This is a genomic window from Streptomyces cirratus (genome assembly GCF_014650775.1).
Classification (GTDB): Bacteria; Actinomycetota; Actinomycetes; order Streptomycetales; family Streptomycetaceae; genus Streptomyces; species Streptomyces cirratus.
In genome coordinates this window covers 1-57671 of sequence record NZ_BMVP01000023.1, presented here as the reverse complement: position 1 = coordinate 57671, position 57671 = coordinate 1, and the positions used below count along the sequence as shown (strand labels likewise).

Annotated in this window: 47 protein-coding genes (1 of these 47 running past the window's edge); 31 read left to right on the top strand and 16 right to left on the bottom strand. The window is 72.2% G+C overall.

Annotated elements, in window-relative coordinates; all coding sequences use genetic code 11:
* The 4 genes in view from IE207_RS30935 to IE207_RS30920 are tightly spaced (at most 17 nt apart) and all read left to right on the top strand, a layout consistent with a single transcriptional unit that may run on beyond the window.
* Positions 1 to 371: the 3' portion of an LPXTG cell wall anchor domain-containing protein gene (locus IE207_RS30935; protein ID WP_190187664.1), read on the top strand. It extends 322 nt beyond the left edge of the window; the window shows 371 of its 693 coding nt (coding positions 323-693); the start codon falls outside the window, past its left edge; it ends in the stop codon at positions 369 to 371.
* A 17-nt stretch (positions 372 to 388) separates the two neighbouring features.
* Positions 389 to 1435: a COG1470 family protein gene (locus IE207_RS30930; protein WP_190187653.1), complete on the top strand. Its 1047-nt coding sequence runs from the start codon at positions 389 to 391 to the stop codon at positions 1433 to 1435.
* Entirely contained in the window at positions 1432 to 2496 is a 1065-nt protein-coding gene (locus IE207_RS30925; protein ID WP_373304797.1) for a neocarzinostatin apoprotein domain-containing protein, read from the top strand. The genes IE207_RS30930 and IE207_RS30925 overlap by 4 nt, the downstream gene beginning before the upstream one ends.
* A 14-nt stretch (positions 2497 to 2510) precedes the next feature.
* Positions 2511 to 3803 carry a hypothetical protein gene (locus IE207_RS30920; protein ID WP_190187652.1) on the top strand — a complete coding sequence of 431 codons (1293 nt, stop codon included), beginning with the start codon at positions 2511 to 2513 and terminating at the stop codon, positions 3801 to 3803.
* 207 nt (positions 3804 to 4010) lie between these two features.
* On the opposite strand, the gene IE207_RS30915 is transcribed toward IE207_RS30920, so the two are convergent.
* A complete protein-coding gene (locus IE207_RS30915; RefSeq protein ID WP_190187651.1) occupies positions 4011 to 5537 on the bottom strand; it encodes a peptide MFS transporter in 1527 nt (508 codons plus the stop codon).
* A gap of 503 nt (positions 5538 to 6040) precedes the next feature.
* Here IE207_RS30915 and IE207_RS30910 point away from each other — a divergent pair.
* Positions 6041 to 6718 carry a response regulator transcription factor gene (locus IE207_RS30910; RefSeq protein ID WP_190187650.1) on the top strand — a complete coding sequence of 226 codons (678 nt, stop codon included), beginning with the start codon at positions 6041 to 6043 and terminating at the stop codon, positions 6716 to 6718.
* Positions 6719 to 6743: 25 nt separating this feature from the next.
* The gene (locus IE207_RS30905) at positions 6744 to 8009 is read left to right on the top strand and encodes a sensor histidine kinase (RefSeq protein WP_190187649.1); all 1266 of its coding nucleotides are present in this window, start codon (positions 6744 to 6746) and stop codon (positions 8007 to 8009) included.
* 25 nt (positions 8010 to 8034) lie between these two features.
* Here IE207_RS30905 and IE207_RS30900 read toward each other — a convergent pair whose 3' ends face one another.
* Positions 8035 to 8589: a GtrA family protein gene (locus tag IE207_RS30900; RefSeq protein WP_190187648.1), complete on the bottom strand. Its 555-nt coding sequence runs from the start codon at positions 8587 to 8589 to the stop codon at positions 8035 to 8037.
* Positions 8590 to 8849: 260 nt separating this feature from the next.
* On the opposite strand from IE207_RS30900, the gene IE207_RS30895 reads away from it, so the two are divergent.
* The 4 genes from IE207_RS30895 to IE207_RS30880 all read left to right on the top strand — a co-directional run bounded on the left by IE207_RS30895 (position 8850) and on the right by IE207_RS30880 (position 12938).
* Complete coding sequence (locus tag IE207_RS30895; RefSeq protein ID WP_268250217.1) at positions 8850 to 9989, top strand: 5-(carboxyamino)imidazole ribonucleotide synthase; 1140 nt, start codon at positions 8850 to 8852, stop codon at positions 9987 to 9989.
* On the top strand, positions 9986 to 10537 hold the full coding sequence (gene purE / locus IE207_RS30890) for a 5-(carboxyamino)imidazole ribonucleotide mutase (RefSeq protein WP_190187646.1): 552 nt from the start codon (positions 9986 to 9988) through the stop codon (positions 10535 to 10537). The genes IE207_RS30895 and purE overlap by 4 nt, the downstream gene beginning before the upstream one ends.
* On the top strand, positions 10534 to 11712 hold the full coding sequence (locus IE207_RS30885) for a dipeptidase (protein WP_190187645.1): 1179 nt from the start codon (positions 10534 to 10536) through the stop codon (positions 11710 to 11712). The genes purE and IE207_RS30885 overlap by 4 nt, the downstream gene beginning before the upstream one ends.
* Before the next feature lie 146 nt (positions 11713 to 11858).
* Entirely contained in the window at positions 11859 to 12938 is a 1080-nt protein-coding gene (locus tag IE207_RS30880) for a membrane dipeptidase (protein ID WP_190187644.1), read from the top strand.
* A 36-nt stretch (positions 12939 to 12974) separates the two neighbouring features.
* Here the strand turns inward: IE207_RS30880 and IE207_RS30875 are convergent, their stop codons facing one another.
* Together IE207_RS30875 and IE207_RS30870 are read right to left on the bottom strand one after the other, a co-directional pair.
* Complete coding sequence (locus tag IE207_RS30875) at positions 12975 to 14303, bottom strand: glycosyltransferase family 87 protein (protein ID WP_190187643.1); 1329 nt, start codon at positions 14301 to 14303, stop codon at positions 12975 to 12977.
* A gap of 189 nt (positions 14304 to 14492) precedes the next feature.
* On the bottom strand, positions 14493 to 15836 hold the full coding sequence (locus tag IE207_RS30870) for a UDP-glucose dehydrogenase family protein (RefSeq protein ID WP_190187642.1): 1344 nt from the start codon (positions 15834 to 15836) through the stop codon (positions 14493 to 14495).
* A 240-nt stretch (positions 15837 to 16076) separates the two neighbouring features.
* Here IE207_RS30870 and IE207_RS30865 point away from each other — a divergent pair, with 240 nt between their 5' ends.
* From IE207_RS30865 to IE207_RS30855, 3 genes are all read left to right on the top strand, one after another.
* A complete protein-coding gene (locus IE207_RS30865) occupies positions 16077 to 17234 on the top strand; it encodes an acyl-CoA dehydrogenase (protein WP_190187641.1) in 1158 nt (385 codons plus the stop codon).
* 110 nt (positions 17235 to 17344) lie between these two features.
* Entirely contained in the window at positions 17345 to 18427 is a 1083-nt protein-coding gene (gene manB / locus IE207_RS30860) for a mannose-1-phosphate guanylyltransferase (protein ID WP_190187640.1), read from the top strand.
* A gap of 24 nt (positions 18428 to 18451) precedes the next feature.
* Complete coding sequence (locus IE207_RS30855; RefSeq protein ID WP_190187639.1) at positions 18452 to 19258, top strand: polyprenol monophosphomannose synthase; 807 nt, start codon at positions 18452 to 18454, stop codon at positions 19256 to 19258.
* 62 nt (positions 19259 to 19320) lie between these two features.
* On the opposite strand, the gene IE207_RS30850 is transcribed toward IE207_RS30855, so the two are convergent.
* Together IE207_RS30850 and IE207_RS30845 are read right to left on the bottom strand one after the other, a co-directional pair.
* Entirely contained in the window at positions 19321 to 20463 is a 1143-nt protein-coding gene (locus IE207_RS30850) for an acyltransferase family protein (RefSeq protein ID WP_190187638.1), read from the bottom strand.
* A gap of 106 nt (positions 20464 to 20569) precedes the next feature.
* On the bottom strand, positions 20570 to 21838 hold the full coding sequence (locus IE207_RS30845) for an LCP family protein (RefSeq protein ID WP_229874170.1): 1269 nt from the start codon (positions 21836 to 21838) through the stop codon (positions 20570 to 20572).
* Positions 21839 to 21944: 106 nt separating this feature from the next.
* Here IE207_RS30845 and IE207_RS30840 point away from each other — a divergent pair, with 106 nt between their 5' ends.
* From IE207_RS30840 to IE207_RS30830, 3 genes are all read left to right on the top strand, one after another.
* Positions 21945 to 22481 (top strand): acyl-CoA thioesterase, encoded by a 537-nt coding sequence (locus IE207_RS30840; protein WP_190187637.1) that lies wholly within the window; start codon positions 21945 to 21947, stop codon positions 22479 to 22481.
* A 167-nt stretch (positions 22482 to 22648) separates the two neighbouring features.
* Positions 22649 to 23818 carry an acyltransferase family protein gene (locus IE207_RS30835; RefSeq protein WP_190187636.1) on the top strand — a complete coding sequence of 390 codons (1170 nt, stop codon included), beginning with the start codon at positions 22649 to 22651 and terminating at the stop codon, positions 23816 to 23818.
* Between the two features lie 146 nt (positions 23819 to 23964).
* Positions 23965 to 25479, top strand: coding sequence for a glycosyltransferase family 39 protein (locus IE207_RS30830; RefSeq protein WP_190187635.1), 1515 nt, complete (start codon positions 23965 to 23967; stop codon positions 25477 to 25479).
* A 9-nt stretch (positions 25480 to 25488) separates the two neighbouring features.
* Here IE207_RS30830 and IE207_RS30825 read toward each other — a convergent pair whose 3' ends face one another.
* Positions 25489 to 27003, bottom strand: a complete 1515-nt coding sequence (locus IE207_RS30825) for an LCP family protein (protein WP_444545003.1) — start codon at positions 27001 to 27003, stop codon at positions 25489 to 25491.
* A gap of 214 nt (positions 27004 to 27217) precedes the next feature.
* Here IE207_RS30825 and IE207_RS30820 point away from each other — a divergent pair, with 214 nt between their 5' ends.
* Entirely contained in the window at positions 27218 to 28258 is a 1041-nt protein-coding gene (locus IE207_RS30820; protein WP_190187633.1) for a glycosyltransferase family 2 protein, read from the top strand.
* A 78-nt stretch (positions 28259 to 28336) separates the two neighbouring features.
* On the opposite strand, the gene IE207_RS30815 is transcribed toward IE207_RS30820, so the two are convergent.
* From IE207_RS30815 to IE207_RS30800, 4 genes are all read right to left on the bottom strand, one after another.
* A complete protein-coding gene (locus IE207_RS30815) occupies positions 28337 to 29890 on the bottom strand; it encodes an LCP family protein (protein ID WP_190187632.1) in 1554 nt (517 codons plus the stop codon).
* 368 nt (positions 29891 to 30258) lie between these two features.
* Positions 30259 to 31989: an LCP family protein gene (locus IE207_RS30810; protein ID WP_190187631.1), complete on the bottom strand. Its 1731-nt coding sequence runs from the start codon at positions 31987 to 31989 to the stop codon at positions 30259 to 30261.
* Positions 31990 to 32211: 222 nt separating this feature from the next.
* A complete protein-coding gene (locus IE207_RS30805) occupies positions 32212 to 33426 on the bottom strand; it encodes an LCP family protein (RefSeq protein ID WP_308433695.1) in 1215 nt (404 codons plus the stop codon).
* A 161-nt stretch (positions 33427 to 33587) separates the two neighbouring features.
* Positions 33588 to 34337 (bottom strand): TIGR03089 family protein, encoded by a 750-nt coding sequence (locus IE207_RS30800; protein WP_190187630.1) that lies wholly within the window; start codon positions 34335 to 34337, stop codon positions 33588 to 33590.
* A 140-nt stretch (positions 34338 to 34477) separates the two neighbouring features.
* On the opposite strand from IE207_RS30800, the gene IE207_RS30795 reads away from it, so the two are divergent.
* On the top strand, positions 34478 to 35899 hold the full coding sequence (locus IE207_RS30795) for a peptidoglycan recognition protein family protein (RefSeq protein WP_190187629.1): 1422 nt from the start codon (positions 34478 to 34480) through the stop codon (positions 35897 to 35899).
* A gap of 395 nt (positions 35900 to 36294) precedes the next feature.
* Entirely contained in the window at positions 36295 to 37290 is a 996-nt protein-coding gene (locus IE207_RS30790; RefSeq protein ID WP_190187628.1) for a DNA-3-methyladenine glycosylase family protein, read from the top strand.
* A 15-nt stretch (positions 37291 to 37305) separates the two neighbouring features.
* Here IE207_RS30790 and IE207_RS30785 read toward each other — a convergent pair whose 3' ends face one another.
* From IE207_RS30785 to IE207_RS30775, 3 genes are all read right to left on the bottom strand, one after another.
* Positions 37306 to 38601, bottom strand: coding sequence for a coenzyme F420-0:L-glutamate ligase (locus tag IE207_RS30785; protein ID WP_190187627.1), 1296 nt, complete (start codon positions 38599 to 38601; stop codon positions 37306 to 37308).
* Complete coding sequence (cofD, locus tag IE207_RS30780) at positions 38598 to 39557, bottom strand: 2-phospho-L-lactate transferase (protein ID WP_190187626.1); 960 nt, start codon at positions 39555 to 39557, stop codon at positions 38598 to 38600. Before cofD ends, IE207_RS30785 begins: the two co-directional genes overlap by 4 nt.
* Positions 39558 to 39624: 67 nt before the next feature.
* Positions 39625 to 40191 carry a cysteine dioxygenase gene (locus tag IE207_RS30775; protein WP_190187625.1) on the bottom strand — a complete coding sequence of 189 codons (567 nt, stop codon included), beginning with the start codon at positions 40189 to 40191 and terminating at the stop codon, positions 39625 to 39627.
* A 640-nt stretch (positions 40192 to 40831) separates the two neighbouring features.
* On the opposite strand from IE207_RS30775, the gene IE207_RS30770 reads away from it, so the two are divergent.
* The 3 genes from IE207_RS30770 (at position 40832) to IE207_RS30760 (ending at position 46354) form a co-directional block, all read left to right on the top strand.
* Positions 40832 to 41095: a WhiB family transcriptional regulator gene (locus IE207_RS30770; protein ID WP_003983763.1), complete on the top strand. Its 264-nt coding sequence runs from the start codon at positions 40832 to 40834 to the stop codon at positions 41093 to 41095.
* Between the two features lie 208 nt (positions 41096 to 41303).
* Complete coding sequence (locus IE207_RS30765) at positions 41304 to 44882, top strand: glycosyltransferase family 2 protein (protein WP_190187624.1); 3579 nt, start codon at positions 41304 to 41306, stop codon at positions 44880 to 44882.
* Positions 44879 to 46354, top strand: coding sequence for a DUF5719 family protein (locus IE207_RS30760; protein ID WP_190187623.1), 1476 nt, complete (start codon positions 44879 to 44881; stop codon positions 46352 to 46354). The genes IE207_RS30765 and IE207_RS30760 overlap by 4 nt, the downstream gene beginning before the upstream one ends.
* 7 nt (positions 46355 to 46361) lie before the next feature.
* On the opposite strand, the gene IE207_RS30755 is transcribed toward IE207_RS30760, so the two are convergent.
* Positions 46362 to 46745: a metallopeptidase family protein gene (locus IE207_RS30755; protein ID WP_229874172.1), complete on the bottom strand. Its 384-nt coding sequence runs from the start codon at positions 46743 to 46745 to the stop codon at positions 46362 to 46364.
* A gap of 205 nt (positions 46746 to 46950) precedes the next feature.
* On the opposite strand from IE207_RS30755, the gene IE207_RS30750 reads away from it, so the two are divergent.
* The 8 genes from IE207_RS30750 to IE207_RS30715 all read left to right on the top strand — a co-directional run bounded on the left by IE207_RS30750 (position 46951) and on the right by IE207_RS30715 (position 55076).
* Complete coding sequence (locus IE207_RS30750; RefSeq protein WP_190187621.1) at positions 46951 to 47403, top strand: DUF3499 domain-containing protein; 453 nt, start codon at positions 46951 to 46953, stop codon at positions 47401 to 47403.
* Positions 47404 to 47492: 89 nt separating this feature from the next.
* Positions 47493 to 48863: a phosphomannomutase/phosphoglucomutase gene (locus IE207_RS30745; protein ID WP_190187620.1), complete on the top strand. Its 1371-nt coding sequence runs from the start codon at positions 47493 to 47495 to the stop codon at positions 48861 to 48863.
* Positions 48864 to 48965: 102 nt separating this feature from the next.
* Positions 48966 to 49151: a Trm112 family protein gene (locus IE207_RS30740; protein ID WP_136217718.1), complete on the top strand. Its 186-nt coding sequence runs from the start codon at positions 48966 to 48968 to the stop codon at positions 49149 to 49151.
* 80 nt (positions 49152 to 49231) lie between these two features.
* The gene (locus tag IE207_RS30735) at positions 49232 to 50365 is read left to right on the top strand and encodes an SIS domain-containing protein (RefSeq protein WP_190187619.1); all 1134 of its coding nucleotides are present in this window, start codon (positions 49232 to 49234) and stop codon (positions 50363 to 50365) included.
* 52 nt (positions 50366 to 50417) lie between these two features.
* Positions 50418 to 51575, top strand: a complete 1158-nt coding sequence (manA, locus tag IE207_RS30730) for a mannose-6-phosphate isomerase, class I (RefSeq protein ID WP_190187618.1) — start codon at positions 50418 to 50420, stop codon at positions 51573 to 51575.
* Between the two features lie 93 nt (positions 51576 to 51668).
* The gene (locus IE207_RS30725) at positions 51669 to 52619 is read left to right on the top strand and encodes a cation diffusion facilitator family transporter (RefSeq protein WP_190187617.1); all 951 of its coding nucleotides are present in this window, start codon (positions 51669 to 51671) and stop codon (positions 52617 to 52619) included.
* A 263-nt stretch (positions 52620 to 52882) separates the two neighbouring features.
* Positions 52883 to 54319 carry an adenosylhomocysteinase gene (ahcY, locus tag IE207_RS30720; RefSeq protein WP_190187616.1) on the top strand — a complete coding sequence of 479 codons (1437 nt, stop codon included), beginning with the start codon at positions 52883 to 52885 and terminating at the stop codon, positions 54317 to 54319.
* Between the two features lie 103 nt (positions 54320 to 54422).
* Positions 54423 to 55076 carry a hypothetical protein gene (locus IE207_RS30715; protein WP_190187615.1) on the top strand — a complete coding sequence of 218 codons (654 nt, stop codon included), beginning with the start codon at positions 54423 to 54425 and terminating at the stop codon, positions 55074 to 55076.
* 5 nt (positions 55077 to 55081) lie between these two features.
* On the opposite strand, the gene IE207_RS30710 is transcribed toward IE207_RS30715, so the two are convergent.
* Positions 55082 to 55987, bottom strand: coding sequence for an RDD family protein (locus tag IE207_RS30710; RefSeq protein ID WP_190187614.1), 906 nt, complete (start codon positions 55985 to 55987; stop codon positions 55082 to 55084).
* Positions 55988 to 56119: 132 nt separating this feature from the next.
* Between IE207_RS30710 and IE207_RS30705 the strand changes: the two genes are divergently transcribed.
* A complete protein-coding gene (locus IE207_RS30705; RefSeq protein ID WP_190187613.1) occupies positions 56120 to 57127 on the top strand; it encodes a stage II sporulation protein M in 1008 nt (335 codons plus the stop codon).
* Positions 57128 to 57671: the final 544 nt, after the last annotated feature.

Below are 57671 nucleotides of genomic sequence, written 5' to 3'. Positions count from 1 at the left end.
CCGTCACCGGCCCCGCGAACTCCGAGGCCGTCCCCGCCGACACCCCCATCAAGATCTCCGACCTCTCGGGCAGCTACACCCCGAAGAAGAGCGGCAAGGTCACCTTCACCGCCGGTGTGCTCACCATCAAGGCGATGGGCACCACCACCACCTGCACCCCCGGCAACAGCCCCGGGCCGTCCCTGGAACTCGACGTGACGGCCGCCGCCGGCGCGGAGCAGGAGCCCGCCCCCGACACCCTCCCGCAGACCGGCCCCGCCGACTCCGCCCTCGCGCTCGGCACCCTCGGCGCCACCGTGCTGCTCTCCGGCGCGGCCGGCGTGCTCTGGCTGACCCGGCGCGGCCAGGGCGTCCAGCGGACCCGGCCCTGAACGGAGCGGCCCCGCCCATGCCCCTGCTCCACACGCCCCTGCTCCACACGCCCAGGCGGCTCGGCCTCGCCCTCCTGACGGCGGCCGCGCTGCTCGGCGCCCCGGCCGCCCTGCCCGCGCAGGCCGCCGGCGCCGCCGACGGGCCCGGCTGGACCGCCGAGCCGGCCGCGGGCCGTGCGGGTGCCGCCGCACGCCCGTACTTCTACCTCGCCGGCAGCCCCGGCACGGTGCTGGACGACAGCCTCGCGCTGGCCAACCCCACCGACCAGGAGCACACCGTCACCCTGCGCGGAGCCGACGCCTACAACACCGCCGATGGGTCCTTCGCCGTACGCCCGCCGGCGAGACCCGGTACGGACGGCAACCCCGGCGCCGGCCCGGGTTCGTGGATCAGCTTCGGCCGGGGCGCGACCGTCCGGCTCCCCGCCCGTACGCGCGCGGTGGTGCCCTTCACGGTCACCCTCCCGCCCGGCTCCCCGCCCGGCGACCACCCGGCCGCACTGGTCGCCGCCGAGGCGGGCCACGAGGTGGCCGTACGGGTCCACCTGCGCGTCAGCGGCCCGGCCGTGGCGGCCCTCACCGTCGAGGACGTCGCCGTACGGGGCGGGGCCGGGGCGGAGGTCATCACGTACACCCTGGTCAACCGGGGCAACGTCACCCTCGCCCCCACCCTCGCCGTCCGCGCCGACGGCCGCTTCGGCGAGGCCCCCGGCCGCGCTCCGCACGCCCTCCCGGTGGAACTGCTGCCGGGCCGGCGGGTCGCGCTCGCCGAACCGTGGCCCGGCGCGCCGGAGTTCGACCGCGTACACCTCACGCTCACCGTCACCGCCCCCGGTGCCCCCCGGGCCACGGCAGCCGCCTCCGTGTGGTGCCTGCCCCGGTCCCCCGCCGCCCGGACCGGCCTCGGCCTCCTCGCCCTCGGCGCCACCACCGCGGCCGCCCTGCTCCTCGTACGCGCCCGGCGGGCCCGGCGCGCCCGCAAGGCACCGGACCGGCACGAGGACCACGTACGGGAACCCCATTCACCCGCCACGGGCCGACAGTTGACGGGAGCGTCCAGGTGAGTGCCAACGCCGCCGGGACGGCCCGCACGCGGATCGCCGCCCTGCTCACGACGGGGCTGGCGGTGTTCGCCCTGGTGCTGCTCCCCGCAGCCGCCCCGGCCGCCGTGGCCGCCGAGGGCAAGCCCACCGCCGCGCTCTCGCTCCAGGAGGCCGCCAAGGGCGCGGGCCTCACCGTCACCGGTACCGGCTGGCGGGCCGGGACGCTGGTGATGCTGCTGATCTGCGGACAGAACATGATCGGCGGCACCAACAGCTGCGCCAACGCCGACGGGGTGGCCGTCTCGGTCGGCGGCGACGGGCACTTCACCGCGCAGCTCCCCGTCGTGGGGCCGCCCAAGCCGTGCCCCTGCGTGGTGAACGTGACCTCCGTCAACGGGGACCAGTCCACCGTCGCCCTTCCCTTCAAGATCACCGACCACCCCGTGGCCGAGCTGCCCGCGGAGTCCGGCACGGGCCGCCTCGCACTGCTCACCGGGGTCCGGCTGGAGGGCGACGACGGGGTCCTGACCTGGTTCGGGGCGCCGCCCGCGCGGAAGTTCACCGTCACCGTAGGCAACCTCGGCTCGGCCCCGGTCAAGGACCCCGTCTTCCAGCTCGGCACCTCGCACGGGGTGTACGCGCCCCTGTGGGAGGAGGCCCGCTGGAAGGGCACCATCGCGCCCGGCGGCAAGGCCGAGATCCGGCTGGACGTGAGCCTGGCCGCCGGCGCCCACGGGGACTACACGGTCTCGCTCAAGTACGGGGACAAGGTGGTGGCAACGCAGCCCTGGGGCGTGGGGCGCCCGTACGGGGTGCTGTTGTTCTGGGCCCTGCTGCTGGTGGTGATCCCGGCAGCCGTCTTCCGTACCGGCATGGCCGTGGTCGACCGGGTCCGCCCGCACGTCGCCCCGGCCGCCCCCGAGGCGGATCCCGAAGCCCCCACGGCGGTACTGCCGTGGTTCACCCCGGACAGCGCGCCGGAACCAGACGCACCACCAGCATCAACAGCATCACCAGCACCACGTACACCGCAGACATCCGCACCATCCGAGAACAGTCCGACGACGAAGGGACATTCGTGAAGACCCAACGGAGGGTGAGCGCGGCCGCTGTCGCGCTGCTGTTCGGCGGCGCGGGCATCCTGCTGGCGGCCGCCCCCGCCCAGGCGGCCGACGTCTCCTACAAGGTGGAGTGCATCCCGCCGGCGGGCGGTGGCGGCCCGGTCCAGGGCACCACCACCGTCTCCATCACCGCGCCCGCCACCGCGAAGGTCGGCGACGAGGTCGAGGTGGTCTGGAAGACCGTCAAACCGGCCTCGAACAACACCGACCTCATGGACCTGGGCAAGGACACCGTCAAGCCCACCGGCTACGTGAAGCTCGGCGGCGCGCTCAGTGCCGAGGTCAAGCTGGAGGGGGAGCGGAAGAACCCGCCCATCCCGAAGAAGGCCCCCATGGTCATGTCCGACATGAAAGGCAAGGTCAAGCTGACCAAGGCGGGTGACGTCACCATCACGCCGGGCAAGTACGACGTGGACTTCAGCGGCTTCATCACGAAGTGCTCCCCGCAAGAGGCGGCCGGGGTCGGCGCCACCATCAAGGTCACCGAGGGCGGAGGCGGCACGACGGGCGGCTCCACCACCGGCGGCACCACGACCGGTGGCTCCGGCACGGGCGGCTCGACCACCGGCGGCACCACGACCGGCTCCACCACGGGCGGCTCGACCACCGGCGGCACCGGCGGCCAGACCGACTTCCCCGGCAAGCCCGTCGAGGTCGCCTTCGACTGCGGGGTCGTCGTCCCCGGCGGCATCAAGACCCCGGTCACCATCAACGCGAAGAAGAACGGCAGCGGCTACGACCTCACCGTCAAGACCGCCAAGGGCGCGATGGCCAGCCCCATGGCCCTGCCGGCGGGGGCCCTCAAGCCCTCGATGGACATCAAGCTCGGCGGCGCCGACAGCGGCACCGTCAAGGTCACCGGCCCGGCCAACGCCGAGCCGATCCCGGACAAGGCCCCGGTCAGCCTCAGCGACATGACCGGCACCTACAAGCCCGGCAAGACCGGCAAGGTGACGCTCAGCCCGGACCAGCTGACGATCGACGTCACGATGGCCCCGGGCGCCACGCCGATCAACGTCCCCTGCAAGGCCACCAGCAGCGGCGTCTCGCTGGAACTGGACACCACCGCCCAGCCCGGCGGCTCCGGCTCGCCGTCCACCACCGGCAGCACCACCAGCGGCTCCGCCGCCTCGGGTGGCCTCGCCGAGACCGGCGCGGCTGACGGCGGCGGCCTCAAGGCCCTGGGCCTGGTCGCCGGCACGGTCGTCCTGCTCGGCGCGGCGGTCTTCACCTTCACCCCCTGGCGCCGCCTGCGCGGCAACCGCTGACCCTGCTGTCCGCCCTTCGAGCCATACCCGACGGAATCCCCTGGGGGTGATCGCTCCTGCTCGGTAGCGTCCGGTTCGGCGGACATGCGCTTTTCATCCGCCGGACCGGCGAACTTTGGGGCAGCTCAAGGCCGAGGCGGCCCGGGCAAGCCGAAGGGCCCGGCACACCTTCCGGTGTGCCGGGCCCTTCACATGTGCGGGAGTGCGTCAGCGCACGTCGCCCATGAGTTCCTTGACCTTCTTGCGGTACATGAAGACCGCGAGGGCGGCCAGCGTGGCCAAGGTGGCCTCGATCGCCACGGCGCCGGTGCCGTTGAGGTCCACACCGAAGACGGACGGGTCCGACAGGAGGCTGGTGATCGAGTCACCCGCCGTCACCGCCAGGAACCATACGCCCATCATCTGCGACGCGTACTTGCGCGGGGCCATCTTCGTGGTGACCGACAGGCCGACGGGGGAGATGCACAGCTCGCCGACCGTCTGGATCAGGTAGATGCCCACGAGCCACATCGGGCTGACGAGCTGGCCGTTCGAGGACATGGCGACCGGCAGCAGGAAGAAGAAGAACGAAACGCCGATGAAGAACAGGCCGGCGGCGAACTTCCCGACGGTGCTCGGCTCCTTGCCCTTGCGGTTCAGCCACAGCCAGATCCAGGCGAAGACCGGGGCCAGCGCCATGATGAAGACCGGGTTCAGCGACTGGTACCAGGAGGAGGGGAACTCGAAGCCGAGCAGCGAGCCGGAAGCCTTGGTCTCGCCGAACGCCTGGACCGTCGAAGCGCCCTGGTCGTAGATCATCCAGAAGGCCGCGGCAGCCACGAAGAACCAGATGTAGCCGGTCATCTTCGACTGCTCGCCGCGGTCGAGTTCCTTGTCCCGCTTGATGCGCACGAGCACGGCGGTCGGGACGATCAGACCGACCAGGGTGAGCGGGATGGTCGCCCACGCCTTGGTGAACATGCCGGCGACGCCGACGACGGTGTAGAAGACCGCCACGACGGCGACCGAGACGGCGACCTTGCGCAGCCACGAGGTGCGCTCTTCGGCCGACAGCGGCTTGGGGACGACCGAGCTGACGGGGTTCAGGTGCTTGGTGCCCAGCAGGAAGACGGCGAGGCCGATGCCCATACCGACGGCCGCCATCGCGAAGCCCAGGTGCCAGTTGACCTTCTGGCCCACGGTGCCGATGGCCAGCGGGGCGAAGAAGGCACCCGCGTTGATGCCCATGTAGAAGATCGTGAAGCCACCGTCGCGGCGCGGGTCGTCCGCGTCCTTGTACAGCTGGCCGACCATGGTGGAGATGTTGGCCTTGAGCAGGCCCGAGCCGATCGCGACGAGCGCGAGACCGACGTAGAACGTCGCCTGTCCGGGCAGGGCCAGGATCACGTGGCCGGACATGATCGTCACGGCCGCGACCGTCACGGTCTTGCGCGGACCCCAGACGCGGTCGCCCAGCCATCCGCCCGGCATGGCGAGCAGATACACCATGGAGACGTAGATGGAGAAGACGGCGATCGCCGTGCCCTCGTCCATGCCGATGCCGCCGCCCAGGCTGCCCTTCTTGGCATCCGGGCCACCCGAGATCAGGTAAACGAGAAGAAGGGCCTTCATGCCGTAGAAGCTGAAGCGCTCCCACATCTCGGTCATGAACAGAGTGGCCAGGCCACGGGGGTGGCCGAAGAAGGTCTTCTCGGAGGCCGGAGCCGCCGGTTCCTTCGTCAGGCTGGAAGCCATGGTCGATCCTTGCTTTTGATTCGGGCGCCTGGCTTCGTGAGCTCAACAGCGCCCGGTGGGGGGTGGCCGGCACCGGCGACGGGCCGCCCACCCCACGCCTCGGGGTCTCGCCCCACGGGGTGGGAGCGAAGGAAGGTCCGTAACCGGGATCCACGCCCTGCGCGCACCTTCGCGCGAGGGCCCGGCCCCTAGGTCATTCACTTCATCCGGGGCGGACAGGGCTGCACTTGACACGTGTACGCATCAAGGCGCCGGTCCACCCAGGACAGAAGGGGAGACCCTTGGCTCGGTTTTCGGCACAAAGGTCCCCTGGGTAGTGCATCAGGCGTCTCGCCACCATACGACACGACACTGCGGCATATGGAAGGACTTGAGATATGGATCACAGGCGGCGCGGGAACCGTTCGACCATATTCGAAGGCGCCCATTAGTCCATAAGCCCAGATCGGCAGGGGTCTGCGGGCTGGCCCACGATTCGGTCGCCGCGGACTACCATCACCCACATGACGCGTGTACTGCTCGCCGAGGACGACGCATCCATCTCGGAGCCCCTGGCCCGCGCCCTGCGCCGGGAGGGGTACGAGGTCGAGGTCCGGGAGGACGGCCCCACCGCTCTGGCCGCGGGGCTGCAGGGCGGCGTCGACCTCGTCGTCCTGGACCTGGGCCTGCCCGGCATGGACGGTCTGGAGGTGGCCCGACGACTGCGCGCGGAGGGGCACGGTTTCCCGATCCTGGTGCTGACCGCCCGCGCGGACGAGGTCGACACGGTCGTCGGCCTGGACGCCGGCGCCGACGACTACGTGACCAAGCCGTTCCGGCTCGCCGAACTGCTGGCGCGCGTACGGGCCCTGCTGCGGCGCGGTGCGAACGAGTCCTCTCAGGCGCCGGCCACGCACGGGGTGCGGATCGACGTCGAGTCGCACCGGGCCTGGATGGGCGAGGAGGAGCTCCAGCTCACCGCCAAGGAGTTCGACCTCCTGCGGGTCCTCGTCCGGGACGCGGGCCGGGTCGTGACCCGCGACCAGCTGATGCGCGAGGTCTGGGACACCACCTGGTGGTCCTCGACCAAGACCCTCGACATGCACATCTCCTGGCTCCGCAAGAAGCTGGGCGACGACGCCGCGAACCCCCGCTACATCGCGACCGTGCGGGGCGTCGGCTTCCGTTTCGAGAAGAGCTGAGGAAGAACCGGGTGCGGACCGAGCCATGCGCCGCCGTCTGATCAATTCCACGCTCGCCGTGGTGCTCGTCGTGATCGCCGTGTTCGGGGTCTCCCTCGTCATCGTGGAGACCCGGACGATCACCAGCAGCGCCCAGGAGCGCATCGGGTCGGAGGCGCTGCGGCTCGTCGGCATCGTCGAGACGGACGTGCTGGAGGGCAAGCCGGTCGACGCGGCCGCACTGGCCGAGCAGCTGGACGTGGGCAGGTACGCCCGCATCAGCGTCCCCGGCCGGCCGCCCGTCGAAGTGGGCGAACGGATCCCGGACAGCGTCATCCGCGGTACCGCCCGGGGGGAGCAGGGCGAGGTGGTGGTGGTCGAGGAGTCCCGCTCCACGGTCACCAAGGAGGTCGGGCGGACCCTGGTGGTAGTCGGCGCGGTGGCGCTGCTGGCCGTCGTGGCGGCCGTGCTGCTCGCCGTCCGCCAGGCGAACCGGCTGGCCTCACCGCTGACCGACCTCGCCGAGACGGCGGAACGGCTCGGTTCGGGCGACCCGCGGCCCCGCCACAAGCGCTACGGGGTCCCCGAGCTGGACCGGGTGGCGGACGTACTGGACTCCAGCGCCGAGCGGATCGCCCGGATGCTCACGGCCGAGCGGCGCCTGGCCGCCGACGCCTCGCACCAGCTGCGGACCCCGTTGACGGCCCTGTCGATGCGGCTGGAGGAGATCACCGTCACCGACGACCTGGAGACCGTACGGGAAGAGGCGAGCATCGCCCTGACCCAGGTGGAGCGGCTCACGGACGTGGTGCAGCGGCTCCTGACGAACTCCCGCGACCCCCGGACCGGCTCGGCGGTCCCCTTCGACCTGGACGAGGTCGTCAAGCAGCAGGTGGAGGAGTGGCGGCCGGCCTACCGCAGCGCCGGACGGGCCATTGTGCGCTCGGGCAAGACGGGCATGCGGGCCGTGGGAACGCCGGGGGCGGTCTCGCAGGTGCTGGCCACGCTCGTGGAGAACGCGCTGATGCACGGCGGGGGCACGGTGGCGCTGCGCACGCGGGTCATCGGCAACCAGGCGGTGCTGGAGGTCACGGACGAGGGCCCCGGCGTTCCGCCCGACCTCGGCAACCGGATCTTCGAGCGGGCCATCAGCGGGCGCAACTCGACCGGGATCGGCCTCGCCGTCGCCCGCGACCTCGCGGAGGCGGACGGCGGCCGCCTGGAGCTGCTCCAGACGCAGCCGCCGGTGTTCGCCCTGTTCCTCAGCCGGACGGCGCCCGCGCCGACGGAGCCCGAGCGTCCGGTGCGTTAGCGGACCGTCCGTCGGGCCGGGTGCGCTAGCGGACCGGGGTCGCGGTCGGCTCCGGCGCGAGAGGCGCTGCCGGAGCCGCCGCGGCGGCCTGCCCGTCGCGCTGTTCCACGACCAGCGAGGCCGCGGCGGGCACGGGCAGCGCCTTGAAGACCCACGTCCGGTAGGACCAGAAGCGGAAGATCGTGGCGATTCCGATACCGGCGAACTTGAAGAAGTTGGTCGCGAGCGAACCGTCCCAGCCGAGCCCGTAGGTCGCGGTGTACAGGACGCCGTTCTCGATGACCAGGCCGATCACGCTGAACGCGGCGAACAGCGTCAGCTCACGGGTGCGGGTGTGGCTGCTGTTGTCGGCGCGGTCCCGGTAGGCGAAGTAGCGGAAGCCGAGGTAGTTCGACGCGATGGCCACCACGGTCGCTATGACGCTGGCGCGCACCACCTGGAGGTCGGTCGTGCTGCGGATCAGGTTGAAGACACCCATGTTGACCAGCACGCCCAGCCCGCCGACCGCCCCGAACTTGGCGACCTCCCGTGCCATACCGCGTATGCGTTCGAGGGCGGGTACGTTCTTCGGCGTGCTCATGTGATGGTTCAGTCCTGTCCGTCGTCGCCGCCCTCCGTGCGGGAGGCGTCACTCGTCGTCGACGACCCACGTCTCGGCGCACAGTCTTCTGCGTCACACGTATCCGTCAACCGAATCTCGTCGCCCGTCCATGGTAAGTGCCGCCCCGCGGCTCCGTCCGCCCGTGGCGCCCCGTGCGACGCACGGCACACGGGGCGCCACGGCGAGTCCTCGCCAGGGCTGCGTCCGGATGGCGGAATACCGACGGATACCCTGGGGGTGTGACGTTCCCGGTAGTCGGCATGGTCGGCGGCGGACAGCTCGCCCGCATGACCCACGAGGCGGGCATCCCCCTCGGCATCAGATTCAAGCTCCTCAGTGACACCCCACAGGACTCCGCGGCCCAGGTCGTGAACGATGTCGTCATCGGCGACTATCGCGACCTGGAGACGTTGCGTGCCTTCGCACGCGGCTGTGACGTGATCACCTTCGACCACGAGCATGTACCCATCGAGCACCTGCGGGCCCTGGAAGCGGACGGCATCCCCGTCCGCCCGGGGCCCGACGCGTTGATGCATGCCGCCGACAAGGGGGTGATGCGCGCCCGGCTCGACGAGATCGGCGCGCCCAGCCCCCGCCACCGGATCGTGAGCGATCCGGCGGACGCGGTGGCCTTCGCGGACGAGGTCGGCGGTTTCCCCGTCATCCTCAAGACGGTGCGCGGCGGCTACGACGGCAAGGGCGTGTGGTTCGTCCGCACCCCCGAGGACGCGGAGGCGCCGTTCAAGGCGGGCGTCCCGGTCCTGGCCGAGGAGAAGGTGGACTACGTCCGCGAACTCGCGGCCAACATCGTCCGCTCCCCGCACGGCCAGGCGGTGGCCTACCCCGTCGTGGAGTCCATCCAGGTCGACGGCGTCTGCGACACGGTGATCGCGCCCGCCCCGAACCTGTCGGAGGAGCTGGCGGGCGAGGCCCAGGCGCTGGCCCTGCGCATCGCGAAGGAACTCGGCGTGACCGGCCACCTGGCCGTCGAACTGTTCGAGACCACCGACGGCCGGATCCTGGTCAACGAACTGGCCATGCGCCCGCACAACAGCGGCCACTGGACCCAGGACGGCGCCGTCACCTCCCAGTTCGCCAACCACGTACGGGCGGTGCTCGACCTGCCGCTGGGCGACCCGCGCCCGCGCGCCCGCTGGACGGTCATGGCGAACGTCCTGGGCGGTGACTACCCCGACATGTACGCGGCCTACCTGCACTGCATGGCCCACGACCCGCAGCTCAAGATCCACATGTACGGCAAGGACGTGAAACACGGCCGCAAGGTCGGCCACGTCAACACCTACGGCGACGACCTGGACGATGTGCTGGAGCGCGCACGTCACGCAGCCGGCTACCTCAGAGGGACGATCACCGAATGAGCACCCCCAGCTCTACCGCAGGCCCCGCGAGCCCCGTCATCGGCATCGTCATGGGCTCCGACTCGGACTGGCCGGTCATGGAGGCCGCCGCCCAGGCGCTGGACGAGTTCGAGATCCCCTACGAGGTCGACGTCGTCTCCGCGCACCGGATGCCGCGCGAGATGATCGCGTACGGGGAGCAGGCCGACGCGCGCGGCCTCAAGGCCATCATCGCGGGCGCCGGCGGAGCCGCCCACCTCCCCGGCATGCTCGCGTCGGTCACCCCGCTGCCCGTGATCGGCGTCCCGGTGCCGCTCAGGTACCTCGACGGCATGGACTCCCTGCTGTCGATCGTGCAGATGCCCGCCGGGGTTCCCGTCGCCACGGTCTCCGTCGCCGGAGCGCGCAACGCCGGCCTGCTGGCCGTACGGATGCTGGCCGCGCACGACACCGAGCTGCTGGCCCGGATGCGGGACTTCCAGCAGGAGCTCAACGACCAGGCCACCGAGAAGGGCAAGCGGCTGCGTGCGAAGGTCGCGGGCACGGAGTCGTTCGGATTCGGCAAGTGAGCGCCGCGCAGCGCCTGACCGAGGCGCGCGAGCTGCTGGCCGAGCACCCCGTGGTGGACGGCCACAACGACCTGCCCTGGGCGCTGCGCGAGCGGGCCCGCTACGACCTGGACCGGCTCGACGTCGCAGGCGACCAGCGCGGCACCCTGCACACCGACATCCCGCGGCTGCGCGCCGGCGGGGTCGGCGCGCAGTTCTGGTCCGTCTTCGTACGGTCGGACTACGCGGGCGACACGGCGGTCAGCGCCACCCTCGAACAGATCGACGGCGTGGACCAGCTGATCACCCGTTACCCCGAGGCCTTCGCCCGGGCGCTGACGGCGGACGACATGGAAGCGGCCCGCGCCGACGGCCGGATCGCCTCGCTGATGGGCGCCGAGGGCGGCCACTCCATCAACAACTCGCTCGCCACCCTGCGCGCCCTGCACCGGCTGGGCGTGCGGTACATGACGCTCACGCACAACGACACCATCGACTGGGCGGACTCGGCGACCGACGAGCCGCGCCACGGCGGTCTGAGCGACTTCGGCCGCGAGGTCGTCCGCGAGATGAACCGCATCGGCATGCTCGTCGACCTCTCGCACGTCGCCGCGACGACGATGCGCGACGCCATCGAGGTGTCCACCGCGCCGGTGATCTTCTCGCACTCCTCCGCGCGGGCCGTGTGCGACCACCCGCGCAACGTCCCGGACGACGTGCTGGCCCTGCTCCCGGCCAACGGCGGGGTGGCCATGGCCACCTTCGTGCCCAAGTTCATCCTCACCGCCGCCGTCGAGTGGACCCTGGCGGCGGACGAGAACCTGCGCGCGCACGGCTTCCACCACCTCGACACCTCCCCCGAGGCGATGGCCCTGCACCGGGCCTTCGAGGCGGAGCGGCCGCGCCCGGTCGCCACGGCGGCGACCGTCGCGGACCACCTCGACCACATGCGCGAGGTGGCGGGCGTCGACCACATCGGAATCGGCGGCGACTACGACGGCACGGCGTTCACCCCGTCCGGACTGGACGACGTATCGGGCTACCCGAACCTGATCGCGGAGCTGCTGACCCGCGGCTGGTCGCGGGCCGACCTGGCCAAGCTGACCTGGTCCAACGCGGTACGGGCGCTGCGCGACGCCGAGGCGGTGGCGCGCGACCTCTCGGCCAGCCGCGGCCCCTCCAACGCGGTGATCTAGAACCCGGGACGCCTTGGCGTTCGGGTGCCCGCACCGCGGTGACACCCGAACGCCACACCCGCCGTGAACCCGTGCGCCCGGCGTGTCACCGTGGCCAGGACGAACCCCGCTTCTCTCCCTGCTGCGCCGAGACCGGAGCGAACGCCATGGCCGACTTGCAGGACGAACCCCTCCAGAGCCCCGGCACCGACGTGGGCCCAGGGTGCTTGGGATCCGACGACCTCGCCGCGCCGGGTGCGGCGCCCGGAGCCCTGGACCGGGCCATGGAGCTGCTGTCCGAGCACCCCGTCGCCGACGGGTGCAACACCCTCGTCTGGACCCTGCGCCAGAGCCCGTACCACGACATCGACACCCCGGACCTCGGCGTCGACACCGACATCCCGAGGCTGCGCGCCGGCGGGGTCGGCGCGCAGTTCTGGTCCCTGCTGACGCCGAGCGAGGCGCCGGCCTGCGACCAGGTGGTGTCGGACACGCTGGAGCAGATCGACGTGGCGCTGTCCCTCGTGCGCCGCTACCCCGACAGCCTGTGTCTCGCGCTGACCCCCGACGACATGGTGGACGCCCGCAACCGGGGCCGGATCGCCGCGTTCCTCGGCCCGGTGCCGGGCCGTACGCTGAGCGGCTCGCTGGGGGCGCTGCGCGCCTTCCACGCGCTGGGCGTACGCGCCCTCGCGCCGGCCGGGGCGCCCTGGGCGCGGGAGGGCCTCACGGTCTTCGGCCACGAGGTGGTCAAGGAGATGAACCGGTTGGGGATGCTGGTCGACCTGGCGGGATGCCCGTCGGCGGTGGCCTGCCAGCTCGCGGGCGCCTCGAAGGCGCCGGTCATCATCTCGAACACCGGGGCCGCCGCCCTCAATCCGCGTCCGGGGAACGTGACCGACGAGGTGCTGCTCGCGCTGCGCGCGGCGGGCGGGCTGGCGATGGTCACCTTCGACACCGAGCGGACCGGGGACTCCCTGCACGCGGTGGCCGACCACGTGGACCACGTACGGGCGCTCGCGGGCCCGAACGGCGTCGGCCTCGGTGCGGCGTTCGGAGCCGAGCCCGGCAGCCCCCGCCCGGCCGGCCTGACCGACCCGTCGGGCTACCCGAGGCTGGTCGCCGAACTGCTGGAGCGCGGCTGGACGGAACCCGACCTGGCCCTGCTCACCTGGGGCAACGCCCAACGCGTCCTGCGCGACGCGGAGTTCACCGCCCGCGCGGCCCAACACCGCCGCCCGGCCTAGCCGCACGGTATAGCCGAGCGGTCCAAGCGCCCGGATCTAGCCGCGCGAGGCCCGGGCGGCCTCCGGTGCCCGGGCCGGCCCGGCGCTCTCGCCGTCCCCGGGCACGGCGGGGACGGTCGCCTTCCACAGCCGGACTCCGGACCAGACGGTCGCGTAGAGCAGCAGGCCGTTGCGGGCGCACAGCAGGAACGTGCCGAACCAGGTGTTCTGCAGGACGTCCGCGTACCAGACGGGGAAGACCAGCGACGTGAGCACCGCGGCGGCGGCCAGCAGCCACGCGACCGGGCGCTGGGTGGTGTGCCTGGAGGTCAGGCAGACGGCCGCGAGACCGAGCAGCCAGACCATGTACTGCGGGCTGATGACCCGGCTGGTCACCGTGAACACCATGACCGCGCACAGTGCGGCGTCCAGCGGGGTGGCGGTCGTCCAGCGACGGGCCCGCACCCGCCACAGGAGCAGCAGCAGGAAACCGATCACGGTCAGGGCGAGCGAGGCCCGCGCGATGGCCGGGACGTACGGGCCGACGTACTCGAAGGCGCCGTACTGGAAGGTGATCTTTCCGGGCCAGGCCCCCGTCCTCATGGCGAGCATCAGCGCCGAGCCGCCGAGGGACTCGACCTGGACGCCGCGGCCGCCCTGGTTGCCGAGGAAGCCCAGGGAGTCCCGGAACAGGACCGCGAAGACGGCGAGCAGCGCCGCGCAGGACAGCGCCGCCGCGATGACGGCCTCCCGCGTGGACCTGCCGCGCGGGGTACCCAGCAGGGTGAGCAGCGGCCACACCTTGACCATCGCGCCGACGCCCGCGATCACCCCGCCGAGCCGAGGGCGGTGGCGCAGGCACAGCAGCGAAGCGACCGCGAGCAGCGTCACCTGGACGTCGTAGCGCGCGAACGGCGTCGCCATCAGCAGCGGCAGCGTGAGCAGCCAGAGCAGGGCGCCGGCCATGCTTCCGTCGCCGCGGCGGGCGGCGCGGAGCAGACCGGCGAGGACCACGCCGTCGCAGAGCACCGTCAGGGCGACGAAGGCCTGGAAGTAGGTGAGGAACGGCAGCAGGTCGGGCGAGAGGAAGATCGCCGCGGCCGCCGGCGGGTACTGCCACGTGATGTCGTCGTGCGGCATCGACCAGGTGACCAGGACGTCGTACCAGTTGTGGTACGTCCCGCTGATGTCCACACGGACGAGGTTCGAGCTGTGGAAGTCGTGCACGAGCATCCACAGCATCAGCGCGCGGGTGGCGAGCCAGAGGGCGGCCACGCCCAGGAGCGCGCCGCGGCCGCGCCCGGCAGCCCGGGGGGTCGCGTGCCCGTCGTGCGGGGCCGCCGCGGCTGCGTCGGGGACGGCCGGAGGGCTGCTCGTAGCGCTCATCGGCCGCCACTCTACCGATCCGCGGCCCTCGGGCGGGCCGGGCGGACCCTGCCCGGGCCTCAGGCGGCGGCGGACCGGACGCGGGCCTCAGGCGCGCGGTGTCCGTCCCCGGTCCGGTCCCTCAGGCGCGCGGTGTCCGTCCCCGGTCCGGTCCCTCAGGCGCGCGGTGTCCGTCCCCGGTCCGGCCTCTCAGGCGCGCGGCCGCCCCATCGCCCGGTACGTCCAGCCGGCGCCCCGCCACAGGTCGGGGTCGAGGGCGTTGCGGCCGTCCAGGACCAGCCGGTCCGTGACGACCTCGCCCAGCGCGGCCGGGTCCAGCTCGCGGAACTCCCGCCACTCGGTGAGGTGCAGCACGACCTCCGCGCCCCGGGCCGCCGCGACGGCCGAGTCCGCGTAGCCGAGGGTCGGGAAGACCCGCCGCGCGTTGTCCATGCCCTTGGGGTCGTAGACGGTGACCTGGCCGCCCTGGAGGTGGATCTGCCCGGCCACGTTCAGCGCGGGGGAGTCGCGCACGTCGTCGGAGTCCGGCTTGAAGGTGGCGCCGAGCACCGCGACGCGCTTGCCGAGGAACGAGCCGCCGACCGCCTCGCGCGCCAGCTCGACCATGTGCCCGCGGCGGCGCATGTTGATGGAGTCGACCTCCCGCAGGAACGTCAGCGCCTGGTCCGCGCCCAACTCGCCCGCCCGCGCCATGAAAGCCCGGATGTCCTTGGGCAGGCAGCCGCCGCCGAAGCCGATCCCGGCCCGCAGGAACTTGGAGCCGATCCGCTCGTCGTAGCCGATCGCCTCGGCCAGCTTCACCACGTCACCGCCGGCCGCCTCGCACACCTCGGCCATCGCGTTGATGAAGGAGATCTTCGTCGCGAGGAAGGAATTGGCGGCCGTCTTGACCAGCTCCGCGGTCGGGAAGTCGGTCACCACCAGCGGCGTGCCCTCCGCCATCGGCGTCTCGTAGACCTCCCGCAGCACCTTCTCGCCGCGGTCGCCCTGCACGCCGATCACGATCCGGTCCGGGTGCAGGGTGTCCTGCACCGCGAAGCCTTCCCGCAGGAACTCCGGGTTCCACGCCAGCTCCGCGTCCGCGCCCGCCGGGGCCAGCGCCGCCAGCTTCGCCGAGAGCCGCTCCGCCGAGCCCACCGGGACCGTGGACTTGCCCACGACCAGCACGGGCCGGGTCAGGTGCGGGGCCAGCGACTCCAGCGCGGAATCCACGTACGACATGTCGCAGGCGTACTCGCCGTGCTTCTGCGGAGTGTTCACGCACAGGAAGTGGACGTCGCCGAAGGCGCCGACCTCCTCCCAGGAGTGGGTGAAGCGCAGCCGCCCGGACGACCCCGGCAGCCCGGCCACGTGCGCGGCCAGCAGTTCCTCCAGTCCGGGCTCGTACATCGGGACGCGGCCCGCGGCCAGCATCTCGATCTTCTCCGGCACCACGTCCAGGCCCAGCACCTCGAAGCCCAGCTCGGCCATGGCGGCGGCGTGCGTCGCGCCGAGGTAACCGGTGCCGATCACAGTGATCTTGAGGGGGGCCATGGGTGCTCCAGAGGTGCGGGGCCGTTTGCGGCCACTGAGCATAGTCGGGCCCGACCCTGGGGACGCTCCGGACGAAGGCACCACACGCCCCCGCTGTCACGCAGCTCACGTACGCCGTACATATCGCTGCCCTGACGCCGGAGACTAAGCTTCGGGTTACTTAACGGTAGTTAGCATCACGGATCGCGCGCCGACATCACGCAGCGCGCACCACGCATCACACCTGGGGAGTGAGAGATCTTGGCGGGTTCTGCCGACTTCGACCTGTACCGCCCGGCCGAGGAGCACGACATGCTCCGCGAGTCCGTCCGCTCGCTCGCCGAGGCGAAGATCCTGCCGTTCGCCGCGACGGTCGACGAGGAGTCCCGCTTCCCGCAGGAGGCCCTCGACGCGCTGGTCGCCAACGACCTGCACGCCGTCCACGTGCCCGAGACCTACGGCGGCGCGGGCGCGGACGCGCTCGCCACCGTGATCGTGATCGAGGAAGTGGCCCGCGTCTGCGCCTCCTCCTCCCTCATCCCGGCCGTGAACAAGCTCGGCTCCCTCCCGGTGATCCTGTCCGGCTCCGAGGAGCTCAAGGCCAAGTACCTCGGCCCGCTGGCCAAGGGCGACGCGATGTTCTCGTACGCCCTCTCGGAGCCCGACGCGGGATCCGACGCCGCGGGCATGAAGACCCGCGCGGTGCGCGACGGCGACTTCTGGGTCCTCAACGGCGTCAAGCGCTGGATCACCAACGCGGGCGTCTCCGAGTACTACACCGTCATGGCGGTCACCGACCCGGAGAAGCGCTCCAAGGGCATCAGCGCCTTCGTCGTCGAGAAGTCGGACGAGGGCGTCTCCTTCGGCGCCCCCGAGAAGAAGCTCGGCATCAAGGGCTCCCCGACCCGCGAGGTCTACCTCGACAACGTGCGGATCCCCGCGGACCGCATGATCGGCGCCGAGGGCACCGGTTTCGCCACCGCGATGAAGACCCTGGACCACACCCGCATCACCATCGCGGCCCAGGCCCTCGGCATCGCCCAGGGCGCCCTGGACTACGCCAAGGGCTACGTCCAGGAGCGCAAGCAGTTCGGCAAGCCGATCGGCGACTTCCAGGGCGTGCAGTTCATGCTCGCCGACATGGCCATGAAGATCGAGGCCGCCCGCCAGCTCACGTACTCGGCCGCCGCCAAGTCCGAACGGGTCGACTCCGACCTCACGTTCTTCGGCGCCGCGGCCAAGTGCTTCGCCTCCGACGTCGCCATGGAGGTCACCACCGACGCCGTCCAACTCCTGGGCGGCTACGGCTACACCCGCGACTACCCGGTCGAGCGCATGATGCGCGACGCCAAGATCACCCAGATCTACGAGGGCACCAACCAGGTCCAGCGCATCGTCATGGCGCGCAACCTGCCGTAGCACGCACAGGGGGCCGGAGGAGGCTGGGGCCAGCCACCTCCGGCCTTTGCGTGCCTGCTGATGGGCTAAATTTGAACCTTCGTACGCCCGAACCGGTTGGGGAGAAAGCAATGACGGAAGCGATCCTGCTGGTTGGCGGGCAAGGGACGCGGCTGCGTCCCGTGACGGTGAACACCCCCAAGCCGATGGTTCCGGCCGCGGGTGTTCCGTTCCTCGCACACCAGATAGCCAGGGCCGCCGCCGCCGGTGTCACCCACATCGTGATGGCCACCTGCTACCTCGCCGAGGTCTTCGAGCCCTACTTCGGTGACGGCTCGGACTTCGGCATCAAGCTGGAGTACGTCGTCGAGGACGAGCCCCTCGGCACCGGCGGCGCCATCCGCAACGCCGCCCAGCGGCTGACGGGTGGACCGGACGCCCCCGTCCTCGTCTTCAACGGCGACATCCTCACCGGCCTGGACATCGCCGGCCTGGTCGAGTCCCACCAGGCGGCAGAGGCCGACGTCTCCCTGCACCTGGTGCGGGTCGAGGACCCGCGTGCCTTCGGCCTGGTCCCCACCGATGCCGACGGGCGGGTGCTGGCCTTCACCGAGAAGCCGCAGACCCCCGAGGAGATCGTCACCGACCAGATCAACGCCGGCTGCTACGTCTTCCGCCGCAGCGTCATCGACTCCATCCCGGCCGGCCGACCGGTATCCGTCGAGCGCGAGACCTTCCCCGGCCTCCTCGCCTCCGGCGCCAAGCTGCACGGCGTCACCGAGGACACCTACTGGCTGGACCTCGGCAAGCCCGAGTCCTTCGTCCAGGCCTCCGCGGACCTCGTACGCGGGATCGTCTCCTCCCCGGCCGTCCCCGGCCCGCGCGGTGAGTCCCTGGTGCTCCCGGGTGCCGAGGTGGCGGAAGGCGCCAAGCTGTCGGGCGGTACCGTTGTCGGGGCTGGCGCCCGCATCGGGGCGGGAGCGGTCGTCCAGGGCTCCATCGTCCTGGAAGGCGCGATCATCGGTGCGGACACCAACGTGAGCGCCAGCCTGATCGGCGCCCGCGCTTCGGTGGGTACGCGCACGGTGCTTGACGGCGCGGTCATCGGGGACGGCGCCGTCGTAGGGGCTGACAACGAACTCCGCGCAGGGGCACGCGTGTGGTGCGAGGCGGAATTGCCTTCCGCGTCCGTCCGCTTCTCCTCTGACCGGTGACCAACTCCAGTGAGGCATAACCCTGTGATAGGCGAGCAGCAGACTCCCCGCGCGACCGACGTCGCAACCACGAAGCTCCCCGACAGCTGGGCGCACACCCCGCTCACCGTGGTCATGCCCACGTACAACGAAGCGGGCAACCTGCCGGGCATGGTCGAGCTGATCATGGGCCTCGACCAGCCGGGCCTGCGCCTGTTGGTCGTCGACGACTCCTCGCCCGACGGCACCGGCAAGATCGCCGGCGAGCTCGCCGAGGGTTTCCTCACCGAGGACGGCAAGCCGCGCATGTCGGTCCTGCACCGCACCGCCAAGGACGGCCTCGGCCGCGCCTACGCGGCCGGCATGGCCAAGGCCGTCGAGGACGGCGCCGAGTACGTGCTCCAGATGGACGCGGACGGCTCCCACCCCGCCGCCAAGATCGCCGAGATGCTGGGCGTCGCCCGCTCCACCGGCGCCGGTCTGGTCGTCGGCAGCCGCTACGTCCCCGGCGGCACCCTCTCCGACGCCTGGGGCGCGCACCGCAAGCTGCTCTCCCGCTGGGCCAACGCCTATGCGAGCACCATCCTCGGCACCCGCGTCCGCGACATCACGGGCGGCTTCAACCTGTGGAGCGCCGACGCGCTCAAGGCGATCGACCTCGCGTCCATCGGCAGCGCCGGCTACAGCTTCCAGGTGGAGATGAAGTACAAGGCCCTGCGCCGCGGCTTCCAGGTGATGGAGGTCCCGATCCACTTCGAGGACCGCACCGTCGGCGAGTCCAAGATGAACCTGGCGGTCCAGCTGGAGTCCATCGCCATGCCGTGGAAGCTCCGCGCCCGCGCCGGCAAGTAACGGCGGAGGACGTGTGGAAGGGGCGCCCCCCTCGGGGGCGCCCCTTCTGCCGTGTCCGGACGTCAGGCGGTCCGCGCCGGCCGGCTTTCGAGCCAGCGCCTCAGCAGCCGGGCGGACGGCGGTTCCACGTAGCGCTGGATCAGCCAGGACGCCGCCAGTATCACGGCGACCGCCGACAGCAGCAGGGTCCACGGCTCGACGTCACCCTGCCAACGGCGCAGCAGGGTGATGCCGATCTGCTGGTGCAGCAGGTACAGCGGGTACGACATCGCGCCGCCGACGGACAGCCACCGCCAGTCGATGCGGTCGAGCCGGCGCAGGGCCACGGCGGCCATCACGAGGTAGCAGGCGCTCACGACCACCAGGCAGGCCTCCCACGACAGCCGGTCGCCCTTGACGGTGTTCCAGTGGACGATGTCGTTCAGCCAGCGCTGCATCAGCAGCCACGAGAAGCCCAGCAGGGCCCAGGGCTCCGCCGCGCGCGGGCCCTCCCGGCGGATCAGGTGGAAGCAGATGCCGGAGACGAACAGCGGCGAGTAGACCGGGTTCGCGATGGTGTCGAGGACGGTCAGCCCGGACGTGGGCGCGAGCAGCGAGGCCACCGTCCAGATCCAGCAGAAGTTGAGCACCTTGCGGTACGTCAGCCCCGTCCAGGCGACCACGGCGAAGAGCAGGTAGAACCGGACCTCGGACCACAGCGTCCAGTACGACATGTCCAGTTGACCGCTTTTGAGTGGTGTCTGGAACATCGTCAGGTTCGTCAGGACCTGACTCAGCCCGGGCCCGGCCCCGCCGAACGGCTTGCCGGCGACGAGCAGGACGGCCGCGGTGACCAGGACGCAGAACCAATAGGCCGGTCCGAGGCGGATCACCCGGCTGCGCAGGTAGCCGCCGAGCGGGCGGCCCCAGGCCGACATGCAGATGACGAAGCCGCTGATCATGAAGAACAGCTCGACGCCGAGCCAGCTGTACCGGCCCAGCGTCGTCAACCAGCCGAAGGCGTCGCGCCCCCAGATTCCCTCGCGCGTGTAGTGGTGGAGGAGCACGGCCACCGCGGCGACGATGCGCAGCCCGTCCAGGGCGCGCAGCCGCGACCCGGCCGCCCTCCCGGGCGCCGCCTGTCCGGGGATGGTGGGCGGGCTCGCGAGGTGGTCACCGTCTGACTGCGGCCCGGCGAAGGCCCGCGGGGACGGGTGCAGGGACATGGGCGCTCCAGGGGCGGGGATCGGCAACCTACCGGACCGGCCCCGTACACCCGGCGCACGCTGTCGTCGTGCGCCTCCCCGCGCGCCGTCGTGCCCCCGCGCGCCCTCAGCGGCTCTGCACGGTGACCTTCTCGTCGTTCTGGATCTGCTTCACCAGCTGCTGCACCTTGGCCTTGTCCCAGATCAGGTTGCCGCCGCGTTCACCGGAGATCGGCATGTTCATCGACACGCCGTCACCGCCGTTGACGCCCTTCATGGCGAAGAACATCTGGCCCATGTCCCACAGCCCCATGTCCTTGTCCACGATCACCGTGTCCAGCCCCGCGCCCATCACCGGGTACAGCGAGAAGGGGTTGAGGATCGTCGACGGCGTCGCCGCCTGACTGGCCAGCGCCGACAGGAACTTCTGCTGGTTCTTCGTCCGTTGCAGGTCCGACTCGGCGAAGGCGTAGCGGGTGCGGACGAACGCCAGCGACTGGCTGCCGTTCAGGGTCTGCCGGCCCGCCTTGAAGTCGGCTCCGGACTTCTCGTCCTTGAACCCCTTCTCGATGTCCAGCTCCACGCCGCCCAGCGCGTCCACGATGTTCGCGAAGCCGGCGAAGCCGATCTCCGCGTAGTGGTCGATGCGCAGGCCGGTGTTGAACTCGATCGTGCGCACCAGCAGCTCGGGGCCGTCCTCCGCGTACGCCGCGTTGAGCTTGACCCGGCGACCCTGGGCGGGGAACTTCTTCCCGGACTGCGAGCCGACGAACGAGGGGATCTCCACGTCGGAGTCGCGCGGCAGCGAGATCATGGTGTTGCCGCTGGAGCACTTCGCCAGGACCATCATCGAGTCGGTGCGCTTGCCCTCGGCCGAGCCCGTGTGGAGCTTCCTCTTCTCCTCGTCGGACATGCCCTCGCGGCTGTCGGAGCCGACGATGAGGTACGTCGTGCAGTCGCCCTCCTTGGGGCGCTCGATGACCTTCGACAGGTCCACCTCGCGGCGCACCTTGGAGTCGGCCCAGAAGTAGGTGCCGACCGTGGTGATCACCAGCGCGGAGACGAGGACGATCGAGCCGATCTTGATCCGCTTGCGCCAGTCGACGACGACGCGGACGGGTACGGGGCCGTCGCCGCCCTGCCCCGGGCGGCGCGGCCCGCCGGGCGGCCGGCCGGAGCCACCGCCCGCGGGCGCGCCGTAGACCTGCCCCGTGTTGTAGCCGCTGTCGTAGCCGCCGGGGCTCTGCGCCTGCTGCGGCGGCACGCCGTACGTGGGCTGCCGCACCGGGGGGTCGGCGGGCTGCCGCGGCGGGCCGGGCTGCCGGACGGGCGGCTGCTGCTGCCGCTGGACGTGCCGCATCCGCTGCGGACCCTCGGGCTCGGGCCAGTCATTCATGTGCCCAAGGATGCCTTCCCGGCGGAGCCGCCCGACAGCCCGGTGGGCACTTCGTACCGGTGCTGTTGCAGAGCTGATGCTTCGGGGACGCCTTTAAGGTGTTCGTATGACAGAGATAGCGGGCGATCCGCCGGGCAAGCCGATCTCGGCCTCCCGGACCACCCTCAGCCACATCATGACCGCCAACGACACGAACCTCCTGGGCACCGTCCACGGCGGAGTGATCATGAAGCTGGTGGACGACGCGGCGGGCGCCGTGGCCGGGCGCCACTCGGGCGGTCCCGCGGTCACCGCGTCCATGGACGAGATGGCGTTCCTCGCCCCGGTCCGGGTCGGCGACCTCGTCCACGTGAAGGCCCAGTGCAACTGGACCGGCCGCACCTCCATGGAGATCGGCGTACGGGTCCTCGCGGAGCGCTGGAACGAATCCACCCCCGCCACCCAGGTCGGCAGCGCCTATCTCGTCTTCGCGGCGGTCGACGCCGAGGGCAAGCCGCGCACGGTGCCCCCCGTCCTCCCGGAGACGGAACAGGACGAGCGCCGCTTCCAGGAGGCCCAGATCCGACGCACCCACCGCCTGGCCCGCCGCCAGGCGATCATGGCGCTGCGCGAGGAGCGGGCCGCGCAGGGCTTCGAGGCCTGAGCCCACGAGCGCGTGGTTCGAACCGGCGAGTGTTTCGAATCACGCAACCGCCGTCACGTCGTGCGGCGCCGTAAGCCGCCCGTAAGGTTGCGTCAGACGTCGGGGCGTGCGCGCCAGCGGATGCGACGTCGGATCCCGAGCCGGACACATCGCGGAGTCGAGCCCCCATGTCAGCTGTGATACCACCCCCGCCTGTGCTGGACGCCGTTCCCGCACCAACGGCCCGCCAGGGCGCAGGCACCGCGCGCCGCCCCCGGCTCTACGTCCTGGACGGGCTGCGCCTGATAGCGGCGCTCTCCGTGGTCTCCTTCCACTGGGCCGGCGTCAACATCCACCCGGAGGTGTGGGGTGCGACGCCCCGGACGCTGATGCCCAGCGTCCACCGGGTCGCCTCCTACGGGTGGATGGGCGTCCAGCTGTTCTTCCTCATCAGCGGGTTCGTCATATGCATGTCGTGCTGGGGCCGTTCTCCCCGGGACTACTTCACCTCCCGGGTCGTGCGGCTCTACCCGGCTTACTGGGTCGGCATCGTCATCACCACCCTCGTGGTGAACTTCGCCGCCACCGTCCGGGCCAGTCGCAAACCGATGAGCGTCAGCGACGTGCTGACCAACCTCACGATGCTGGAGCGCCCCCTCGGCGTGACCGAGGCCGACGGCGTGTACTGGACGCTCTGGATCGAGCTCCGCTTCTACCTGCTCTTCGCGATCGTCGCCGTCATGGGCCTGACGTACCGCCGGGTGCTGGCCTTCTGCGGGATCTGGACGATCCTCGCGGTGATCACGCCCAGTGCGGACAGCAAGCTGATGGACACCGTCTTCATGCCGCAGGACGCCCCGTACTTCATCGCGGGCGTGGCGATGTACCTCATCTACCGGTTCGGTGTGAACCCGCTGCTGCTCGCAGTGGTCGCCTTCTCCTGGCTGTTCGCGCAGAACCGGCTGCACATCACCGTGGGCGGCTACGAGTACGAGGTGCACCACAGCCTGTCCTGGCCGGTGATGGCCGCTGTTTCCGCCGCGGCCTTCCTCGTCATGCTCGCCGCGGCGATGGGCGCCCTCAACTGGATCCGCTGGAAATGGCTCACGGTGGCCGGAGCGCTCACCTACCCCGTCTACCTGCTCCACCAGGAGCTGGGCTGGGCGATGATCCGCTGGGGCCGCAACCACGGCATCGCACCGTTCCAGCTGCTGGCGCTGTGTCTGACGGTCATCCTGCTGCTTTCCTGGCTCGTCCACCGCTTCGCCGAGCGGCCGTTGTCGGCGGTGCTCAAGAGGCTGCTGGACGGGGCGAAGGTCTCGCTGCCCAAGAGCGATCCGCCGGTCCGCCCCAGGTGACCGCGGGCCGCCCGCCGCAGCGGGGGCCGCGCTGGATTGGGTGCGGCCCCCGGGGCTGATCTACCCTGGCACGTCGAGCCCGGTCCGGATTTCCCCATGCGCCGGCGCACCGCAGCCGTCCCGATGGACCCGGAAGGTACGAGCAGATGACGAGCAGGAGTACGGCTGCCATACCGGAGGCCGGCTCGGTCGACCGCAGGCCGCATACCGCGACGGGCGGCGCACCGGCTTCGCGGGCGGCGGGCTTCGACTGGCTGTGGGCGGCGCTGCTGACCCTGGCCGTCACCGTCTACGGCAGCGCCGGAGTGCAGCCCTGGCGCGACGAGCTGGCCAGCTGGAGCGCCGCCTCGCGCAGCACCGGGGACCTGATCGAGATGCTGGGGCACGTCGACGCCGTCTCCGGCCTCTACTACCTGGTCCTGCACTTCTGGATGTCCGCGTTCGGCGACTCCGAGACGATGCTGCGCATGCCGTCGGCGCTGGCCATGGCCGCGGCGGCGGCCTTCGTCGTGCTGACGGCCCGTCGGCTCTTCGACCGCCGCACCGCCGTCTTCGCCGGCCTCCTCTTCGCCCTGCTCCCGTCGGTCTCCCGGTACGGCCAGGAGGCGCGGTCGTACGCCTTCGTCCTGCTGGCGGTCACCGCCGCGACCTGGCTGCTGATGCGGGCGCTCGACCGGCCGACCCTGCGGCGCTGGGCCCCGTACGCCCTCGCGGTGGCGCTGGCCGGGCTGTTCCACATCGTCTCGCTGCTGTTCCTGCTGCCGCACGCGCTGATCGTGGTGCTGCGCTGGCGGCGCGACCGCCGCGGCCGCACCGTCGGCACCTATGTCCTGGCGACCGCCGTCGCGCTGGTGCCGGTGATCCCGCTGGTGCTGCTGGGCCAGCGCCAGGTGGGCCGGCAGATCAGCTGGATCAAGACCCCGCACCTGCGGAGCCTCGCCGATCTGTGGAGCGCCCTCTTCGGCAGCCCGCTCGTCGCCCTCGCCGTCGCGGCGGCCGCGCTGCTCCCCCTCGCATGGGCCCGGGGCCGTCGGCCCGCGCTGGAGCTCGGCCTGACCGGAGCGGTCCCCATCGCGGCCGACTTCCTGGTCTCGCAGGGCAGCACCTCCTACTTCATGGACCGCTACCTGCTGTTCACCGTCCCCGCCTGGGTGGTGCTGGCCGCAGCCGGCCTGGCCGCGGTCAAGCCGAAGGCGGCGGGGGCGGTCGGGCTGGCCGCCATCGTGCTCCTCGGTGTCCCCGACCAGCGTCAGCTCCGCACGGAGCTGGTGAAGGTGGGCCTCGACGGCGAGGCGGCCGCGCAGGTCATCGCCAAGGGCTACCGGCCGGGGGACGGCTTCGTGCCCGTCCGGGGCGCCGACAACGTGTACATGATCGACTTCCAGGTGGAGTACTTCCTCCCCGACCGCGTCGAGCTCCGAGACGTCTTCTCGGAGCGCACCGCGGTCCAGCGCGACGACCTGTTCCCGCAGGAGTGCACCAGGCCCGTCGCCTGCCTCGACACCACCCGCCGGATCTGGGTCGTCACCTGGAGCGGTACGGGCAACCCGTACCACAAGCTCCCCGAGGCCCAGGCGAAGGCGCTGGAGAGCCACTACAAGGTGCTCCAGAAGACCGGCGTCCGCGGCCTCCAGGTGTCGCTGCTGGAACGGACGAAGTAGCCCGGGCCACTACTTGCCGCAGTTGACCTGGTCGCCCGTGGCCACTGAGAACTGGCCCTGGTAGGGGTCGTCCGCGCGGACCGGGTTCACCTTCCTGTAGTCCGTGCCCGCCGTCACCAGGACCGTGCGGCCCTGGCCCGGGACCGCGCGCAGTTCGCTGCCCGGCAGGGCGGTCGCCACCGTGCGGGCCGAGCGGTCCCAGCGGGGGTCGTAGGTGATCACCGTGCGCTTGACGTCCCGGCGGGCGGCGCCGCCGGGGAGCCCGGTGGTGTCGAAGCCGGTGGCGCGCAGCGCGGAGTCCACCCGGCCGCCGAGGCCGTCGATGCGGGTGCCGTTCTCCACCTGGACGCGGATCTCGTCGGGCGGCACGTCGACCGGGACCGCCGCCGGGGGCCGGCCGCCGCCGCCCTGGGCGGGCCGGCCCGGCCGCCCGGCGGGCGCCTCCGCCAGCGGCCGGTCCTCGCGGAGCGACTCGAAGAGCTTGGCCGCCTTCGCCTCGTCCCACTTCACCGTCGAGCCGATCCCCTTGACCTCGTACGCGGTGTCGCCGACCGGCACCGAGGCGAACTCCGAGGAAGCGGGGGTGAAGCCGCGCATCGCCTGCCCCAGGGCCAGCATCTGCTCCGAACCGAAGTCCCGGTCGGCCCGTACCGAGCCCAGCAGCGTCGAGCTGACCTGCTTGAACTTCACCGGGTTCAGCAGCACCCCGCTGCCGGTGGCCTGCTTGATCAGGGCGGCGATGAACCGCTGCTGGCGCTGCATCCGGCCGAGGTCCGCGGCCCCGTCGACATGGCGCGAGCGCACGTACTGCAGGGCCTGGCCACCCGTGAGGCGGTGGGTGCCGGGCAGCAGCTCCAGCCCGGTGTAGGTGTCGCGCATCGTCTTGGCGGTGCAGATCGTCACGCCGCCCACCGCGTCGACGGTCTTCATGAAGCTGGTGAAGTCGACCTCCAGGTAGTGGTCGATCTTCACCCGGGTCATGTTCTCCACGGTGCGCACGGTCAGGTTGGGGCCGCCCTCCGAGTACGCGGCGTTCAGCTTGATGGGGTGCGGGCCGTGGGGCCGGCCGGTGTTCTGGTCCTGGTGGGCGGGGACCTCGGCGTAGCTGTCCCGGGGCAGGCTGATCACGCTCGCCCGGTCCCGGTCGGCGGACAGGTGCACCAGCATGATCGTGTCCGTGCAGTGGCAGGGCGCCCCGCCGAGGCGGTACTCGCGCTTCTCCTCCGGCGTGATCTTGTCGCGGCCGTCGGTGCCGACGAGCAGGAAGTTCATCCCGTGCCCGGCCTGCGGGCGGTTCTTCATGTCCTTGAACGGGTCCACCCGGTCGATCCCGGTGTCCAGGCCGGTCATCACGGCGTGCCCGACGGCTCCACAGGACAGCACCACCACCGCCAGGCTCCCCGCGATCCGCACCCCCCACCGGGGCGTGTCCCCGGGGCGCCTGGCCTGGCCGCCACCACCGTGCGGCGCGCGCCGGGGCGGCCGTGGCCTGGCGGGACGGGTGGGACGGTGCGGCTGGGGCACGGGGGACACCTCCGCGGGGGAACAGCGGGGAACGGCAGGGACGGATTCAGGGATGGATCAGCCGATATCGGCAGGTATATCGGCTATGCGGGATTGCGGATCGTCAGAACAGTAGGCCCATACGATCAGCGTCCGTCCGTACCGCTCGTCCGCCGCGCACCCGGTTCCCCCGTACGCGGTAACGTGACACCGGTACCCGACCGTGAAGGACCACATGCCCGCCCAGCAGCCCGCAGTCTCGGTGATCATGCCGGTGCTCAACGAGGAGCGCCACCTGCGTGACTCCGTCCGGCACATCCTCGGACAGGAGTACGCAGGCGAGATGGAGGTGGTGATCGCACTCGGGCCGTCCACGGACCGCACCGACGAGATCGCCGCCGAGCTCGTACGCGAAACCGCGTCCAACGAACGAGCCCGCGTCCACACCGTCCCGAACCCCACCGGCCGCACCCCGGCCGCCCTCAACGCCGCCATCAAGGCCTCGCGTCACCCGATCGTGGTACGCGTCGACGGCCACGGCATGCTCTCCCCGAACTACATCGCCACCGCCGTCCGCCTCCTGGAGGAGACCGGCGCGCAGAACGTCGGCGGGATCATGCACGCCGAGGGCGAGAACGCCTGGGAGGACGCCGTCGCCGCCGCGATGACCTCCAGGATCGGCGTCGGCAACGCCGCCTTCCACACCGGTGGCGAGGCGGGCCCGGCCGAGACCGTCTACCTGGGCGTCTTCCGGCGCGAAGCGCTGGAGCAGCAGGGCGGCTACAACGAGGAGTTCATCCGCGCCCAGGACTGGGAGCTGAACTTCCGCATCCGCGAGGCCGGCGGGCTCATCTGGTTCTCGCCCGAGCTGAAGGTCCAGTACCGCCCGCGGCCCTCCGTACGGGCGCTCGCCAAGCAGTACAAGGACTACGGGCGCTGGCGCCACGTGGTGGCCCGCTACCACTCGGGCTCGATCAACCTGCGCTACCTCGCCCCGCCGACCGCCGTCTGCGCCATAGCGGCCGGGCTGGTGGCGGGCGTCGCCGTCACCCCCTGGGCCTTCGCCGTCCCCGTGGGCTACCTCGCGGCGATCACCGTGGGCTCGGTCCCGGCCGGCAAGGGGCTCTCCCTCAAGGCCCGGGCGCAGATCCCGGTGGCCCTGGCCACCATGCACATGTGCTGGGGCTTCGGCTTCCTGACCAGCCCGCGCGCGCTGGCGGCCAAGGTCATCGCCAGCCGCCGACCGTCGGTGCGCCGCGACCCCTCCGAGGTCTGAGCGGCCCGTACGGGAAAGGGGGTGGCCCCGGTCCGCAGCAGCGGACCGGGGCCACCCCCTTCGCCTTCCGGGACCAGGTCACCACCGGTAGGGCTTGTACACGTCCATGCACTGCCCGGTGTCCGCGCCGTTGATCGCCTCGGCGGTGTCCGGGACCGATCCGGCTGCCGGGGGAGCCTGCTGCGGGTACGCGGTCCCCTCGCGCCAGTCGGCGCCCACGATCAGCGTGATCCGGGAGACCTCGGCCGACTGCTGCACCGCGCTCGCGGGGATGCCGAGCGCCGCCGCGACGCTCTGCGCCTCGTCGGCCAGGTCCGGGCTCGGGTAGCGGACCACGGTGGTCTTCTCCGGGACCAGCGCGCTGTCCGCCTTGGCCCCCGTGAAGCCCTTGCCGACCAGCGCCCCGGCGACCGCCGAGGCCCGCTGCGGCGCGAGCGGCATCCCGGCGCCCGTGCCGTTGACCACGTGCACGGTGATCTTGTCGGGCGTGGTGACCGGCTGCTTCGACGCGTCCGCGCCCGGCGCGCTCTGGCTGGGCTGGGCGCCCGGCTGGCCGGGCTGCGGGCTCTGCCCCGGCTGCTGGTTCTGCCCGGGCTGCGGGCTCTGCGCGGCCTTCGGATCGCCGTTCTTGTCGAAGGCCACGTCCTTGCGGAGCATCGTCCACAGCTTCTCGGCGTCGCCCGGGTTCACGATCAGCCGGTCCTCGTCCCGGGGGTCCTGGAACGTGGGCATCGTCGTCATGGTGATGCGGTTGACCGGTACGTCCTTGAGCTGCATCGTCAGGCCGTACAGCTTCTTGACCGAGCCGATCTCCTCGGAGACCTCCAGCGCCTTCGTGCCCGCCTCCGCCAGGGCGGTGATCCGGCCGACGTCGGTGAAGGCGTTCTGGCCCTTGAGCTCGCGCATCATCGAGTTCATGTACATGTGCTGGGCCTGCGCCCGGCCCAAGTCGCTGCTGAACGCGTGCCGGGTGCGCAGCCACTGGAGAGCCTGCTCGCCCTTGATCTTCGTCGTGCCCGCCCTGAGCTTGAGGCCGGAGCCCCCGCCCGAGGTGGGCAGGGGGCGGTCCCAGACGTTGTCCTTCACGCAGACGTCGACGCCGCCGATCGCGTCCGCCATCTGTACGACCCCGAAGAAGTCGATCATCATCCAGTGGTCGATGTAGACGTTGGTCAGCTTCTCCCAGGTGGCCAGCGTGCAGCCCGGGCCCCCGCGGCCGAGGGACTCGTTGATCATGGCGTAGGTCTTCTTGAACTTCTCGCCGGTCTTCGGGTCCGTGCACTCGGGTATGTCCACCCGGGTGTCGCGGGGAACGCTGACCACCGAGGCGTTCTGCCGGTCGGCGGAGACGTGCAGCAGCATCTGCACGTCTGCCAGCGGAGGCGCCCCGACGCTGTCCCGGCTGCCGCCCAGCTCCAGGTTCTCCGGCTTGTTGCGGCTGTCCGAGCCGATCAGCAGGATGTTCAGCGGACGCTGGCCCTTTGCGTTCGCCCCGGACTTGGCCACACCGCTGTCGCCGCTCAGCCGCTGGCCGCTGCGGATGTTGCCGTCGAGGTGCCGGTAGTAGAGGTAGCCCGCGGCCGACGTCGAGAGGATCAGGAACGCCAGGACCGAGGCCACCCAGAACAGCACGCGCCGCCGGCGCCTGCGGACGGGTCGCCCGGGGCCGCCCGGGGGCCGGGCCCCGGCGGAACCCGACCGCGGTGGGGGTACGACGCCGGACGCGCCCGCACCGCCGCGGGGTATGCCGTCGTCGGTGGCCTGGTCGGGCGCCCCCTCCCCACGCACGCTGCTTTGCCTCACGCGTACCCCCTCAAGATCACATCGGTCGGTGTGCTGCCGGTCGTACCGGCTACCGGCCGCCATCCGGCGGCCGGTCTACGAGCAGGGCGGCTGACCGCCCGAAGAGCAGGGCGGTTGAACGCCCGAAGAGCAGGGCGGCTGACCGCCCGACGAACACGGCGGCTGACCACCGCCCCCCATGCCCCCCCGGGGCGCCGTTACTTGGCGCAGATCGCCTTGTCGGCCTCTACCCGCTGGAGTCCCTCGGGCGCCTGTTGCGGCACGGGGCCCGAGATCGGGACGCCCGGTTCCTTGAAGTCGGCGCCGAGCGTCAGCTTCATGGGAGTTCGCGGCGCCGCGTCCGCAGGGCCGACCTTGAGCGCCGAACCCGCGAGCCCCATCATGTCGGCCAGCGCCCGGGCCTGGTCGGCCTGGTTGGGCGCGTACTCCAGCTGCGTGGTGTCGACCTTCACGGGCGCGTTCCCGAGGTTGCTGGCCTTGCCCACGCCCTTGCTGTTCTGCAGCCACGTCAAGGTCGTCGAGGCCGAGCCGGCGGGACCGCCCCCGTTGAGGACGTTCACCCGGACGTCGCCCGCGGGCGCGCGGTTGCCCTGGAGCTGCGCGTCCTCCTTGTTCTTGGCGTCCTGCTTGGCCGCCTGCTCCTTCTGCTCGACCTCCGTGAGCGAGACGTCGCCCCGGATCATCCGCAGCAGCGGATCGGCCTGCGAGGGGTTGAGCACGACGGTGATGTGCTTGCCCGGGGGGTCGTTCGGGTTGTCGACCACCGGAAGCGTCGTGAAGGTGATGTTCTTGAGGTTTATGTTCTTCAACTCACCCGCGAGCGAGGTGAGCTGCTTGATGGACCCTATTCCCTGGTCGACGCTCAGCGACTTGGTGGCCGCCTCGGCCAGGGAGAGGAACTTCTTCGGACTGGTCAGGGTCTCCTTGGACTTCATCTCGCGCATCATCGAGCCGAGGAACTGCTGCTGCGTCTTGATGCGGTCCAGGTCGCTCGCGTTGCCGAAGGCGTGCCGGGTGCGTACGAAGGCCAGCGCCTGCTCGCCCTGCAGCCGGCTCTCGCCCGCCGGCAGGTCGAGTTTGGAGTCCTTGTCGTGGACGGCCTTCTCCACGCACACCGGGACGCCGCCGACCGCCGTGCTCAGGTTCTTCACCGCGTTGAAGTCGACCATCATGAAGTGGTCGACCTGGATCCCGGTGATCTGCTGCACCGTGCGCATCGTGCAGCCCGGGTCGCGGCCCTCCTGGCCCAGGCTCTCGTTGAACCGGACCGTGTGCTGACCGGGAACGTCCTTGACCGCACCGTCCGGCTGCTTCGTCGGGCACACCGGGATGTTGGTGATCAGGTCGCGCGGGATGGACAGCGCCGTCGCGTTGCTGCGGTCCTTGGAGACGTGGAACAGGATCGTGGTGTCGGCGTGGCCGACGCTGTCGGCGTCCCCGTAGCCCTCGTTGCCGGCGCCGCTGCGCTTGTCGGTGCCGATGACCAGGATGTTGATGGGCTGGTCCTTCTTGAAACCGCCCGTGCCCGCGGAACCGGTGTCGATGACGTTCAGATTGCTGTTGAGGTGCTCGTAGTACAGGTACGCGCCCAGCGAGCCGGCGACGAGGACGAACGCGAGGGTTGCGCCACCGACGACCAGCGCCTTCCTGCCGCGCTTCCCGCCGTCGCCCTTGCGCGAGCGTCCGGGCCGGCGCCCGCCGCCCCCGGGCGGGCCGTCGCCACGCCGGGGCCCGGGCACCGCCGGGGACGCGGGGGAGGTGGCGGGGGGAGCCTTACGCGAGGTGCGCGATCTGCGGGGTGGGGCGACGGACGGCTGCTGCGCAGCGGAATTGCCCAGTCGCAGTTCGTAATTGCCGGTGCGGGGGTTGAGGACCCACTGGTCGGCGGGGTCGATTTCGTCCGCCCGCCCACGGCTTTGCGCATCCACGGTTGCTCGAATCCTCCGTCGGGGCCTCGCGACGCGCCTCCCCCAAGGCGCACGGTCAACGTCCGGCTGCTGGTGCCCGGCGTCCTTAGCGGCCTGGGCACCGGATCGCTCACCTTATCCGGCCATGTCGGCCGCAAACCATGGCGGTGACAAAACCCACCCCCCACATAACGCCCAAAACACCCAACCCGTGCGGTTGGACCGTGGGCTTTTTGGATTGCTTTACCGGCAGCCGGGGTTGTCCGCCGTGGTGCCGGTGAAAGTGGGGACGGGCGAGGGGGGCACACCGGTTCCGACCAGCCACGGATAGACGGTGCGCGGCCCGTCCGTCGGGGACGGTCCCGCAGGTGGCTGCGGGCCCGTGGGCGAGGGCGGGACGACCGTCAGCGGCCGGTCCGTCCGCAGCTGGAGGAACAGCCGGTCCGCGTCCGGCTCGACGAGTTCGTCCCGGTTCGGGTCGGCGGCGTACGGGCGGCGCGGCACCGTGAGGAACCTGACCTGGTCCGTCGGTACGTCCCGCACCCCGCGTACGAGTTCGTACAGCCCCCGCAGCGTGGCCAGCCCCGGGTCCGTGGTCACCGCCGAGGTCGCCGCGTCCAGCAGCGGGTAGAGCCGCCCCGGGTTCAGCAACACCCCGTTGCTCTGCACCTTCTGCACCAGGGCGCCCAGGAACTGCTGCTGGCGCCGCATCCGTTCGGTGTCGCTGCCGTCGCCCAGGCTGTAGCGGGCACGCACGAAACCCAGGGCCTGCTCCCCGTGGAGCAGCCGGCGGCCGGCCGGCAGCCGCAGCTTCGCCTCCGGGTCGTCCATCGGCTGCTTGAGGCACACCTCCACGCCGCCGACCGCGTCGACCATCTTCTTGAACCCGCCGAAGTCCAGCACCATGTGGTGGTCGATCCGGATCCCGGAGAGCTTCTCCACCGTACGGACCGTGCAGGCGGCGCCGCCCCACTCGTACGCCCAGTTGAACTGCGCCCGCTGCGCCTCGGTGCGGCTCCCGCCCGCCGTCAGGCACGCCGGGATCTCCGTCACCAGGTCACGGGGTATCGACACGGCCGTCGCGCTCCTCCGGTCCGCCGGCAGGTGCAGCAGGATCGCGGTGTCCGAGCGCTGCGTGCCCTTGTCCTGGCCGTAGTGGGCGTTGTCCTTGCCCGAACGGGTGTCGGATCCGATGATCAGGATGTTCTGGGCGCCGTCGCCGAGATGCCTCGGCCGCTCGCGTTCGTAGAGCTGCAGCTCGGCGGCGGCCGAGGAGTCCGCCCGGATGTTGCCCTCCAGCTTCCGGTACAGCCACCAGCCGGCGGCCGCGCCCGCCAGCACCAGCAGGGCCATCCCGAGGGCGATCCAGCGCAGCAGACGGCCCCGGGGGCCCTGCGGAGGCGTGGGAACGCCTCCGGGCCCTGCGGTGCCGCCTCGTATGCCCGCGCTGCCCCTCACTGCCGCACCGTCCCCTCACCCGTACCGGTCGGCCGCACGGGTGGGTACGGCCTCTGCCGATCCTGCCCCCGGGCGGCCGGGGCGGCCCGGGGGCGGGGCCCTGTACAGGGCCGTGCGGGTGACAAATAGCGGTTGTGCGGGCGGTACGGGACGGGCACCGGTCAGGCGGTGTGCGTGACCCGCTCGCTCTCGACCCGCTGAGCCAGCCCGTCCGGCGCCAGCCGGTCCAGGTTCCGGCACAGCACCACCGAGCCGCCCGAGGCGAGAGCGGCGAACAGCCCCGCCGAGAGCCCTTCCCAGGTGTCGTAGTCCAGCCCGGACAGCACCCGCGAACCCTCGCCGAGACCCCGCTCCGCCGCGTCCTCGCGGGCGCGCGCCACGACCTGGGCGTACGAGAGCTCCTCGCCGCCGACCACCAGCCCGGGGGCGTGCGCGTCGACCGGCTGGAACGGCGCGAAGCGGTCGCCCTGCCCCGGCACCTCCACGGCGTAGTCGGCGAACCCGGCCGGCGGCTGCGGGAAGCGCCCGCCCAGCGGCCGCAGCGCGAGCGCCACCCGCTCCCCGGAACAGGCCGCGGCCTCCTCCAGGGTGTCCGGCCCGCTCACCACCACGTCGGCGGCGGCCGGGTCCCCGCCCACCTCGGCGACGACCCCGACAGAGGCGCATGCCAGCAGCCACACCGCGCTCTGCCAGTGCGCGGGCAGCAGCAGCGCGAGCCGGGTCCCGGGCTCGGCTCCCAAATCGCCCTGGAGCAGATTGGCGGTCTTGGCCACCCAATTGGCGAAGGTGGCGACGGACAATTCGACGCGCTCGCCCGTGGCGTCGTCGTAGAAGGTGACGAGCGGGCGGCCAGGATCGCCGGCGAGCGCGGATCGCAGCAGGTCGGCAGGGGTGCGGTCAGAGGCGTTCACCCGCCACAGCGTACGCGGGGCCCTCCGCCGTACGGGGGTCGGCGGCTCCCCCGTACGGGGGAGGGGTATCCGCGTTTCCAGCGGACGGGGCGTCAGTTCCCCGATGGCGGTTCCGGATGAGCGTGCCCAGCATTTTTTCCATGCGTGGATACCTTGCTTCCTCGATCGGCGTCGCGACGGCCGCCGCACTGGCCCTGCCGCTCGCGCTGACCACTCCGGCCCTGGCGGCCGTGCCCCTCGGCGCGGCCGCCCCCGTGGACCCAGCCGGGTCCACCCAGTCTCTGCCCCTGGTCCCCCTGGGACCGGCGGCGGACCGCACGCCCGGCGTCCCCGGCATGAGCGCCGCCCCGCGCCTGCCCGAGACACGCGGCCTGCCCCCGCGGAAGGTCAAGACGTTCTCGCTGGTCGGCGTGGTCTGGGACGACGTGGCCACCCGGCTCCTCGGCCGCGTCCAGGTCCGCACCCGCTCCACCTCGACGGCGGCCTGGTCCGACTGGCAGGACATCGAGACCCACAACGGCGAACACGCCGCCGACCCCGACACGGCCGAACGAGGCTCCGGCCGCGTCCGCGGCAGCACCGCCCCCCTGTGGGTCGGCGAATCGGACGGCGTCGAGGTCCGCGTCCAGGCCGAACAGGGCACCCGGACGACCTCCCCGCTGCCGTCGGGCATGCGGCTCGAACTGGTCGACCCCGGTACGCAGACCAGTACGACGGTCTCCGACGGCAAGAACCCGGGCGGTGCGGCGGTGCGCGCGGCGGCGCGTCCGAAGGACGACGACAAGGGCGACGCGGAACTGGCCCCGGACATGACCATGGAAATGGCGGAGTCCTCCGGCGCGAACGTCCCGCTGGCCCCGCTCGGCGCCGACGAGATCACCGCGCTGAACAAGGCCGACTCCACCGCCGACGCGATCGCCGCGAGCGACGGCAGCCTCAGCGCCGCCGCCCGCCCCTACATCGGCCCGCGGCCCCGGATCGTCACCCGCAAGGGGTGGGGCGCGGACGAGAGCCTGCGCGAGCCCGGCTTCGTGTACACGAGCACCGTGAAGGCGGCGTTCGTCCACCACACCGCCTCCGGGAACAACTACGCCTGCAAGGACGCCCCTTCGGTGCTGCGCAGCCTGTACCGCTACCACGTGCTGAGCGAGGGGTGGCGCGACATCGGCTACAACTTCGCCGTCGACAAGTGCGGGACGGTGTACGAAGGCCGGGCGGGCGGTGTCGCCAAGCCGGTGCTCGGCGCGCACACCATGGGCTTCAACACGAACAGCATGGGCGTCGCGGTGATCGGCACCTTCACCTCCACCACCCCGCCGGCGGCGGCGGTCAAGGCGGTGGCCGGCCTGACGGCCTGGAAGCTCGGCCTCTTCGGCGCGGACCCCCGCGCGAAGACGACCCTCACCTCCGGCGGCGGCAACCTGTACAAGAAGGGCACCAAGGTCCGCATGAACGTCATCTCGGGCCACCGCGACGGCTTCGCCACGGAGTGCCCCGGCCGCCGCCTCTACAACGAACTCCCCCCCACCCGCACCACCTCGGCCAAACTCCAGGGCCGCTGACGCGTCCGGTCCGCCGGATCCGCATCTCCAGCGGCGCAGCTTGACCGGTGTCGGGGGTGCCGGGTCCGCAACTCCAGACCCGCTGGTGTCGGGGGTGTCGGGTCCGCAACTCCAGACCCGTCTGCGTGCAGGGCGCAGCTTGACCGGTGTCCGGGCGCCAGGTCCGCATCTCCGGCCCCGCTGGTGTCCGGGCCGCCGGGTCCGCAATTCCAGCCTCGCCGGCGTTTGAGGCGCGGGGTCCGGGGCGGAGCCCCGGGAGCCCGGCGCAGCCGGGGCCGCTCGCGCAACGGCGCCGCAGCCGCCGCCGGTCCCCGCCCCGCCCCCGCCCGGGGGCCGGGGCCGGGCCCGGCGCCGCCGCGAAACCCCGCCCCCCGGCCCCGGGATAGGCTCAAGGCGTGGCCGCCCGCTTCGACCCCCTCACCCCCACCGCCGCCCGCGGCGGCCGCACCGGCGTGCCCGCAGGCCCCGGCCGCCCCGCCGGCTCCGGCGCCCGCAGCCGCGCCTGGGCCCCGCCCGGCCCCCTCGACCTCGGCCTCACCCTCGGCCCCCTGCGCCGCGGCCCCGCCGACCCCACCTTCCGCACCACCCCCGACGGCTCCGTCTGGAAGACCAGCCGCACCCCCGACGGCCCCGCCACCCTCCGTGTCGCCGCCGCCGCCCACGAGGTCCGCGCCGAAGCCTGGGGCCCCGGCGCGGCCTGGGCCCTCGACACCCTCCCCGCCCTGCTCGGAGCCGACGACGACCCCGCCGCCTTCGTCCCCCGCCACCGCCTCCTGCACGCCAGTCACCGCCGCCGCCCGGGCCTGCGCCTGACCCGGACCGGACTGGTGCTGGAGTCCCTCATCCCGACGGTGCTGGAGCAGAAGGTCACCGCCGACGAGGCCTACCGCGCCTGGCGCCGCCTGGTCCGCCAGTACGGCGAGCCCGCCCCCGGCCCCCGCCAGGACCTGTACGTGATGCCCTCCGCCCGCACCTGGACCCTGATCCCCTCCTGGGACTGGCACAAGGCCGGCGTCGACATGAAGCGCTCCGCCACCATCCTGCGCGCCGCACGCGTCGCGAGCCGGCTGGAGGAGGCGGCGGCCATGGACCCCCTCGCGGCCGCGCAACGCCTGGAGGCCGTCCCCGGCATCGGCCCCTGGACCTCCGCCGAGACCCTCCAGCGCAGCAACGGCGCCCCCGACGCCGTCACCACCGGTGACCTCCACCTGCCCGGCATCATCGGCTACGCCCTCGCCGGGGACCGGGACGCCGACGACGCCGTCATGCTGGAGCTCCTCGCCCCGTACGCGGGCCAGCGCCACCGCGCCGCCCGCCTCGTCCTCCTCGCCGGCCACGCCCCGCCCCGCCGGGCCCCGCGCATGTACCGCACGGACATCGGCAAGATCTGACCCGGCCCGCGCACTTCAGCGGACCTCGATGAACGCCTCCGCCTCCCGCGCCGGCCGCTCCGCGGGGGCCGCCGCCGGGTGGCCGACCGCCACCGCCCCCATCGGGTCCCACCCCTCGGGCAGCGCCAGCACCTTGCGCACCACGTCCCGGCAGAACATCGTCGAGGACACCCACGCCGAGCCCAGCCGCTCCCCGGCCAGCGCGACCAGGAAGTTCTGCACGCCCGCGCCCATGGCGACCACGAACATCTCCCGCTCGGCGGCGTCCCGCCGCGCGTGCCCGTAGTCGTGCGCGCCGTCCGTCACCATGCACGGCACCACCAGGTACGGGGCGTTTCGCAGTACGTCCCCGCGCCGGACCCGCTTGGCGATGGACTCCTCGGACTTGCCGTCGCGCCGCAGGTCCTCGACCCACGCGTCCCGCATCGCGTCGAGCAGCTCCAGCCGCGCCGGGGCCGACTCCAGCAGCACGAACCGCCACGGCGTCGTGTGGTGCGGCGCCGGTGCGGTCACCGCCGCCGCCACCGCCCTGCGGACGGCGCCCGGGTCGACGGGGGCGTCCGTGAAGGCCCGTACGGTACGGCGCTGCCTCACGGCCTCCCGTACCGCCTCCGAGGTGCCGAGCCGGAACATGTCGTCGCCCGCCGCCCGGACCAGGTCCGCCGCCGAGGACCCCTCGCCCAGGAGGTGGGGCAGTCCGCGTACGACGGCCACCGGCAGCCCGTCCGCCTTGCCCTTGACGAGGTCCCCCGCCGCGGCGAGTTCGTCCGCGGTGGCCACGACGGTCGCGCTCAGCGGGTTGCCGTGCGCGTCGTGGCCGCCCCGCAGGTCCTCCAGTACGCGCACCCCCGCCGCGCCGATCGCCACGTCGGTGAGCCCGCTGCGCCAGGGCCGCCCGAAGGTGTCCGTCACGATGACGCCGACGTCCACCCCGAGCACCTGCCGCAGTCCGTCCCGGATCGCGGCGGCGGAGGCGTCGGGGTCCTCGGGGAGCAGCAGCACCGTGCCGGGCTCGGTGTTGGAGGCGTCCACGCCGGCGGCCGCCATCACCAGACCCCGCCGGTCCTCGACGATCCGCAGGGCGCCCCGGCGGGCGACGACCCGTACCGTCTCGGCGTCTATGGCCTCCTCGCGCGAATCGGCCCGTACGATCCGCCCCTCCGCCTTGGAGACGATCTTCGAGGTGACCAGCAGGACGTCGCCGTCCCGCAGTCCGGGCTCCGCGTCGGCGATCAGGCGGGCGAGGTCGTCGCCGGGCCGCACCTGCGGCATTCCGGGGACCGCACGCACCTCGTACGAGGGGACGGTCACCGGCAGGCCTCCGCCAGCTCCAGCGCGGCCCGGGCCATCGCGGCCGTGGCAGCGGTGTCGGTCATCATCAGCGGCACCGCGCGGCAGGCGATCCCGGAGGCCTCCACCTCGGCGACGGCGTCCGCGTCGGCGGTGTCGACGAGCCAGCCGTCCAGCAGCCCGGTGCCGTAGTGCAGGGCGACCGCGGCGGCGGTGGACTCGACGCCGACCGCGGCCAGCACCTTGTCCGCCATCCCGCGCACGGGGGCGCCCCCGACGATGGGCGAGAGACCGACGACCGGCGCCCCGGCGGCGGCCACGGCCTCCCGGATGCCGGGCACGGCGAGGATGGTGCCCACCGACACGACGGGGTTGGACGGCGGGAAGAGGATCACGTCGGCGGCCGCGACGGCCTCCAGCACCCCGGGCGCCGGCTTGGCCTGCTCGGCGCCGACCGGCACCACGGCCTGGGCGTCGACCGAGGCGCGCATCTTGACCCAGTACTCCTGGAAGTGGACGACCCTGCGCTCGCCGGTCTCGGGATCGTTCAGGGCGACGTGCGTCTCGACGCGGTCGTCGGACATGGGCAGCAGCCGTACGCCGGGCTGCCAGCGGTCGCAGAGGGCCTCGGTGACGGCGCTGAGCGGGTAGCCCGCACCGAGCATCTGCGTGCGGACGATGTGGGTCGCGAAGTCGCGGTCGCCGAGGCCGAACCACGTGGGCCCGACCCCGTACGCCGCGAGTTCCTCCTTGACGGCGAAGGACTCCTCGGTGCGGCCCCAGCCCTGGTCCTCGTTGATGCCACCGCCGAGGGTGTACATCACCGTGTCCAGATCGGGGCACACCTTGAGCCCGAACAGGTGGATGTCGTCACCGGTGTTGCCGATGACCGTGATGTCCGCTTCGGGGGCGGCGGACTTGAGTCCGCGCAGGAAACGGGCGCCGCCGATACCGCCGGCCAGAACAACAATGCGCATGCGGCCAGTCTGTCAGCAGGCCGCGCGCCGTCGCCCCGGGGTGGCGGCGCGCGGCCTGCGCGGAGCGTCAGGCGCCCACCGGGGCCTCGGCGAGGGCCTCGGGCCGCGCCGGGGAGCAGCTGTGCATGGGCATCTCGGTCAGGCCGGGGAAGTAGACGTGCAGGCTGACGGCGCCGTCGAGGGTGTCGTTGACGACCTCGTGGGCGCGGCCGGGGGCCAGGACGCGCTGGGCTCCGGCGGCGAGGGTGAGCGGGCCGCGCCGGCCGTGCTCGGTGAGCTCGCCCTCCAGGACGGTCAGTACGCCGGAGGAGTCACCGTGATCGTGCAGGCCGCTGCCCTGCCCGGGGACCCAGCTGAGCAGCCACACCTCGTAGCCGGGGCCGGTGCGCAGGCGGTGGTACCAGCGGGTGGTGGCGTCGTAGCGGACCAGGTGCTCCCACTGGGTGCGGTCCGCGGCGATGGAGCGGGCGAGGCCCACGAACTCGGCGACGGTGGCCGGGTGTTCGCGGGCGGGCTGGAGCAGGTGCTGTACGGAGAGGATGTCGCCGGCGATCTGGAGGTCGCTCTCGACCACGGCGGGGGCGGCGGCGCCGGTCGCGGCGGCGGTGGCGCTGGGCTTGGGGGTGCTGTTCATCGGGGGAGTCCTCGACGGATGTCAGTCGTGCTGGCGGTCGCTGTGGGGGTAGCCGGTTGCCCGGAGGAGCCGGGGCTCCCGGGGCATCAACAGCTGCAACAGCGACAGCGAACCTGGGCAGCGCACAGGAACCCACGAATGGGGGTCCGGGTGGCGGCTGCGGGCGCTGACATGCGTACAAGGAGAACGGTTCGGGCGCCGGACTGTCAACCCAATGTCCGCAATGGCCGAAAAGATTCACCTCATCCGGTTACCCGGTGCGGAGAAAGGTTTGTGCAGTACCGACCAGGGCATGTGGCGCTTGGTATGGCCCTTCCGACTCATCTCAAACCTCATGGCGCCATCGTGACCGGAATGTGATCCGCGCCGCATCTTCGGCCGGATCGCAACCACACCCCGGAGTGACGCGTGGGTTCAGGGTGAGGGCGGTAGCTTCGCGACACCTGTGGCATGTGTCACGATTTTTGGCGATATGAACACTTACGGCATTCGCTTGGTTCCGCAGAGTGAATAAGGGGCCCAATAGCAGACCCCGGCTTGACTGCTCCGGAGCCGCGCACTTGTAATTTCACTCGTGTCGTTACGTAGCGATCAGTAACGACAACACCACGGGGACGCACAGACAGAGCGAGGGGCGCACATGACCGAGCTGTTTCAGGAACTGCTGGTCGAGGAGGCGGACGAGGAGCTCGGATGGCAGGAGCGCGCTCTGTGCGCCCAGACCGACCCCGAATCCTTCTTTCCCGAGAAGGGCGGCTCCACCCGCGAAGCCAAGAAGGTCTGCCTCGCCTGCGAGGTCCGCTCCGAATGCCTTGAGTACGCCCTCGCCAACGACGAGCGATTCGGCATCTGGGGCGGCCTCTCCGAGCGCGAACGCCGCCGCCTGAAAAAGGCAGCCGTCTGAGCCTGCTCCGGGCAGGGACGGGCACACCCAACCGCATAGCGAACCAAGCCGACGGTCCGCCTCCCGCACCTTCCCCGCAGGAGGCGGACCGGCGCGTTCCGAGCCGTTAGTGTGGCGCTGTCCAGCAGCCTCCGAGGGCACACCACCCCCGGACCTTCCCCCAGGACCCGTCCCGGGGAACCCCCACGGTCGGAGGGCCCGTTCCGCGATGTCCCTGCACAGCAGCTCGACGGCCTCCCACCAGGTGGCCGGCACCCCCGAGTTCCCCCGGCACGTCGTCACCGCGGTCGTCGTCGCCCACGACGGCGCCCGCTGGCTGCCCCGCACCCTCGCCGGCCTCCTCGCCCAGGAACGCCCCGCACAGCAGTACGTCGCCGCCGACACCGGCAGCTCCGACGACTCCGCGCGCCTGCTCACCGAAGCCCTCGGCTCCGGCAACGTCCTCCACCTCGCCCGCCGCACCGGCTTCGGCACCGCGGTGGACGAAGCCGCCCGCAGCGCCGGCGAGCTGACCCCCGAGGACCTCCCGTACCTCAAGCGCCCCAGCGGCTGGGACCCCGTCAGCCGCACCTGGCGCGACGACGCCTACGACCTGCCCGAACTCCCCCACGGCGAACCCGTCCAGTGGCTCTGGCTGCTCCACGACGACAGCGCCCCCGAAGCCGACGCCCTCACCGAACTCCTGCGCGTCGCCGACGAGAACCCCGACGCCGCCGTCATCGGCCCCAAACTCCGCGGCTGGTACGACAAGAAACAGCTCCTCGAAGCCGGCGTCACCATCGCCCGCAGCGGCCGCCGTTGGACCGGCCTCGACCGCCGCGAACAGGACCAGGGCCAGCACGACCAGATCCGCCCCGTCCTGTCCGTCTCCACCGCCGGCATGCTCGTACGCCGCGACGTCTACGACGCCCTCGGCGGCTTCGACCGGCGCCTGCCCCTCATGCGCGACGACGTCGACCTCTGCTGGCGCGCCCACAGCGCCGGCCACACCGTCCTCGTCGCCCCCGACGCCGTCATGCGGCACGCCGAAGCCGCCGCCCGCGAACGCCGCACCGTCGACTGCGCCGGCCGCTCCTCCGTGAGCCCCCACCGCGTCGACAAGGCCGGCGCCGTCTACACCGTGCTGGCCAACTCCTCGGGCCGCGCCCTGCCCTACGTACTCCTGCGCCTGATCGTCGGCACCCTGCTGCGCACCCTCGGCTACCTCCTCGGCAAGGCACCCGGCCAGGCCGTCGACGAGTTCACCGGCCTGCTCGCCACCCTGCTCCGCCCCGGCCGGATCCTCGCCGCCCGCAAGGCCCGCCGCCGCCCCGCCGTCCCCGCCGCCGAACTGCGCCCCCTCTTCCCGCCGCCCGGCTCCACCCTGCGCGCCAACGCCGAACAGCTCGCCGGGTACTTCGGCGCGGACGGCGACACCGACACCGCCGGCGCGAGCCGGCACGGCGCCGCCACCGTCCCCCCCGAACCCGGATCAGAAGACGCCGACTACCTGGAAGGCGAACAGTCCGGGCGGCTCAAGCGGATCGCCCGCAACCCCGCCCCCGTCCTGTTCGCCCTCCTCCTGCTCGGCTCCCTCATCGCCTGCCGCGCCCTCCTCTTCGGCGGCTCCCTCATGGGCGGCGCCCTGCTGCCCGCCCCCGAACGGGGCCTCGACCTCTGGCGCACCTACACCTCCGACTGGCAGCCCGTCGCCGCCGGAACCGCCGCGGGCGCCCCGCCCTACCTCGCCGTCCTGGGCGCCGTCGCCACCCTGCTGTTCGGCTCCGCGCCGGCCGCCCTCACCCTGCTGCTGGTCTGCTCGGTTCCCCTCGCGGGCCTCACCGCCTACTTCGCGTCCCGCCCGCTCGTCGAATCCCGGCTGCTGCGCGCCTGGGCGGCCGTCGCCTACGCCTTCCTGCCCGCCGTGACCGGAGCACTCGCCGGCGGCCGCCTCGGCACGGCCGTCCTCGCGATCCTGCTCCCCCTCATCGCCCGCTCCGCCGCCACTGCCTTCGGCCTCGGCGACGTCGCCGGCGCCCCCGACCGCAGCTGGCGCGCCGCGTGGACCACCACCCTCCTGCTGACCCTGGCCACCGCCTTCACCCCCGCCGTCTGGCCCCTCGCCGCAGTCCTCGGCGCCGCCGCACTCCTCACCCGCCCCGCACGCCGCGCGGCGTACGCGCTGCGGCTCCTGGCCGTCCTCGCCGTACCGCTGCTCGCCCTCGCACCCTGGTCCCTCGGCCTGCTCACGCACCCCGACCGCTTCCTGCGCGAGGCCGGCCTGCCCTACGGGTCCGGCTCCGCCACCGCCCTCGACCTCCTCGGCGCCGGCCCCGGCGGCCCCGGCACCACCGGCGGCATACTGCTGCTCGGCGTCGTCCTCGCCGCCCTCGCCGCCCTGCTGCGCGCCGACCGGCGGTTCGCCGTCGGCGCCGCCTGGACCACCGCCCTGGCCGGCCTGCTCCTCGCCGTCGTCCTCAACCACAGCGCCTGGGCCGGCCCCGGCACCCTCGTGTACGGCCTCGGCCTGCTCGCGGCCGCCGTGGTCGGCGCGGACGGTGCCAAGGAGCGCGTGGCCGCCCGCAGCTTCGGCTGGCGCCAGCCGCTCGCCGCCCTCATCACGCTCGGCGCCGCCACCGGCCCCCTCATCGGCGCCGCCGTCTGGATGGTCTCCGGCGCCGACGGACCCCTCCAGCGGCGCGACCCCGTCCAAGTCCCCGCCTTCGTCGCCGCCCAGGCCGACGACAGCAACCGCAGCCGCACCCTGGTGCTCGGCGGAACCTCGCCCGCCACCGTCTCCTACGCCCTGGTCCGCGGCTCCGGCGCGCGCCTGGGCGATGCGGAACTCCTCACCGAAGCGGGCGCCGAACCCCGCCTCGCGAAGGTCGTGGCCAGCCTGGTCTCCGGCTCCGGCGCCGACCAGAGCGCGCAGCTCGGCGGCTTCGCCGTCCGCTACATCGTCCTGCCCGCCGACGGGCCCCGGCAGTTCCGGCAGGTCCTCGACGCCACCCCCGGCCTCAAGTCCGGCCGTCAGGACGACGGCACCGCCGTCTGGGAGGTCGAACGCTCCCTCGCCCGCGCCGTCATCGTCCCCGGCAAGCAGGGGCAGGCGCCCATCGCCGTCGAGGCGGAGCCCGTCGAGGCCCACACCAAGATCCCGGCGGGGGAGGAGGGCCGGATGCTGCGGATCGCCGACCGGGCCGCCCCCGGCTGGCAGGCCACCCTCGACGGCAAACCCCTGAGGCCGAAGACCCTGGACGGCTGGGCGCAGGGCTTCGAACTGCCCGCCAAGGGCGGCCGTCTGGACCTCACCTACCAGGACTCCCTCGCCCGCGACGCCTGGCACTGGACCCAGGGCCTGCTCGCCCTCCTGCTGCTCGTACTGGCCCTCCCGGGCCGCCGGGCACGGCTCGACGACGACCTCCCGGAGGAAGCGGCCGCCCTCCCGGAGCAGCCCGGCCCGGGCGAGGGCCGTCGCGCCCGCCGGCTGCGCGCCGAAGCGGACGCGCAGGCCGGGGTGCCGGCGGCCGCCGAAGCCGCCGTCGCCGCGGACCCGTACGCGCAGATCCCGGCGCAGCCGGCCTACGGGGAACAGCCGTACGGGCAGCAGCCCTACGGGGACGAGAGCTACGCCTACCAGGCCTACCCGTACGAACAGCAGCAGCCGCAGCAGCCGTACGCCGAGCCGTACCCCTACCAGCAGCAGCCGTACGACCCGTACCAGCAGCAGCAACAGCCCCAGCGGCAGGAACCGCCGTACACCTACGGACAGCACGACCCGCGTCCGGACGGGAGCACCCAGCAGTGAAGCAGCGCGCCCCCCTCACGCTGGCCGCCGTCGCGGCGGCACTGGCGGCCCTCACCGGCCTCGCCTCCCTCACCGCCCCGGCAGCCGCCCCCGCCGACGCGAAGAAGACGGCGGCCGGCACCCGGATGCCGGTGGAGCAGTCCGTGCTGGTGTGCCCCGCGCCCAGTTCCTCGGACATCGCCGAGACCACGTACACCTCGATCACCCCCGGCGCGGCCGGCGGCAAGGGCTCGGCCCGGCTCTCGGCCAAGGACGGCAAGACCGTCCTGGAGCCGAAGGAACCCGGCAAGCCCGTCGGCGCGACCGCCTCCGGCGCCGAGGCACCCGCCCTGACCGGCGTCGCGAGCGGGAACCTCGCACCCGGCTGGACGGCCCAGCAGACCACGAAGGTCTCCGTCGGCCAGGCGCGCGGCCTCCTCGGGGTCGGCTGCACCGCGCCCGGCACCGACTTCTGGTTCCCCGGCGTCAGCACCGCCAAGGGCCGCCAGGACTACATCCACCTCACCAACCCCGACGACACCGTCGCCGAGGTCGACATCAAGCTCTACGGCCCCGACGGGCTGCTCAAGGACAAGCCGGGCACCCCCGACCGCGTCTTCCAGGTCGACCCCCACTCCACCGCCCGCGTCCTGCTCTCCCCCCTCGTCCCCGACGCCCAGGTGGCCGACGTCACCGCCCACGTCACGACCGGCTCGGGACGGGTCGGGGCCTCCGCACAGATCGCCGAGGACGGCGTCGGCGCCGACTGGCTGCCCGCCTCCACCGACCCGGCCGGGTCCCTGGTGCTGCCCGGCATCCCCGCCGACGCCACCTCCGTACGGCTGGTCGCCTTCGCACCCGGCGAGGACGACGCCGAGGTGAACCTGCGCCTCGCGGGACCGGGCGGCGCCATCACCCCCGCCGGCAACGAGCAGTTGCACGTCAAGGCCGGTATGACGACGAGCGTGGACCTCAAGGACGTGACCCGGGGCGAGGCGGGTTCGCTGCTGCTGACCCCGGCGGACGCGAAGAAGCCCGTACCGCTCGTCGCGGCGGTACGGGTGGTGCGCGGCAGCGGCACGAAGCAGGAACTGGGCTTCGTCCCGGCGACCTCCCCGGTCGGCGCGCGGGCGACGGTCGCCGACAACCGCACCGACGACAAGGCGACCGCCGTGGCCCTCACGGCGGTCGGCGCCGACGCGAAGGTACGCGTCACGGCCTCGCCGGGCACCGAGGGCGGCCAGCCGGCCGTCCGGGAACTCACCGTCAAGGCGGGCACCACCCAGGCGCTCTCCCCGGCCCCGGCCCCGACCGGCGGCAAGGGCGCGTACGCCCTGACGATCGAGACCCTCTCCGGTGGCCCGGTCCACGCCTCGCGGACCCTGACGCTGCCGCAGGACGGCATCCCGATGTTCACCGTCCAGCCGTTCTGCGACGACCACTCGACGGTGGCGGTCCCGAAGCCGTCGCAAGACCTCGGCGTCCTCTTCTGAGGACGGTTCAGTCCTGGCCGTAGCGCGGGTCCACGATCTCCGGGGAGAGCCCCAGCAGGTCGGCCACCTGCTCCACCACGACCTCGTGGACCAGCAGCGCCCGCTCGTCCCGTGACTTCGCCCGGATCTCCACCGGCCGCCGGAACACCACGACCCGGGCCGGCCGCCCCTCGCCCGCGTCCGTCAGCCCGCCGAGAGGCACGGCCTCGTCGTTCCAGCCGCCCTCCGGGCCACCCGGCGGCCCCGGCACGTCCGCGATCACGAACTCCACCTCGGCCAGCTGCGGCCACCGCCGCTCCAGCCGCTCCACCGAATCCCGCACCAGGTCACCGAAGAGCTCCGACCGGCTGGCCGCCAGCGGCACCTGAGGGGGCGCCACCGGCCCCCGCATGCCCCGCCCGTGCCGGTCGCGCCGACGGGGGCGCGGCTCGGACGCAGGGGGCAGGGGGCCGGAGGAGGAGGGGCCGGGAGGGCTCGGGGGAGTCAGCGGGCTGTCCGTCACCCCCGCAGGGTAGCCCTGACCCGGCCGCCTGGCAGGGGCCCGGCCCGGTCACGGACCGATGTCGTACCGCGAACGATCCGGCCAAGGTTCCCGGGTGTTCGAGGCGACACGGCCGGGTGGCCGACGGCCGAGTCGTCGCGGCCCGGTCAAGAGTGCGGTACCGTCCAACGTCGTGAGCCTTGTACGTCGCTGTTCGCGCACCGCGTGCGGCCGCCCTGCCGTCGCCACACTGACGTACGTCTACGCCGACTCGACCGCAGTTCTCGGCCCGCTCGCCACGTACGCCGAACCCCACTGTTACGACCTGTGCGCCGAGCACTCCGAGCGCCTGACCGCCCCCAGGGGCTGGGAAGTCGTACGCCTTACGGACGGCGGCCCGCCTTCGCGCCCCAGCGGCGACGACCTCGAAGCGCTGGCCAACGCCGTGCGCGAAGCGGCCCGTCCGCACGACCGCGCCGCCGAGGCCGGCAAGTCCGTACCGGGACCCCAGGCCACCGGCGAGACCCGAAGGGGACACCTGCGCGTCCTGCGCTCGCCGGAATCCTGACGCCCGCCCGCCACCCGGCGCATCTGAAACGCGGTACTCCGTTCAGGGTAGGTTTGCTCCACCGCACAGATCCTCAGGAGGGGCAGGCAGTGGCCGCAGATCTTTCGAACATCGTCAAGGCGTACGACGTACGAGGCGTCGTGCCGGACGAGTGGGACGAGCCGCTGGCCGAGCTGTTCGGTGCCGCCTTCGTCGAGGTGACCGCGGCGACCGCGATCGTCGTCGGGCACGACATGCGCCCCTCCTCGCCGGGCCTGTCCGCCGCCTTCGCGCGCGGCGCCGCCGCCCGCGGCGTCGACGTCACCCTGATCGGCCTGTGCTCCACCGACCAGCTGTACTACGCCTCCGGCAAGCTCGACCTGCCCGGTGCGATGTTCACGGCCTCCCACAACCCGGCCCAGTACAACGGCATCAAGCTGTGCCGCGCGGGCGCCGCCCCCGTGGGCCAGGACACCGGCCTCGCCACCATCCGCGAACTGGCCGAGAAGTGGTCCGACGAGGGCGCCCCGGCGATCCCCGCCGGCACCGTCGCGGGCACCATCACCGAGCAGGACACCCTCGCCGGGTACGCCGAGCACCTCAAGTCCCTGGTGGACCTGCGCGGCATCCGCCCGCTCAAGGTCGTCGTGGACGCGGGCAACGGCATGGGCGGCCACACCGTCCCGACCGTCTTCGAGGGCCTGCCGCTGGAGCTCGTCCCGATGTACTTCGAACTGGACGGCACCTTCCCCAACCACGAGGCCAACCCCCTCGACCCGAAGAACATCGTGGACCTCCAGGCGCGCGTGAAGGCCGAGGGCGCCGACCTGGGCCTCGCCTTCGACGGCGACGCCGACCGCTGCTTCGTCGTCGACGAGCGCGGCGAGGGCGTCTCCCCGTCCGCGATCACCGCGCTGGTCGCGGCCCGCGAGCTGGCCCGCAACGGCGGCAGCGGCGTCGTGATCCACAACCTGATCACCTCCTGGTCCGTCCCGGAGGTCGTCAAGGAGAACGGCGGCACTCCGGTGCGCACCCGCGTCGGCCACTCCTTCATCAAGGAGGAGATGGCCACCTCCGGCGCCATCTTCGGCGGCGAGCACTCGGCGCACTACTACTTCAAGGACTTCTGGAACGCGGACACCGGCATGCTCGCCGCGCTCCACGTCCTGGCGGCCCTCGGCGGCCAGGAAGGCTCCCTCTCCGACCTGGTGTCCTCCTACGACCGCTACGTCGGCTCCGGCGAGATCAACTCCACCGTCGCCGACCAGGCCGCCCGCACCGCTGCCGTCAAGGACGTCTACGCCCCCCAGGAAGGTGTCGCCGTCGACGAACTCGACGGCCTCACCGTCACCACCGCCGACTGGTGGTTCAACCTGCGCCCCTCCAACACCGAACCGCTCCTGCGGCTCAACGTCGAGGCCCGCGATCTGGCGACCCTCGCCAAGGTCCGCGACGAAGTCCTCGCCCTGGTCCGCGCGTAACACCCGCACCCCCTGTGTCACCGTCACCGCCGGGCCGCGATACGCGCGGCCCGGCGGTACGCTGACCTCGCCCAAACCGCATGTTCGAAGGGAAGCGCCACCATGCCGCTCGAAGCCGGCCTTCTGGAGATCCTCGCCTGCCCCGCCTGCCACTCGCCCCTGGAGGACAAGTCGGCCGACGCGGACGCACCCGAGCTGATCTGCACCGGCCAGGACTGCGGTCTCGCCTACCCGGTCCGCGACGGCATCCCGGTCCTCCTCGTGGACGAGGCCCGCCGGCCCGCCTGAGGCACCCCGCGCGCAGACGCCGATACCGGTTCCGCCCCCGGGTCCGCCCGGGTCCGTCCACCACACTGCCGGAGGCCGCCATGCTCGACGAGTCCATCCTCGACGCACCGGAGGAACTCGCCCGCGCCGACCGCCGCGGCCTCCTGCGCGGCGCCGCCGAAGCCGGCGCCCGCGTCCGCACCGCCGCCCGGCACGCCACCGAGGCGGGCCTCGGCGACCTGCGCCCCGAAGGCCGCCCCCGCGCCGTACTGATCGCCGGCCCCGGCACCGCGGCCACCGGCGTCGCCGACCTGCTCGGCGCCCTCGCCGGAGCCTCCGCCCCCGTCGCCCGCCTGCACCCCACCGGCGTCGCACACGCCGCCGGGGCGCTGCGCTGGACGCTGCCCGGCTGGGCCGGCCCCGTCGATCTGCTCCTCATCGCCACCACCGACGGCACCGAGCCCGGCCTCGCCGTTCTCGCCGAGCAGGCCTACCGGCGCGGCTGCACCGTCGTGGCCGTCGCACCCGAGCGTTCCCCGCTGAGCGAGGCCGTGGACGGCGCCCACGGAGTCCTCGTACCGATGGCCAAGGCCCCGTACCAGGAGTACGACGAGTCGGCCGCCGCCGGCCCCGGAGCACTGTGGGCCCTGCTCACCCCGTTGCTGGTGCTGCTCGACAAGGTCGGCCTGGTCGAGGCGTCCCCCGGTTCCCTCCAGCTCGTCGCCGACCGGCTCGACCGCACCGCCGAACGCTGCGGCCCCGCGATCGCCACGTACTCCAACCCGGCCAAGACCCTCGCCACCGAACTCGCCGACTCGCTCCCCCTCATCTGGAGCGAGGGCGCCGGAGCCGGCCCGGCCGGACGCCGTTTCGCCGCCACCCTCGCCGAACTCGCGGGCCGCCCCGCCCTGTCCGCCGAACTCCCCGAGGCGCTGCCCGCCCACGGAGTCCTGCTCGCCGGGGCCTTCGCCGCCGGCGCCGACCCCGACGACTTCTTCCGCGACCGCGTCGAAGAACCCCAGGCCCTGCACGCCCGCGTCGTCCTGCTGCGCGACCGGCCCACCGGCGGCCTCACCGCGGCACCCGCCGCCCGGGAGCTCGCGCTCAGCCACGACACGGCCATCAGCGAACTCGAACCGGAGGAAGGCGGCGAACTCGAACAGCTCGCCGAACTCCTCGCCGTCACGGACTTCGCCACCGCCTACCTCGCGCTGGCTTCCAGGACGCACGGCTGAGACCGCACCGGCGCTGCACAGAACCACCAGATCCACATCCAGGAAGACGACGATGGACCGCCTCACGAACCCGATCCGCCCCTACGCCTGGGGTTCCACCACCGCGATCCCCGCCCTCCTCGGGGTGGAACCCACCGGTGAGCCCCAGGCCGAGATGTGGATGGGCGCCCACCCCGGCGCCCCCTCCCGCCTCGACCGCGGCGTCGGCGAGACCACCCTCGCGGAGGTCATCGCCGCCGACCCCGAGGGCGAGCTCGGCGCGGCCGCCGTCGCCAAGTTCGGCCCCCGTCTGCCCTTCCTGCTCAAGATCCTCGCCGCTGGGGCGCCGCTCTCCCTCCAGGTCCACCCGGACCTCGCCCAGGCCGAGGAGGGCTTCGAGGACGAGGAACGCCGGGGCATCCCCGTCGACGCGGGCCACCGCAACTACAAGGACCCCAACCACAAGCCCGAGATGATCTGCGCGCTGACCCCCTTCGACGGCCTGTGCGGCTTCCGCCAGCCGCAGGAGGCCGCGAAGCTGCTCGACGGCCTCGGCGTGGACTCCCTCAAGCCGTACGTCGACCTCCTCTCGGCCCATCCGGAGGAGGCGGCCCTGCGCGAGGTGCTCACCGCCGTACTGAGCGCGGACCGCGCCGAGATGGCCCGTACGGTCGCCGAGGCCGGCGCCGCGATCGAACGCCTCGGCGGCGCGTACGCCCCGTACGCCTCGCTCGTCCACCACTTCCCGGGCGACCCGGGCGTGATCGCGGCCATGCTCCTCAACCACGTCCGACTCCAGCCCGGCGAGGCCATGTTCCTCGGCGCCGGCGTCCCGCACGCCTACCTCGACGGCCTCGGTGTGGAGCTGCTGGCCAACTCCGACAACGTGCTGCGCGCCGGGCTCACCCCCAAGCACGTGGACGTGCCCGAGCTGCTCAAGGTCGTACGGTTCGAGCCGGGCGACCCGGCCGTGCAGCGCCCCGAGGGCAACGGCGAAGAGGTCTACGAGACCCCCATCGACGAATTCCGGCTCTCCCGCTTCGCCCTGGCCCCCGGCGCCGCCCCGCACCCGCTCCCGGACGGCGCCCCGCAGATCCTGCTCTGCACCGCGGGCCGCCCGAAGGCCGGCGAAGTGACGCTGTCCCCAGGGGAGTCGGTCTTCGTCCCGGCGGGTGAAAGGGTCGAACTGTCCGGAACGGGCACCATCTTCCGCGCCACGGTCTCCCTCTGACGTGGCGCCCGGGGCTACGGCTGCAACAATGTGCCGCCGTAGCGCGGCGCCCCCGTCGGGGTCGCCGAACCGAGGAAGGGACTGCAAAAACCCATGAGCGCGTCGGGCGGTACCAGGGCGATCGTGGCGGCACTCGCCGCCAACCTCGCCATCGCTGCAGCCAAGTTCGTGGCCTTCGTCTTCAGCGGCTCGTCGTCGATGCTCGCGGAAAGCGTCCACTCGCTGGCGGACTCCGGCAACCAGGGGCTGCTGCTCCTCGGCGGCAAGAAGGCCCAGCGCGAAGCCACGCCCCAACACCCCTTCGGGTACGGGCGGGAACGCTACATCTACGCCTTCCTCGTCTCCATCGTCCTGTTCACCGTCGGTGGCATGTTCGCCATCTACGAGGGCTACGAGAAGATCAAGGAGCCACACCCGATCGACGCCTGGTACTGGCCGATCGGCGTGCTCGTCTTCTCGATCATCGCGGAGGGCTTCTCGTTCAAGACGGCGATCAAGGAGTCGAACGAGCTGCGCGGCAAGCAGACGTGGGGCCAGTTCATCAAGCGGGCCAAGGCCCCCGAACTCCCGGTCGTCCTGCTCGAAGACGCCGGCGCCCTCGTCGGCCTCGTCCTCGCCCTGGCGGGCGTCGGCCTCGCCCTCGCCACCGGGAACGGCATCTGGGACGGCATCGGCACCCTGTGCATCGGCGTCCTCCTGATCGTCATCGCGCTCGTACTCGCCGCCGAGACCAAGTCCCTGCTGCTCGGTGAGGCCGCGGGCGCGGAGGACGTCGAGAAGATCAAGGCCGCTCTCGTCGACGGCGACGTCGTCACCCGCGTGATCCACATGCGCACCCTGCACCTCGGGCCGGAGGAGCTGCTGGTGGCCGCCAAGATCGCCGTCCAGCACGACGACACGGCCGCCGAGGTGGCCAACGCCATCAACGCCGCCGAGGCCCGTATCCGCGAGGCCGTGCCGATCGCCCGGGTGATCTACCTGGAGCCGGACATCTACCACGCCGCAACCGCGCCGAACGGCGCCGGCTCCGGCAAGAGCCTCTGACCCCGGTCCTCGCGCTGCCCACGCCCGCTTCCCCGCCTCGTTCGCCGCCTCGTTCCCCGTCTTGTTCACCGTCCCACTGGGGTCGACCGCACTGATCGGGTAGATTCGTCATCAGTGTCAGGCGTCGCTGCTGATGGCGGTCGGGCGGTCCTCGTGACCGGCCGAGGGGAGAGAGGGCCCCCGACGGACTGTGCTCAGTGCTCTGGCGCGCCAGAGCACGGCCCAGCCGTACCCACCCTCTCGAACCATGAGGAGCAGCACCCATGGACTTCAAGGTCGCAGACCTCTCCCTTGCCGCGTTCGGCCGCAAGGAGATCACCCTGGCCGAGCACGAGATGCCGGGCCTGATGTCGATCCGCAAGGAGTACGCGGCGAGCCGGCCGCTGGCCGGCGCACGCATCACCGGCTCCCTGCACATGACCGTGCAGACCGCCGTCCTCATCGAGACCCTCGTCGCCCTCGGCGCCGACGTCCGCTGGGCCTCCTGCAACATCTTCTCCACCCAGGACCACGCGGCCGCCGCCATCGCCGTCGGCCCGAACGGCACCCCGGAGAACCCGCAGGGCGTTCCCGTCTTCGCCTGGAAGGGCGAGACGCTGGAGGAGTACTGGTGGTGCACGGAGCAGGCGCTGACCTGGCCGAACACCCCCACCGGCGGTCCGAACATGATCCTCGACGACGGTGGTGACGCCACCCTCCTGGTCCACAAGGGCGTCGAGTTCGAGAAGGCCGGCGCGGCCCCCGACCCGGCGACGGCGGACTCCGAGGAGTACGCCCACATCCTCACCCTCCTCAACCGGACCCTGGGCGAGGCCCCGCAGAAGTGGACGCAGCTCGCGTCCGAGATCCGGGGGGTGACGGAGGAGACCACGACCGGTGTCCACCGTCTGTACGAGATGATGGCCGAGGGCACGCTGCTGTTCCCGGCGATCAACGTGAACGACGCGGTGACGAAGTCGAAGTTCGACAACAAGTACGGCTGCCGGCACTCGCTGATCGACGGCATCAACCGTGCGACGGACGTGCTGATCGGTGGCAAGGTCGCCGTGGTGTGCGGTTACGGCGATGTCGGCAAGGGGTGTGCGGAGTCGCTGCGCGGTCAGGGCGCGCGGGTCATCGTGACGGAGATCGACCCGATCTGTGCGCTCCAGGCGGCGATGGACGGCTACCAGGTCGCGACGCTGGACGACGTGGTGGAGATCGCGGACATCTTCATCACCACGACCGGCAACAAGGACATCATCATGGCCTCGGACATGGCCAAGATGAAGCACCAGGCGATCGTGGGCAACATCGGTCACTTCGACAACGAGATCGACATGGCCGGTCTGGCGAAGATCGAGGGCATCGTCAAGGACGAGGTCAAGCCGCAGGTCCACACGTGGAAGTTCCCCGACGGCAAGGTTCTGATCGTGCTGTCCGAGGGGCGTCTGCTGAACCTGGGCAACGCGACCGGTCACCCGTCCTTCGTGATGTCGAACTCCTTCGCGGACCAGACGCTCGCGCAGATCGAGCTGTTCACCAAGCCCGAGGAGTACCCGACCGACGTCTACGTGCTGCCCAAGCACCTCGACGAGAAGGTCGCCCGCCTCCACCTCGACGCGCTGGGCGTCAAGCTCACCACCCTGCGCCCGGAGCAGGCCGCCTACATCGGCGTCAAGGTCGAAGGCCCGTACAAGCCCGACCACTACCGCTACTGATCCCCGACGGATCACGCGCGACACCCTTGGCAGGCCCCCGGCACACCGCCGGGGGCCTGCCCCGTACCCGAGACGACTCCTCCCAGAAACGAAACGTGCGCCCATGCCCCGCGGCCGCTACTCGCTCCACGACCCGCACGACCACACCCCGCTCGGCGAGGAGCACTTCCACTGCGCCCCCGGCCCGAGCGGCTGGCGCTACGTCTCCCAGCTGACCGCCCCGAACGGCGACCACCGGGGCTCCGTGGACCTGGCCGTCGACGCACTCGGCCGCCCCATCCGCCTGGAGGTCAACGCCGCGAGCTGGCAGGTCCGGGGCGCCGCCATCGACGGCGTCACCTGGGTCCGCACCGACCCCACCGGCACCGAGGCCACCGAGGGCAACGTCCACGCCCCCGGCTTCACCGGCACCTCCCCGGCCTTCCTCATCGCGACGGCCCGCCTGCTGCGCCTGACCCCGGGCGCCCCCGCCACCCGCGTCCGGCTCGTCGCCCTCACCGACCCGGTCCTGGCACCCCGCACCGTCGACCAGGCCTGGGCCCTGACCGGCCGCACGGAACACGCCACCGACAGCGGGCCGCTCCAGGTGGACGAGTACCGGGTCAGCGCCCTCGACACCGGCGAGGTCCACACCGTGCACATCGCCGGTGACGTGGTCCTCTCCGCGCCCGGCATCGAGCTGGAGCACCTGGAGACGCCGCCCTCCACCTTCGCGGACCCCGAGGACCCCGAAGGCTCCGCGGACTCCTGGGGCTGACCGGCTCAGGCGGGCGGCGCGAACCCGGTCCCGCCGCCGGTGGACGCGGGGGGCGCCGCCGGCGGGACGTACGGAGCCGGGGCCGCGTAGGGCGCCGGTCCCTGCACGGCCGGGGCGGCCACGGGGTGACCGTACGCCGGAGCCGGGGGAGCGTACGGCGCTCCGGCCCCGAACGCCCGGGCAGCGTCCCGCGACTGCCGCTCGTGCACCACCGCCATGAGGAACGCGGCGGCCGGCACTCCCGCCGGCGGGGGAGTCCCCGTCCGCGCCACCACCTCGTCCGCCAGCTTCGCCGCCATCGCGGCGCCCGTCGCCGGGTCCAGCTGGTTCATCCGGGTCAAGTACTGCCGTACCGCCAGCCACAACCCGTCGGGCACCGCCGACAGGTCCAGCCCCGAGAACCGCCCGGCCAGCCACGGAGGCGGCGCGGGCACCGGCATCACCCGCGCCCCCGGCACGCGCTCCCGTATCACCAGCGTCCCCGCGAACACGTCACCGAGCCGCCGCCCCCGCTCCGACACCAGCGAGGCGATGCAGGCCACCGCCCCGAAGGTCATCTGCAGCTCCACCACCCCCATGGCCCCCCGCACGAGCGCATGCCGGAACCGGATCGGCCCGCCGTCCTCCCGCACCACCCGCAACCCGCAGGCCAGCTTCCCCAGCGACCGGCCGTGGCTCAGCGTCTCCACCGCGATCGGCACACCGACCAGCACCAGCAGGAACATCCCCACCTGCACGGCCGCCTGCGCCGCCTCGTCCAGCGAAGCCGTAGCGAACACCACCCCGAGCGACACGATCACGTACCCGACGACGTAGACGAACGCGTCCAGCATGACCGCCAGCGCCCGGCTCGGCAGTCTCGCCGGCCGCAACCCCAGGACGACCGCGTCCCCCGTCACCAGATCGCTCACTGATGCGCACCCTTCCCGTCACCTGACCGGCCTGACCAGACCTGACCCGCCCCTGTGCCGATCAGTCTGCCAAGCTGACCACGGCAGCAGTAGCCGGCAGTGGGCGGCCAGGGGCAGGGGAGCGGTAAAGCGATGGATGTCGACGTCTTCGTGGCGGCCCACCAGGCGCAGTGGGCCCGGCTGGAACAGCTCCTCGGCCGCGGCCGTCGGCTCACGGGAGCGGAGGCGGACGAGCTCGTCGAGCTCTACCAGAGCGCCTCCACCCACCTTTCCCTGATCCGGTCCAGCGCCCCCGACCCGATGCTCATCGGCCGTCTCACCCAGCTCGTCGCCCGCGCCCGCGCCTCGGTGACCGGCGCCCGCCGGGCCGGCTGGCGCGACGCGGCCCGCTTCTTCACCGCCGGCTTCCCGGCCGCCGTCTACCGCAGCCGCCGCTGGTGGATACCGACGGCGCTGCTGTCCGTCGCGGTCGGCGTCCTCATCGGCTGGTGGATCGCCACCCACCCCGAGGTGCAGGCCGCGGTCGCGGCGCCGGCGGAGCTCAAGAAGCTGACCCGGCCCGGCGGCGAGTACGAGACGTACTACTCCAGCCACCCCGCGGCCTCCTTCGCGGCCCAGGTCTGGACGAACAACGCCCAAGCGGCGGCGGTCTGCCTGGTCCTCGGAGCCTTCCTCGGGCTCCCCGTGCTGTGGATCCTGTTCCTGAACATGGCCAACCTCGGGGTCGGCATCGGCCTGATGGCCTCCGCAGGCCGTCTCGACGTCTTCCTCGGCCTGATCCTCCCGCACGGCCTGCTCGAACTGACGGCGGTCTTCGTCGCCGCCGGTACGGGTCTGCGCCTCGGCTGGACGGTCATCGACCCGGGCCCCCGCACCCGCCGCACGGCCCTCGCCGAGCAGGGCCGCGCCGCCCTGGGCATGGCCATCGGCCTGGCCGTCGTCCTCTTCGTCTCGGGCCTGATCGAGGGTTTCGTGACCCCGTCCGGCCTCCCCACCTGGGCCCGCATCACCATCGGCGTCGCCGCCGAGGCGGCCTTCCTTACGTACGTCTACGTCCTGGGCGGCCGCGCCTCCCGGGCGGGCGAGGTGGGCGACGTCGAGGCAGCGGACCGCACGTCGACGCTCCCCACCGCGGCCTGATGTGCGCGGGGCCCACCGGAGCTGCTAGTCTCCTCGCCTGTCCCGCAAACACTGTTGACACGGTGTCTGCGGGGAGGTAGATTCAAACGGTTGCCCGAGCCGGACAGGTTCGGACGTGATCGTTTAAAATCTCTCTCGCCCCAGGAATTGAATTCCAAGTGGGCACCGCCGTCTCATCATCGAAGCTTCGAAGCCGGGAAAACCGGTGGAAAAGTTCTGATAGAGTCGGAATCGCCGGAAAGGGAAACGCGAAAGCGCGGAACCGGAGGGCGGAAAACAAGCGGGACTGACTCTGATAGAGTCGGAAACGCAAGAACAAAACGAAGAACAAAGGAAGCGCCCGGAGGAAAGCCCGAGAGGGTGAGTACGAAGGAAGCGTCCGTTCCTTGAGAACTCAACAGCGTGCCAAAAATCAACGCCAGAAGTTGATACCCCGTCCACTTCGGTGGATGAGGTTCCTTTGAAAAAGTCCTGGCTCTGATTCTGTCAGGGGCAGGCAACCGAACACAGCGAGGACGTTGTGGTCAGCCGGTCTTATTCCGAC

Coding starts and splice junctions, on each gene's coding strand:
- IE207_RS30930 (WP_190187653.1), top strand. CDS start 389: ATGCCCCTGCTCCACACGCCCCTGCTCCACACGCCCAGGCGGCTCGGC.
- IE207_RS30915 (WP_190187651.1), bottom strand. CDS start 5,537: ATGGCTTCCAGCCTGACGAAGGAACCGGCGGCTCCGGCCTCCGAGAAG.
- IE207_RS30910 (WP_190187650.1), top strand. CDS start 6,041: ATGACGCGTGTACTGCTCGCCGAGGACGACGCATCCATCTCGGAGCCC.
- IE207_RS30905 (WP_190187649.1), top strand. CDS start 6,744: ATGCGCCGCCGTCTGATCAATTCCACGCTCGCCGTGGTGCTCGTCGTG.
- IE207_RS30900 (WP_190187648.1), bottom strand. CDS start 8,589: ATGAGCACGCCGAAGAACGTACCCGCCCTCGAACGCATACGCGGTATG.
- purE (WP_190187646.1), top strand. CDS start 9,986: ATGAGCACCCCCAGCTCTACCGCAGGCCCCGCGAGCCCCGTCATCGGC.
- IE207_RS30880 (WP_190187644.1), top strand. CDS start 11,859: ATGGCCGACTTGCAGGACGAACCCCTCCAGAGCCCCGGCACCGACGTG.
- IE207_RS30875 (WP_190187643.1), bottom strand. CDS start 14,303: ATGAGCGCTACGAGCAGCCCTCCGGCCGTCCCCGACGCAGCCGCGGCG.
- IE207_RS30870 (WP_190187642.1), bottom strand. CDS start 15,836: ATGGCCCCCCTCAAGATCACTGTGATCGGCACCGGTTACCTCGGCGCG.
- manB (WP_190187640.1), top strand. CDS start 17,345: ATGACGGAAGCGATCCTGCTGGTTGGCGGGCAAGGGACGCGGCTGCGT.
- IE207_RS30850 (WP_190187638.1), bottom strand. CDS start 20,463: ATGTCCCTGCACCCGTCCCCGCGGGCCTTCGCCGGGCCGCAGTCAGAC.
- IE207_RS30845 (WP_229874170.1), bottom strand. CDS start 21,838: ATGAATGACTGGCCCGAGCCCGAGGGTCCGCAGCGGATGCGGCACGTC.
- IE207_RS30840 (WP_190187637.1), top strand. CDS start 21,945: ATGACAGAGATAGCGGGCGATCCGCCGGGCAAGCCGATCTCGGCCTCC.
- IE207_RS30835 (WP_190187636.1), top strand. CDS start 22,649: ATGTCAGCTGTGATACCACCCCCGCCTGTGCTGGACGCCGTTCCCGCA.
- IE207_RS30830 (WP_190187635.1), top strand. CDS start 23,965: ATGACGAGCAGGAGTACGGCTGCCATACCGGAGGCCGGCTCGGTCGAC.
- IE207_RS30820 (WP_190187633.1), top strand. CDS start 27,218: ATGCCCGCCCAGCAGCCCGCAGTCTCGGTGATCATGCCGGTGCTCAAC.
- IE207_RS30795 (WP_190187629.1), top strand. CDS start 34,478: ATGCGTGGATACCTTGCTTCCTCGATCGGCGTCGCGACGGCCGCCGCA.
- cofD (WP_190187626.1), bottom strand. CDS start 39,557: ATGCGCATTGTTGTTCTGGCCGGCGGTATCGGCGGCGCCCGTTTCCTG.
- IE207_RS30775 (WP_190187625.1), bottom strand. CDS start 40,191: ATGAACAGCACCCCCAAGCCCAGCGCCACCGCCGCCGCGACCGGCGCC.
- IE207_RS30770 (WP_003983763.1), top strand. CDS start 40,832: ATGACCGAGCTGTTTCAGGAACTGCTGGTCGAGGAGGCGGACGAGGAG.
- IE207_RS30765 (WP_190187624.1), top strand. CDS start 41,304: ATGTCCCTGCACAGCAGCTCGACGGCCTCCCACCAGGTGGCCGGCACC.
- IE207_RS30755 (WP_229874172.1), bottom strand. CDS start 46,745: ATGCGGGGGCCGGTGGCGCCCCCTCAGGTGCCGCTGGCGGCCAGCCGG.
- IE207_RS30740 (WP_136217718.1), top strand. CDS start 48,966: ATGCCGCTCGAAGCCGGCCTTCTGGAGATCCTCGCCTGCCCCGCCTGC.
- IE207_RS30735 (WP_190187619.1), top strand. CDS start 49,232: ATGCTCGACGAGTCCATCCTCGACGCACCGGAGGAACTCGCCCGCGCC.
- manA (WP_190187618.1), top strand. CDS start 50,418: ATGGACCGCCTCACGAACCCGATCCGCCCCTACGCCTGGGGTTCCACC.
- IE207_RS30725 (WP_190187617.1), top strand. CDS start 51,669: ATGAGCGCGTCGGGCGGTACCAGGGCGATCGTGGCGGCACTCGCCGCC.
- ahcY (WP_190187616.1), top strand. CDS start 52,883: ATGGACTTCAAGGTCGCAGACCTCTCCCTTGCCGCGTTCGGCCGCAAG.
- IE207_RS30715 (WP_190187615.1), top strand. CDS start 54,423: ATGCCCCGCGGCCGCTACTCGCTCCACGACCCGCACGACCACACCCCG.
- IE207_RS30705 (WP_190187613.1), top strand. CDS start 56,120: ATGGATGTCGACGTCTTCGTGGCGGCCCACCAGGCGCAGTGGGCCCGG.